This window comes from Micromonospora sp. IBHARD003, assembly GCF_056106285.1.
In genome coordinates, this window is sequence record NZ_JBWBBX010000001.1 from 7,401,473 (window position 1) to 7,459,143 (window position 57,671).

General features: G+C 72.9%; 32 protein-coding genes, 1 tRNA gene and 2 pseudogenes (2 of these 35 running past the window's edge). 28 read left to right on the forward strand and 7 right to left on the reverse strand.

What is annotated here, in order from left to right; all coding sequences use genetic code 11:
- On the forward strand, positions 1 to 690 hold the 3' portion of the coding sequence (locus ACTWOL_RS32450; protein ID WP_474300433.1) for an SDR family oxidoreductase. Its footprint begins 171 nt before the window's first position; 690 of the gene's 861 nt are visible here — the last part of the coding sequence; its start codon lies off the left edge, out of view; it ends in the stop codon at positions 688 to 690.
- Positions 691 to 1,079: 389 nt separating this feature from the next.
- Here the strand turns inward: ACTWOL_RS32450 and ACTWOL_RS32455 are convergent, their stop codons facing one another.
- Positions 1,080 to 4,064, reverse strand: coding sequence for a helix-turn-helix transcriptional regulator (locus ACTWOL_RS32455; RefSeq protein WP_474300434.1), 2,985 nt, complete (start codon positions 4,062 to 4,064; stop codon positions 1,080 to 1,082).
- A gap of 213 nt (positions 4,065 to 4,277) precedes the next feature.
- Positions 4,278 to 6,080, reverse strand: coding sequence for a S8 family peptidase (locus ACTWOL_RS32460; protein WP_474300435.1), 1,803 nt, complete (start codon positions 6,078 to 6,080; stop codon positions 4,278 to 4,280).
- Between the two features lie 728 nt (positions 6,081 to 6,808).
- On the opposite strand from ACTWOL_RS32460, the gene ACTWOL_RS32465 reads away from it, so the two are divergent.
- A complete protein-coding gene (locus ACTWOL_RS32465) occupies positions 6,809 to 7,216 on the forward strand; it encodes a DoxX family protein (RefSeq protein ID WP_474300436.1) in 408 nt (135 codons plus the stop codon).
- Between the two features lie 37 nt (positions 7,217 to 7,253).
- On the opposite strand, the gene ACTWOL_RS32470 is transcribed toward ACTWOL_RS32465, so the two are convergent.
- Both ACTWOL_RS32470 and ACTWOL_RS32475 read right to left on the reverse strand, forming a co-directional pair.
- The gene (locus ACTWOL_RS32470) at positions 7,254 to 8,525 is read right to left on the reverse strand and encodes an RNA polymerase sigma factor (protein WP_474300437.1); all 1,272 of its coding nucleotides are present in this window, start codon (positions 8,523 to 8,525) and stop codon (positions 7,254 to 7,256) included.
- On the reverse strand, positions 8,522 to 8,965 hold the full coding sequence (locus ACTWOL_RS32475) for a YciI family protein (RefSeq protein ID WP_474300438.1): 444 nt from the start codon (positions 8,963 to 8,965) through the stop codon (positions 8,522 to 8,524). The genes ACTWOL_RS32470 and ACTWOL_RS32475 overlap by 4 nt, the downstream gene beginning before the upstream one ends.
- 331 nt (positions 8,966 to 9,296) lie before the next feature.
- Between ACTWOL_RS32475 and ACTWOL_RS32480 the strand changes: the two genes are divergently transcribed.
- The 4 genes and pseudogenes from ACTWOL_RS32480 (at position 9,297) to ACTWOL_RS32495 (ending at position 12,372) form a co-directional block, all read left to right on the forward strand.
- A complete protein-coding gene (locus ACTWOL_RS32480; protein ID WP_474300439.1) occupies positions 9,297 to 10,052 on the forward strand; it encodes a (Fe-S)-binding protein in 756 nt (251 codons plus the stop codon).
- Positions 10,053 to 10,306: 254 nt separating this feature from the next.
- Positions 10,307 to 11,149, forward strand: a pseudogene (locus ACTWOL_RS32485) (LUD domain-containing protein); the annotation flags it as partial.
- 53 nt (positions 11,150 to 11,202) lie between these two features.
- Positions 11,203 to 11,388, forward strand: a pseudogene (locus ACTWOL_RS32490) (lactate utilisation protein LutB domain-containing protein); the annotation flags it as partial.
- A gap of 240 nt (positions 11,389 to 11,628) precedes the next feature.
- Positions 11,629 to 12,372, forward strand: a complete 744-nt coding sequence (locus tag ACTWOL_RS32495) for a LutC/YkgG family protein (protein WP_474301303.1) — start codon at positions 11,629 to 11,631, stop codon at positions 12,370 to 12,372.
- Here the strand turns inward: ACTWOL_RS32495 and ACTWOL_RS32500 are convergent.
- A complete protein-coding gene (locus ACTWOL_RS32500; protein ID WP_474300440.1) occupies positions 12,308 to 12,796 on the reverse strand; it encodes a DUF309 domain-containing protein in 489 nt (162 codons plus the stop codon). The two genes, ACTWOL_RS32495 and ACTWOL_RS32500, sit on opposite strands and share 65 nt — an antisense overlap.
- Positions 12,797 to 12,942: 146 nt before the next feature.
- Between ACTWOL_RS32500 and ACTWOL_RS32505 the strand changes: the two genes are divergently transcribed.
- The 19 genes from ACTWOL_RS32505 to ACTWOL_RS32595 all read left to right on the forward strand — a co-directional run bounded on the left by ACTWOL_RS32505 (position 12,943) and on the right by ACTWOL_RS32595 (position 54,889).
- Positions 12,943 to 15,558 (forward strand): ATP-binding protein, encoded by a 2,616-nt coding sequence (locus ACTWOL_RS32505; RefSeq protein ID WP_474300441.1) that lies wholly within the window; start codon positions 12,943 to 12,945, stop codon positions 15,556 to 15,558.
- 52 nt (positions 15,559 to 15,610) lie between these two features.
- Positions 15,611 to 15,684, forward strand: a tRNA-Pro gene (locus tag ACTWOL_RS32510).
- Positions 15,685 to 16,169: 485 nt separating this feature from the next.
- The gene (locus tag ACTWOL_RS32515; protein WP_474300442.1) at positions 16,170 to 17,426 is read left to right on the forward strand and encodes a helix-turn-helix domain-containing protein; all 1,257 of its coding nucleotides are present in this window, start codon (positions 16,170 to 16,172) and stop codon (positions 17,424 to 17,426) included.
- Positions 17,427 to 17,618: 192 nt separating this feature from the next.
- Positions 17,619 to 18,146, forward strand: a complete 528-nt coding sequence (locus ACTWOL_RS32520) for a cobalamin B12-binding domain-containing protein (RefSeq protein ID WP_474300443.1) — start codon at positions 17,619 to 17,621, stop codon at positions 18,144 to 18,146.
- Positions 18,143 to 19,663, forward strand: coding sequence for a methylaspartate mutase (locus ACTWOL_RS32525; RefSeq protein WP_474300444.1), 1,521 nt, complete (start codon positions 18,143 to 18,145; stop codon positions 19,661 to 19,663). Before ACTWOL_RS32520 ends, ACTWOL_RS32525 begins: the two co-directional genes overlap by 4 nt.
- Entirely contained in the window at positions 19,660 to 20,661 is a 1,002-nt protein-coding gene (locus tag ACTWOL_RS32530; RefSeq protein WP_474300445.1) for an asparagine synthetase A, read from the forward strand. Before ACTWOL_RS32525 ends, ACTWOL_RS32530 begins: the two co-directional genes overlap by 4 nt.
- Positions 20,658 to 21,932: a glutamate synthase-related protein gene (locus tag ACTWOL_RS32535; protein WP_474300446.1), complete on the forward strand. Its 1,275-nt coding sequence runs from the start codon at positions 20,658 to 20,660 to the stop codon at positions 21,930 to 21,932. The genes ACTWOL_RS32530 and ACTWOL_RS32535 overlap by 4 nt, the downstream gene beginning before the upstream one ends.
- 214 nt (positions 21,933 to 22,146) lie before the next feature.
- The gene (locus ACTWOL_RS32540; RefSeq protein WP_474300447.1) at positions 22,147 to 26,877 is read left to right on the forward strand and encodes an amino acid adenylation domain-containing protein; all 4,731 of its coding nucleotides are present in this window, start codon (positions 22,147 to 22,149) and stop codon (positions 26,875 to 26,877) included.
- 59 nt (positions 26,878 to 26,936) lie between these two features.
- Positions 26,937 to 31,469, forward strand: coding sequence for an amino acid adenylation domain-containing protein (locus tag ACTWOL_RS32545; protein ID WP_474300448.1), 4,533 nt, complete (start codon positions 26,937 to 26,939; stop codon positions 31,467 to 31,469).
- A gap of 278 nt (positions 31,470 to 31,747) precedes the next feature.
- Entirely contained in the window at positions 31,748 to 33,601 is a 1,854-nt protein-coding gene (locus ACTWOL_RS32550) for a non-ribosomal peptide synthetase (RefSeq protein ID WP_474300449.1), read from the forward strand.
- Positions 33,598 to 34,449, forward strand: coding sequence for a thioesterase II family protein (locus ACTWOL_RS32555; protein WP_474300450.1), 852 nt, complete (start codon positions 33,598 to 33,600; stop codon positions 34,447 to 34,449). The genes ACTWOL_RS32550 and ACTWOL_RS32555 overlap by 4 nt, the downstream gene beginning before the upstream one ends.
- Positions 34,449 to 35,636 (forward strand): cytochrome P450, encoded by a 1,188-nt coding sequence (locus ACTWOL_RS32560; protein ID WP_474300451.1) that lies wholly within the window; start codon positions 34,449 to 34,451, stop codon positions 35,634 to 35,636. The genes ACTWOL_RS32555 and ACTWOL_RS32560 overlap by 1 nt, the downstream gene beginning before the upstream one ends.
- Positions 35,637 to 35,796: 160 nt before the next feature.
- A complete protein-coding gene (locus tag ACTWOL_RS32565; protein ID WP_474300452.1) occupies positions 35,797 to 36,009 on the forward strand; it encodes an MbtH family protein in 213 nt (70 codons plus the stop codon).
- Positions 36,006 to 37,016 (forward strand): TauD/TfdA family dioxygenase, encoded by a 1,011-nt coding sequence (locus ACTWOL_RS32570; protein WP_474300453.1) that lies wholly within the window; start codon positions 36,006 to 36,008, stop codon positions 37,014 to 37,016. Before ACTWOL_RS32565 ends, ACTWOL_RS32570 begins: the two co-directional genes overlap by 4 nt.
- 47 nt (positions 37,017 to 37,063) lie before the next feature.
- Positions 37,064 to 50,584, forward strand: coding sequence for a non-ribosomal peptide synthetase (locus ACTWOL_RS32575; RefSeq protein WP_474300454.1), 13,521 nt, complete (start codon positions 37,064 to 37,066; stop codon positions 50,582 to 50,584).
- A 6-nt stretch (positions 50,585 to 50,590) separates the two neighbouring features.
- Positions 50,591 to 51,883: an MFS transporter gene (locus ACTWOL_RS32580; RefSeq protein ID WP_474300455.1), complete on the forward strand. Its 1,293-nt coding sequence runs from the start codon at positions 50,591 to 50,593 to the stop codon at positions 51,881 to 51,883.
- A 54-nt stretch (positions 51,884 to 51,937) separates the two neighbouring features.
- The gene (gene ddaH, locus ACTWOL_RS32585; protein ID WP_474300456.1) at positions 51,938 to 52,768 is read left to right on the forward strand and encodes a dimethylargininase; all 831 of its coding nucleotides are present in this window, start codon (positions 51,938 to 51,940) and stop codon (positions 52,766 to 52,768) included.
- 242 nt (positions 52,769 to 53,010) lie between these two features.
- Positions 53,011 to 53,553 carry an MOSC domain-containing protein gene (locus ACTWOL_RS32590; protein ID WP_474300457.1) on the forward strand — a complete coding sequence of 181 codons (543 nt, stop codon included), beginning with the start codon at positions 53,011 to 53,013 and terminating at the stop codon, positions 53,551 to 53,553.
- Positions 53,554 to 54,355: 802 nt separating this feature from the next.
- Positions 54,356 to 54,889 carry a ubiquitin-like protein Pup gene (locus tag ACTWOL_RS32595; RefSeq protein WP_474300458.1) on the forward strand — a complete coding sequence of 178 codons (534 nt, stop codon included), beginning with the start codon at positions 54,356 to 54,358 and terminating at the stop codon, positions 54,887 to 54,889.
- A 390-nt stretch (positions 54,890 to 55,279) separates the two neighbouring features.
- Here ACTWOL_RS32595 and ACTWOL_RS32600 read toward each other — a convergent pair whose 3' ends face one another.
- Complete coding sequence (locus tag ACTWOL_RS32600; protein WP_474300459.1) at positions 55,280 to 55,426, reverse strand: hypothetical protein; 147 nt, start codon at positions 55,424 to 55,426, stop codon at positions 55,280 to 55,282.
- Positions 55,427 to 55,573: 147 nt separating this feature from the next.
- Here ACTWOL_RS32600 and ACTWOL_RS32605 point away from each other — a divergent pair, with 147 nt between their 5' ends.
- The 3 genes from ACTWOL_RS32605 to ACTWOL_RS32615 all read left to right on the forward strand — a co-directional run bounded on the left by ACTWOL_RS32605 (position 55,574) and on the right by ACTWOL_RS32615 (position 56,657).
- Positions 55,574 to 55,927, forward strand: coding sequence for a hypothetical protein (locus ACTWOL_RS32605; RefSeq protein ID WP_474300460.1), 354 nt, complete (start codon positions 55,574 to 55,576; stop codon positions 55,925 to 55,927).
- Entirely contained in the window at positions 55,849 to 56,211 is a 363-nt protein-coding gene (locus ACTWOL_RS32610; RefSeq protein WP_474300461.1) for an nSTAND1 domain-containing NTPase, read from the forward strand. Before ACTWOL_RS32605 ends, ACTWOL_RS32610 begins: the two co-directional genes overlap by 79 nt.
- A gap of 230 nt (positions 56,212 to 56,441) precedes the next feature.
- Positions 56,442 to 56,657: a hypothetical protein gene (locus ACTWOL_RS32615; RefSeq protein WP_474300462.1), complete on the forward strand. Its 216-nt coding sequence runs from the start codon at positions 56,442 to 56,444 to the stop codon at positions 56,655 to 56,657.
- An 89-nt stretch (positions 56,658 to 56,746) separates the two neighbouring features.
- Here the strand turns inward: ACTWOL_RS32615 and ACTWOL_RS32620 are convergent, their stop codons facing one another.
- Positions 56,747 to 57,671, reverse strand: partial view of an AfsR/SARP family transcriptional regulator gene (locus ACTWOL_RS32620; protein WP_474300463.1) — the end only. 2,279 nt of this gene lie beyond the right edge of the window; the window shows 925 of its 3,204 coding nt (coding positions 2,280-3,204); the start codon falls outside the window, past its right edge; it ends in the stop codon at positions 56,747 to 56,749.

Here is a 57,671-nt window from a genome sequence, read left to right on the forward strand (position 1 = left end):
GTCGAGCTCGACATCCGCCGGCTCGACGTCACCGACCCGGCCTCCGTCACCGCGGCGGTCGACGGAGTGATCGCCGACTACGGCCGGCTCGACGCCGTCGTCAACAACGCGGGAGCCGGGCACCTCGGCACACTGGAGAACGAGTCCGTCGACGACGTCCGTCAGGTGATGGAGGTCAACTTCTTCGGCGTCCTGACCGTCTCCAAGGCCGCCCTGCCGCATCTGCGCGCCTCCCGCGGCCGGCTGATCACCGTCACCAGCGTCGGCGGGATCATCGGCCAGCCGTTCAACGAGGCCTACTGCGCCGCCAAGTTCGCCGTCGAGGGTTACATGGAGAGCCTCGCTCCCGTGCTGGCCGGTCTGGGTGTGAAGGTGTCCGTCGTCGAGCCGGGCGCCGTGGCCACCGAGTTCGTCAACAACATCGACCTCGACATCGAGGGGGAGGTCGCCGCGGCCGGTGTCTACGCCCCCGCCCTGCAGGCGTACATCGACCGCACCGTCGCGCAGTTCCTCAACGGTGCCCAGACTCCGGCGCAGGTCGCCGAGACCGTCATGGAGGCGCTGACCGCGGACAGCCCCGCCTTCCGTCTGCAGACGTCCGACTGGGCCCGTGACTTCACCGGAATCAAGATCGCCGACCTGGACGGTTCCGCGGTGCTCGGCCTCACGGGCGGCTGGGTCGCCCCCTGACCCCCGTGCCGCACACCGCCGGACCGGTCACAGCACTAGGGGGCTTCTGACGGATCTCCGCGGCGTCGCGACGTCCGGCACGCCCCCACGGCCTTACGGCGTGGGAGGTACCCCCACTCGCCGCACCGGCCGAAAGCCCAAGTACGTCCCGTACGAGGGCTTCGGCACCCCGAGAGCACGCACCGGACGCCGCTCCTTCCTCCACGGAGATCCATCAGAAACCCCCTGGTGCTGTGGCCGGATAGGTTTGCCGGGAAGCTCGCGGCGTCCGGTGCGGTGTATCGCAAGGCGGAGAATCGGCCTTGTACTGGATGTACTCGGGTGATTCGACAACGCAGCGAGACGCCGTGCAGGACACCGCGAGCCGGTGAACCTATCCGGTCACAGCACTAGACGGGCGGTCCGGCGTCCGTCGGAAGAGGAGCCGAGCGTGCGCCCGCCCACGCGCCGAGGGCCGTGGCGAGCTGCGCCCGGGAGCGGACGTCCAGCTTCTGGTAGATGCGGGTCAGCCGTGCCTCGACCGTCTTCACGCTGAGGTACAGCCGGGCCGCCGCCTCCTGGTTGCTGGCGCCATGGCCGACCATCTGGGCGAGCCGCAGTTCCGCCTCCGTGAGTGACGACAGGGCTCCGCCGCGGGACGTGGGCGCGGGCTCCGGGGCTCCGGCGGGTGTCTCCTTGGCGAGCGCCAGCCAGGGAGCGGCTCCCGCTCGTTCGAACACGCCGGCCGCGGTCTGCAGCGCGTGCTGCGCGGCGGACCGCCGCCGTCTGCGGCGCTCCACGCGCGCGAGGGCCACCAGCGCCCTTCCCTGCTCCAGCGGCAGTCCGGCCGCGGCGAACTGCTCCGCGGTGCGGGTCAGCAGGACGGCCGCTGCGTCGGGCTTCCCGCCGGCGGCCAGGCGCATCGCCTCGGCGCGGTCGCACCCCAGCAGCACGGACCAGCGGCCCAGGCGCTCCGCGACCGGACGGACGTCGGCGAGCAGGGCCGCCGCCTCGTCCAGCGAGTCGCTCGCCACGAGCGCCTCGGCCAGTTCCTCGTGCCAGCGGAGCATCGAGGGATCCACGGCCGCCTGCGCTCGTTCCCCGGTTTGTACCCGGCGCAGCGTCTCCAGGGCGTTCGTGACGTCTCCCATGACGAGCTGGACCCTGCCGAGCGCGTACAGGCTGCGCGACAGGAAGATGCGGTCGCCTTCCTCGTCGGATGCCTGGGCGCTGCGACGCGCGTAGCTCGCGGCGCGCGCGAAGCTGCCGCCCGCCGTTTCGGCGAGTGCCAGCGCGTACCAGGCGGGTCCGGGGGACAGGCCCGCCTCCAGGGTCAGGGCGAGCGACCGGCCGGCGTGCGAGAGGGCCGCAGCGCAGTGACCCTGCCGGGCCTCGACCTCCGCGAGCGTACGGAACAGCTCGATCGCGTCCTCGACCGAACCCCTGCGCTCCACCAGCGGCAGCAGTGCGTTGAGGTGGTCGCGGGCGTCGGAGAGCCGGTCGTCGAACAGCGCGTGGCGGATGGTGAGGATCTGTGCGGCGCTGCGGATCCCGAGGGGACGCTCGACCAGTTCCAGTTCCCGCGCCTCTTCGAGCACCCGCTCCGCGTCGGGGGTGCCGAGGACGCGTTCCATCCGCGCCTGGACGGTCAGTGCCTTCGTCGCCGTCATCCGGTCGCCCACGGACGCCGCGAGCGCGGCCGAGTCGATCGCGGCCGCGCGGGAGCGCACCGGATCGCCGTCGGCCAGTACGTACTTCACCGCGAGCCGGAGCTGGACGGCGGCCCTGAGGGCCGTGTCGTCCTCCGAGTCCTCCATCGCGTGTACGTAGATCTCGTCGAGCCCCGTGAGCCCCTGGCCGGCCGTGTCCAGCACCGCCAGCCGCGCCCGCACCCGGTCGGCCGGCGAGGCGTCCCGGGCCAGCAGGTCCGTCGCGGCCCGCATGGCCAGATCGGCACGAGCGGCCCTGGCCGCCTCCTCGGCGGCGTCCACGAGCCGTGCGATCCGCTGTGCGCCGTGCCGGCCCGGAGTGGACTCGGCCGCGAGCAGGGCGAGCTCGGCGGCCAGGGCGTTGTTGCCGCGGCGCCGGGCGCTGTCGGCCGCGGTCGCGACCTCCGCGGCCAGCTGCTCGTCCGGGATGTCCGTGGCCAGAGCCCGGTGCCGGATCTCCTCGACGGGGTCGTCGACTACCCGCGCGAGTGCGGCGTGGCCCTCGCTGCGCTCGGTCCAGCAGGCGTCGTGCACCAGGGTCGAGGGCAGGACACCGGCCCGGAAGGCCACGGTGCCGTCCTCGGTGAGCGACACCAGACCCGCGCGTTCCGCCGCCGCCAGATCGGCCTCGGCGGTGGGGCGGCCGGCCCGGCGGATCAGGGAAGCCGTCGGGCGCAGGGCGAGCGCGGCGAGCAGGAGGGTGTCCCGCACGGCCGGTGAGACCAGCCCGAGCAACTGGCGTGACAGATCACGGGCGCGCCCGGATAGCGACAGGGCCTCCGCGTGGTGCACGGGTGTCCGGGCGTCGGCCAGGGAGCGGCCGACGGCGAGCGCGAGCCGCGGATTGCCGCCGCTGGCCTTGTGGATGCGCCCGGCCATCCGGGACGGGAGCCGGTGGTGGATGAGGAGCTCGGCGATGTCGTCGGCGTGCAGGGGCGGTACGAGCAGCACATCGGCTTCGGAGGGCACCCACAGCGGCTCAGGACCGGCGGTCTGCGCGTCGGGGCCGTGCGCCTCGGGGGTCTCGATGGCGATGACCCGCAGCGTGGGCGGGGCCAGATGGAGGGCGAAGCGCAGCAGATCGGCGCTGTCGGCGTCCATGCGCTGGGCCCCGTCGACGACGAGCAGCACCGGTCTGCGCGCGGCGACGGTGCGCAGGATCTGGGCCAGGGCCAGCCGCAGCGCTATGGGGTCCCAGCCGCCCTCAGGAACGGGAGCCTCGCGGCACAGCATGGCGACGGCACTGCGCTGTGGACCGGGCAGCCCTTCGAGGAGGTCGTGGGTGCCGAACGGCCCGAAGGGCGCGGCCGGCGCTCCGGACGGCATCCCGGAATCGGCAGGCCCGGACGGATCCGCGGCGGAGTGGACGGGGCCGTCGGGCCCCGCGGCCGCCCACGATCCACCGCTGCCGAGCGGTCCGGTCGGCGCCGTGGCCGCGGACACGGAGGCGACGAGCGCGGCCGCGGTCGCCCCGGGGATGGCGCGGTCGGCGGGCAGCGTGGCCAGCCACACCACGGCCTCACCACGGGATTCGGCGCGGGCGGCGATCGCCAGCGCGACCTCGGTCTTGCCGACTCCCGCCGAGCCGGTCAGCAGCGCCCGCCCGCGTGCGTGCAGCACCTTCTCGAGGCGGTCGATGACTTCTGCCCGGCCGACAGGCGCGGAGCTGTACCCCTCGGACGTCACGCACCCACCACCCCCTTCCGGCCCTGATCGGGTCCCCTGCCCGTTCGTGCAGTGCCCTGCCCGTTCGTGCAGAGAATACGAACCCCGCCGCCCCCGTCCAGGCCCGGTGTCCGACATGCGGACAGGTCTGGACCGCGAAAACGGCGGGGCGCGCCCGCGGAGCATACCCGCGAACGCGCCCTTGACCAGCGAAAATGGCTGCCGGAAGATATCTCAGAAGGTGAGACCCCAGCTGTCGATGTAGCCGGTGTCACCGGAGGCGACATCGCGGACCTGCAGCTTCCAGGTGCCGTTGGCGACCTCGCTCGACGCGTCGACCGTGTACGTCGCGAGGACGTTGTCGGCGCTGTCGGAACCCGATGAGGTCTTCAGGTTGCGCACGGTGCCGTCCGGGGCCACCAGGTCGATGACCAGGTCACCGCGCCAGGTGTGCTTGATGTCCACGCTGACCTTGAGGGCGGCGGGGGCGTTGCCGGTGCGGCCGGTGACGGCGATGGAGGACGTGGCGGTCGCGTTGTCGTTGATCGTCACGTCCGTCCCGTTGGTGAAGGTCGCACCACCGGGGGTGGTGGTGTCGGTGACGGCGGCGACGGTCTTGGTGGCGTCCGCGATACCGGTGCCGCAGCCGCCGGAGCAGGTGCCCGGCAGCGGACGGGCGTTGGACTTGATCGCGGACTCGATGTCGGCGGGGGTCAGCGAAGGCTTGGCGGCCTTCACCAGCGCCGCGAGTCCGGCGATGTGCGGTGCGGCCATCGACGTGCCCTGGTAGGGCTCGTAGTTCTCCGACGACTGGGTGGTGGCTCCCGAGTTCAGCGTGGACAGGATGCCGTTCTCCGGGGTGGTGATGGTGCCGGGCGTGTCGGTCGCTCGACGGGTCTCACCACCGGGCGCGGCGACATCGACGATGCTGCCGAAGTTGGAGTAGAACGACCGGTTGCCCTCACGGTTGGTCGACGCCACGTTGATGATGTTGGCGCAGTTCGCGGGAGTGAATCCGGAGGCGTTGGCGTTGCTGTTGCCCGCCGCGACCACGACCGTCGTGCCGCGGGAGACGGCACCGTTGATGGCGGTCTGGTAGACGCTCGGGCAGGTGGAGCTGGGGCCGCCGAGGCTCAGGTTGATGACCTTCGCCGGGGTCGGGTTCGCCGGGACGCCGGGAACGCTGCCGCCGGACGCCCAGGTGATCGCGTCGGCGATGTCGGAGGACGAGCCGCCGCACTTGCCGAGCACACGCACGGGCTGGATCTTCGCGTTGTACGCGATGCCGGCGACGCCCTTGCTGTTGTGGGCCGTCGCCGCGATGGTGCCCGCGACGTGGGTACCGTGCCAGGAGGAGTCGGTCGCCTTCGAACCCGCGCCGCACTCGTTGGCGGTGGCGTTCCAGTCGCCCTCGTCCTTGGGGTTGCTGTCGCGGCCGCTGCCGTCACGCGCCTCGGCCGAGTCGGAGATGAAGTCGTAACCGGAGACGACGTTGGCGGCCAGGTCCGAGTGGGTGGCGTAGCCGGTGTCGATGACCGCGACCGTGACACCGCTGCCGGTGGTCTTGTCCCAGGCGCCCGGCACGTTCATACCGCCGGTGGCCTCGACGAGGTCCCACTGCTTGGTGTACTCGGTGTCGTTGGGCGTGACGGCCATCGCGTACGCGCGGACGTCGGGCTCGACGGACGCCACCGAGGGGTCGGCACGGAAGGCGTTCATGACGTCGCCGAGGTCCTGCTTGGACGATGCGCCGCCCAGGTCGACGAGGGCGGCACCGCCGGCGAGTCGGCGCTCGAAGGCGAGCTTCTCGCCGGTCTCGGCGCCCTTGGCCGCGGCGTCGTTCTTGGCCGCGGTGTTAGAACTGGCCTCGGCGGCCTGGGACTTGTAGGTGACGATGAGCTTGTCGACCGGTGCGGTCGGCAGCTTGGCCATCGACTGGGAAGCCGGTGCGGGCTTCGGTGAGGGGCCCGCCGGGGCGGCGGCGAACGCCACGGCGGAAGTGGCGGCGACACCGGCGATCGTGGCCGTCGCGGCCATGACGGATATGAGTCTCCGTCCGGAAACGTTCAAGGTGTTCCCTTTCAAGACGCTACGGGGAGCGCGGACGGGCGGCGCGGAACCGCGGTTCGCTGTGGGGGTGCGATCCGTGGTTCCCGGGCCCCTTCGCCCGCGCGCCGCCGCCACGCGACGGCCCATGGTCAAGGGCCGCCACCGGACGAAACACCGTGTTTACATGCACCTGACAGTCACCGACCAGGGCTGGTTTTCGCCGGTGCGGCAGACAGTAGGGAAAGACGAGATGAACGCGATACGGGGAAAACCCTTGTCGCCCGCGAGGGGGCTCCTGGGGGGGGAGCCCGGGGCCCCTACCTCGGTGCCCGTTCGGGCATGGCGGTGCGGGCGGCTCCGGTCCGCGCGGTGAGTGCCGGGTCCGTGCACGTGGTGTTTGCAGCCGCCAACCACCCTGGTCCGTAGTCGAGTTGGCCGGGACTGGGCCCCCTACAGGTGTGGCGTACGGACACAGCCGGACGGTGAACGAGAGGGTCGGCAACCGCTCTCGGAGCGTTCGGCGACGACTCCCGGAGGCTGCCGGCACAACGACCGGAGGGCGGCAGTCACGACGTGCGGAGGCGGTGGGCAGGCCCGTTCGGGTCAGTGGGTGTTCTGTGCCTCCTCCCGGGCTCGGGCTGCCGTGATCCCAGGAAGTGGGAAAATTGCCAACGAGTCGATCGCTCCGATTTCCGGAGGTCACGATGGATGTCCTCGTGCTGATTGGACGCATTCTCTTCGTGCTGGTGTTTCTCACCTCGGGAGTGGGACATCTCGCCCAGAGCAAGGTGATGGCCCAGTACGCCGAAGCCAAGGGCGTCCCCGCCCCGGCTCTCGCGACCGTCGGCAGCGGAGTGCTGCTGCTCGCCGGAGGACTGAGCGTCCTGCTCGGGATCTGGGCGGATCTCGGTGCCCTGCTGCTGGCCGTCTTCTGCTTGCCGACCGCCCTCCTCATGCACGCTTTCTGGAAGGAGAGCGCGCCCGAGTCACGTCAGATGGAACAGATCATGTTCCTGAAGGACGTGGCACTGGGCGGCGCCTCGCTGATGCTGCTGGCCTTCTTCTCGTACGCAGGCCATGAGCTCGGGCTGACCCTCACCGGCCCGCTCTTCCACATCGGCTGACCCTTCCCCCGCGGCGCCGGCCCTCTGGGGCTCTGGGTCAGCGCCCATGATCCGGTGAACCGAGCCGGGCCGCCCGTATCGTCAGATAGTGCCGTTCGGGCAGGCTCGCCGTACGTCTCGCGGCGGCACGGTAGTTCTCGGCGGCCCCTTCGCGGTCACCGGCCATGTCGAGCAGATGCGCCCGCACCACGAACAGCCGGTGATGGCCCGTCAGCCGCGGGTCCGCCTCCAGGGATCCCAGCAGACGCAGACCCTCCTCGGGGCCCCGGACCATGGCGAGGGCGACGGCACGGTTGAGCGAGTAGAGCGGATTGGCGGACAGCTGCTCCAGGACCTCGTACAGCGCCAGGATCTGCGGCCAGTCAGTTTCCTCGACGTCCTTCGCCTCGTCGTGCACCGCAGCCACCGCCGCCTGTACCTGATACGGCCCGAGACGGCCGCGGGGGAGGGCTTCGGTGATCAGCGCGACGCCCTCGGCGATGGCGGCGGGGTCCCACAGCGTGCGGTCCTGCTCGGCCAGCGGGATCAGCTCGCCGCCCGGGCCGGTCCGTGCCGCGCTGCGGGCGTGTGTGAGCAGCATCAGTGCCAGCAGCCCGGCGACCTCGCTGTCGGCGGGAAGTATCCGGTGCAGCGCCCGGGTCAGCCGGATCGCCTCCAGGGACAGCTCGACCCGCTGCAGATCCTGGCCGGAGCCGGACGCGTACCCCTCGCTGAAGACGAGGTACAGGACGTGCAGCACGGAGTCGAGCCGCTGCTGCCGGTCGTCCTGGTCCGGCATCCGGAAGGGCACACCGGACGCCTTGATGCGCTGCTTCGCCCTGCTGATCCGCTGCGCCATCGTCGCGTCCGGCACCATGAACGCGCGGGCGATCTCGGTCGTGGTGAGCCCGCCGACCGAGCGCAGGGTCAGGGCGATCGCCGCCGACGGCGTCAGCGAGGGATGGCAGCACAGGAACAGCAGAGTGAGGGTGTCGTCCCTGCCCGAGCCCTCCTCGTCGTCCGCCGCGGGCGCCGTCCACCGGTCGGCCCCTTCACGGCGTGCGGCCAGGTCCTCGCGCCGCCGCCGGGCCTGCTCGCTGCGCACCTGCTCGGTCATCCGCCGGCTCGCCACCTGGATCAGCCAGCCACGCGGGTTACGCGGGAGACCTTCCTGCGCCCACTGGACGGCGGCGGCGAGCAATGCCTCCTGCACCGCGTCCTCGGCCGAGTCGAAGTCCCCGTAACGCCTGGTGAGCACGCCGACGACCTGCGGCGCCAGGGTGCGCAGCAGGTCCTCGGCGGTCCGGTCGCCTCCGCTCAGCGCGCTCACACGTCCTCGGGCGGTGCCGAAAGGACCTGGCGCACCTCGATCGGCATGTTCAGGGGGGCGCCGCCGGGACCCGGGGCGGCCGAGATGTGCGCGGCGAGTTCCACCGCCCGTTCCTGGGTGTCGCAGTCGACGATCCAGTAACCGCCCAGGAACTCCTTGGTCTCGGGGAAGGGCCCCTCGGTGACGACGGGCGCGCCGCCCTCCGCCCCGGCCCGGACGATCCTGGCCGTCTCCGGCATCGCCAGGCCCTGCCCGTCGACGAACTCTCCGGCCTCGATCAGCTTCGTGTTGGTGTCGTGCATGAAGGCGATGTGCGCCTGGATCTCCTCGGGGGTCCAGGTGTCGATCCGGGGGAAGTCGACGTTCGTCTCGCTGAACTGCATCAGCAGCATGTACTTCATGGTCCGCTCCTCGTCCTTGCGGGCGCCGTCGTGGCGCACTCACGGGTAGGTAGAAGCACGCCCCGCGTTTTCGACATCCGCGCCGGAAATCCCGGCAAGATTTTTTCCGGAGGGTCTCCCTTCGGGCCCCTCCGGCCACGTCGGTGCCGTCGGTCCCGGGGCCCACAGCGTGCCACGGGAGGCGCGGGCGGCGGCCCGTCCCCGCGCCGGACATGCCGGAGCCGGCACATGACCGGGGGCAACGCTCCCGCTCCAGGATCGGAAGGGGCCCGCCGCGGCCGTCGTCCGCCGCCCCGCGCGCGCCCGGGCGGGCGGCTCACCGGAGTGGCGCCGCCTGGTGGGGCGATCCGCCCCGGCATATTCTCCGCCCATGCGCGTCGCCCTGTTCGTCACCTGCGTCAACGACGCCGTATACCCCTCCACCGGAGTGGCCACGGTCCGTCTGCTGGAGCGTCTGGGCGTGCGCGTCGACTTCCCCGCCGGGCAGACCTGCTGCGGACAGCCGCAGTTCAACACCGGCTACCGGCGGCAGGCCGAACCGCTCGTGCGCCGCACCACACGCGCCTTCGAGGGATACGAGTACGTGGTCACCCCCTCCGGCTCGTGCGCCGCGATGGTCCGCCACCACTATCCGCGGCTCGGTGACGCCTCGGCCGCGTCGCTGGCCTCCCGCACGTACGAGCTCACCGAATTCCTCGTCGACGTCCTCGGCGTCACCGACGTCGGCGCATGCTTCCCGCACCGGGTCACCTACCACCCGTCCTGCCACGGTCTGCGGCTGCTCGGTCTCGGTGACCGGCCGCGGCGGCTCCTCGATGCGGTGAAGGGCCTCGAGCTCGTGGAGCTCCCCGGTGCGGAGGAGTGCTGCGGCTTCGGCGGCACGTTCGCCGTCAAGAACGCCGACGTGTCCACCGCGATGGGCCGGGACAAGGTACGCGACGCACTCTCGACCGGAGCGGACGTGCTGTGCGGCGGCGACAACTCGTGTCTGATGCATCTGTCGGGCATCCTCCGCCGCGTGGACGCGCCCATGCGCGCACTCCACATCGCCGAGATCCTTGCGGCGACGGAAGGGGTGGAAGAGACGGAAGAGAGGGACGAGATGGAAGGGGAGGCGCGGGCATGAGCGGAACGTTCCTCGGTATGCCGTCGTTCCCGTCGTTCCCGGACGCCGCCCGCGAAGCCGTGCGCGACGAGACCCTGCGCGCCAATCTGCGGCACGCCACCCACACGATCCGCGACAAGCGCGCCAAGGCCGTGGCCGAACTCGCCGACTGGGCACAGTTGCGTGAAGCCGGACGCCGGATCAAGGATGTGGCGCTTCACCAACTCGACGTGTACTTGCTGGCGTTGGAGGAGAACGTCACCGCGGCTGGCGGGATGGTGCACTGGGCGGCCGACGCCGACGAGGCCAACCGGATCGTCGCCGCTCTGGTGAAGGCCACCGGCGAACGCGAGGTCGTCAAGGTCAAGTCCATGGCCACCCAGGAGATCGGACTCAACGAGTACCTTGAGGCCGAGGGCATCGCGGCCTACGAGACCGACCTGGCCGAACTCATCGTGCAGCTCGGGAACGACCGGCCGTCCCACATCCTCGTCCCCGCGATCCACCGCAATCGCGGGGAGATCCGGGACGTCTTCCGCGCGCACATGGGGGACTGGGGCCGCGCGGCTCCCGAAGGGCTCGGCGACAGCCCCGCGGAACTGGCCGAGGCGGCCCGGCTCCACCTCCGCGAGAAGTTCCTGCGTGCCAAGGTCGCCGTCTCGGGCGCGAACTTCATGGTCGCCGAGACGGGCACGCTCGTCGTGCTCGAATCGGAGGGCAACGGGCGCATGTGCCTGACCCTCCCCGAGACACTGATCTCCGTCGTCGGGATCGAGAAGGTCGTGCCCACCTGGCGCGATCTGGAGGTCTTCCTGCAGACCCTGCCGCGCTCCTCCACGGCCGAGCGGATGAACCCGTACACGAGCATGTGGACCGGCGCGACGGACCCCCGGGCCGCCGACGGCCCCCGTGCCTTCCATCTGGTCCTCCTCGACAACGGCCGCACCCGGACACTCGCCGACGAGGTCGGCCGCCAGGCGCTGCGCTGCATCCGCTGCTCGGCCTGTCTGAATGTGTGCCCGGTGTACGAACGCGCGGGCGGCCACGCCTACGGCTCCGTGTATCCCGGCCCCATCGGAGCGATTCTGACGCCGCAACTACGCGGCACGGCCAGTGAGATCGACGCCTCGCTGCCGTACGCCTCATCGCTGTGCGGAGCGACATCCCCGAGGTGCTCGTTCATCTGCGCGAGCGCGTCGCCGCCCAGGGCGGCCGTGGCCATCGACTCGAGAAGGCCGCGGTCAGGGCTGCGGGATGGCTCCTCGACCACCCCTCGGCCTTCGCCGCGAGCGAGCGCCTCGCCGCCAGGACCCGGAGGCTGCACCCGGCGAACCCGCCCGGGGCCCGTGCCTGGACGGCCACCCGTGAGCTGCCCGCACTGCCCGCGGAACCCTTCCGCGACTGGTGGCGCAGGCACCGCGCGCCGGACGCGCCCGACGTGCCGGACGGGTCGGGCGTGCCGGGCGTGCCGGGCGTGCCGGACGCGCCCGACGGGGACGAGCCGGCGGGGCGTCGGGGCGCGGACCCGAAGGACCCGGCGGGTCCGGCGCCCGGCGGCGTACCGAAGCCTCATGAGCGGGGTCCCCGGGCCGAGCCGGTGACGGCGCGGGCACCCGGAACAGGCGCGGCCGGCGACCACCCCGGCGGCACGAGGGAGCGGATCATCGCGTCCATCCGGGCAGCCGTCCGCGAGGCGGCCGACGACCGCGAGGCCGAGATGCCCGTCGTCCGCCGCGACTACAGGGAGACCCACATCGGCGACGACCCGGCGCGGATGGTGGACCTCCTCCACGAGAACCTCGCCGACTACCGTGCTCTCGTCCACCGCACCGGACAGGACGCCCTGCCGGGGCTGCTGCGGCGGCTGCTGGCCGCGAGGGGAGCGCGCACCGTGCTCGTCCCGCCCGCTCTGCCGGCGCACTGGCTGGAGGGGGCGGACATCACCACGGTGGCGGACCGGGCCGGATCCACACCGCGGGAGCTCGACGCCGTCGACAGCGTCGTCACCGGCTGCGCGCTCGCCATCGCGGAGACCGGCACGATCGTCCTCGACGGCGGTCCCGATCAGGGCCGGCGCCGGATCACCCTCATCCCCGACCACCACATCTGCGTCGTCCGGACCCCCGCCCAGGTCGTCCCCTCGGTGCCACGGGCGCTCGCCCTGCTGGACCCCACCCGCCCGCTGACCTGGATCTCCGGGCCGTCGGCCACCAGCGACATCGAGCTCGACCGGGTCGAGGGCGTGCACGGTCCACGGACCCTGGAAGTCGTACTCGTCACGGACCGGGGCACAGCCGCGGTGCCCGCGCCGCCGCCGGAACCGCCGCCCCGTCCCTCCTGAGCTCCCGCGCCAGCTCGCCCGCCCACCGGGTCAGCCCGTCCACATCGATGCCGTACGGCCGCTCCGCCGCATACGGGGCGACCGACTCGGCACCGCGGTCCAGCAGTGCCGCGCCGCCCGTCGCATTGCCCCGCGCGGCATGCGTCAGCCCCACCGCGAGCTGGGCGAGCCCCCGCCACAGCGCCCGCTCCCGGTCCGGCCCGGACTTCCAGGCGTCCTCCAGCACTTCATGGGCGTGGAACGGCATTCCCGCGTCCAGCAGCCGCTGGGCCTCCGCCAGCGATTCCCCAGGTGTGCGCACCACACCCTCGGGCTGCCGGGCGACCCCCTCGGCCCCGTACGGCAGGGGGCGCCCGAGCCCGTCGCGGGGGCGCGCGCTGCGTGCTCTGCCCTCGGTGTCTCGGTCTCTCGGCGTCCTGTTCACGCCCCGATTGTCACCCGCGCGGCGGTGCCTGTCAGAACGGTGTCCGCCATCGGCGCGACAGGACTACTCTCAGCCACCTGACACCTCGTCGGAAGGGGAGGTCGCCCATGCAGCCCCGGGCGCAACACCAGGAACACACAGCGCTGTTGGAACGCGAGCCGGAGGTCGCGGCGGCCGCGCGCGCCGTGGACGCGCTGTGCTCGGAACGCGCCACCGGAGGCTTACTGATCTACAGCGGCGAGGCCGGTCTCGGCAAGACCTCGCTCCTCACCGAGGTGGGCGGGATCGCGGCGGCCAGGGGCTGCACGGTCCGCAGCGCACGCGGCAGCGAGAACGCCACCTCCGTGCCGTTCCACGTCGTCCGGCAACTGCTGCAGCCCGCGCTCGCCACGATGGAACCGGACGACGCACGTGCGCTGTTCGGCGACTGGTACGACATCACCGCCCCCGCTCTCGGTATCGCGTCCCCGTCCGGCCCGCCCGCCGACCCCCAGGGTGTGCGCGACGGACTCGACCGGGTCGTCACCGCGCTCTCCGACCGGCTGCGCGAGCGGCCCCTCGTCGTCCTCGTCGACGATGCCCACTGGTCCGACGGCGAGTCGCTCGGCTGGCTCGTCTCCTTCACCACCCGGCTCAGCGCGCTGCCGCTCCTCATCGTCCTCGCCCACCGGCCCGAGGAGGCATCCGACGCGTCGTCCGCCCTCCTCGACACCGCCGGCGCCGCCGCGCGCCTGCGTATCCTGCTGCACGCGCTGACTCCCGAGGCCGTCGCCACACTCGTCAGAGCCACCGTCGGCGAGCGCGCCGACGACGCGTTCTGCCAGGAGATCTGGGCCGTCACGCACGGCAATCCCTACGAGGCGGTCGAACTCATCGCCAAGGTGCAGGACCACGCCCTCGAGCCCACCGGGCCCTGCTCCCGCGAGCTGCGTGCGCTCGGCGCCACCGCGCGCGGCACCGGACTCGTCTCCCGGCTGGAGGGCCTCGGCACCGACGCCACCCGATTCGCCTGGGCCGCCGCCGTCCTCGGTACGGACATCTCGCGTGAACTCGCCGCCTCCCTCGCGGGAATGCCGCCGGCCCAGGCCGCCGCATGCGCGCAGCGGCTGCGGGACGCCCGCATCGTCACGGGGACCGAACCGCTCGAGTTCGTGCATCCGCTCATCGCCACCGCCGTCTACCGCTCCATCCCGCCGGCCATGCGCACCGCCATGCACGGCCGCGCGGCATGGGCCGTCACCCAGGCCGGACTCGGCGCGGCCGCCGCGTCCCGCCATCTCCTCGAGGTCCATCCCGACGACGACCAGGAGGTCGTGCAGCAGCTGCGCGAGGCGGCAGGTGACCATCTGGCCGTCGGTGCGCCGGAGGCCGCACGCCGCTGCCTCGAACGGGCCCTGCAGGAGCCGCCGCGCGGCGGCACACGCGCCCAGGTCCTCTACGAACTGGGCTGCGCCACCCTGCTGACCTCCCCGCCCACCACCGTCCGGCACCTTCGCCGGGCCCTCGAGCTGCCCGGACTCGACCGAGGACTGCGGGTCGACGCCACCTACCGGCTGGCCCAGGCGCTCGCCCACAACGACCAGCTGAGCGAGGCGGCGGCGACACTCGGTGCCGAGGCGGCCGACACCCCGCCCGGCCCTGCCCGGATGCGGCTGCAGGCGGCCCAGTTCCTGTGGGAGGGCACCCAGGCCAGGGAACCCGACGGGCCCGCGCGCTCACGCCGGCTCGCGGAGCTGGCCGACCGGCTCCCGGGCCGTGACAACGCCGAGCGCGCCCTGCTCACCATCCGGGCCTTCGACGCGATGGTGCGCGGCGAGGACGCCGAACTCGTCGTCGAACTCTGCGACCGGGCCCTCGTGGACGGACGCCCCGCCCCGGGACTCGGCTGGACCGACACCGAGTGGGGCTTCGAGCCGCCCGCACTCGCCGGAATCAGCTACGCCTTCACCGACCGGCTCGACCGGGCCGAGGCCCTGTTCACCGAGGCTGTCAGGGCGTACGAGATCTCCGGCTGGAGCGGAGCCCATCTGGCCTTCGCACACACCCTCCTCGGCCTGGTCCACCGCCGCAGGGGCAACCTTCCCGAAGCCGAGGCGTTCCTGCGCGAGGGGCTGAGACTGGCGGACCGCATGGGCCGGGGGCTGCCCGTGCACTGGATCTCGGCGTGTCTGCTCATAGACACGCTTCTGGCCCGCGACGACACCGGAAGCGCCACGGCGGTGGCCGAGCGTTACGGCTTCGGGCCGCCGTACCCCAACGCCATCGTGATTCCCGACGGCCCGAGCGTACGGGGGCGACTGCTTCTGGCCACCGGGCGCACAAAGGAGGCGATCGCCGAACTGGAGTCGGGAGGGCGCGACTTGGAGGCCCGGGGCCGTCACAACGGTATCTGGGCGCCCTGGGCCTGCGACCTGGCCCGGGCCATCGCGCCCGAATCCCCGGCGCGAGCCGCCCAGCTGACCACCCGGGCCCGTGCCCACGCCGAGCGCTTCGGCACGGGAACGGCCATCGGCGAAGCCCTCCGCTGCGCCGCCGCACTGGCTCCCGAAGCGGAGGCGATCCCGCTGCTCGCCCGCGCGGTCCGCCATCTGCAGGCGTCCCCGTCCGCGTACGAACACGCGCTGGCCCGCTACGAGTACGGCCTCGTCCTTCGCTCCCCGCAGGAGCTCACCCGCGCCGCCGACCTGGCCGCCACCTGCGGCGCAGCCCCGCTGGCGGCACGCGCCAGGGAAGCCCGCGCGTCCATCCTGGCCGCAAAGTGAGGTAATGTTCTCCTGCGCACGAGGCCGGGGCCCGACCCCGACGACGGCGCATCGGGACGTGGCGCAGCTTGGTAGCGCACTTGACTGGGGGTCAAGGGGTCGCAGGTTCAAATCCTGTCGTCCCGACTTGTGAAAGTCGCAGGTCAGGGGGCGTTTCAGAGAAATCTGAAACGCCCCCTGACTCGTTTTCGGGGACCGTTTGGAGACTAGACCGGGACGGTCGGCGACCACGAGGGGCACGTCAGGGGTCGGCGGGCACCGAGCACGGTCAGGTGGGGCGCCGGCGGCGATCCGGCGGACGTCCGGGTCCCGTACCGCCAGGTGAGCCCGGTGTCGCGGAGACCTTGCCGTGCTACCTCCCTTACCCCAGCACCCCCGCTGCTCCTGCACCCCACCGCACCGCCCCCGCCGGAGAGTTGGTGGGCAGCGTGGAGAGCGCGTGAACGTACGGTGATCGGTCGTTGATCGACCGTAGAGCCGTGCCGTGGACCATCGGCGCCAAGGGGAACACGGCTCAACGGTCACCACCGGTCGCCGCCGCCTCGGCGTGCCGTACGCCGCCCGGGCACCCGGTCCCCAGTGCTGGCCAACCCACGGAAGGCGGACGAGGCATGGACGGTGTTCAGTCGCTGCAGTCGACGACGGGCTTCGGAGAGCTGCTCAGGATCCGGCGTGAACGGGTCGGCCTGACCCAGCAGGTGCTCGCCGATCATGCGACCCTGAGCGTCCGGGCGATCCGGGACATGGAGAGCGGGCGGGTGCAGCGCCCCCGGCAGGAGACGGTCCGGCTGCTGGCGGACGCGCTGCGTCTGGAGGGCCGCAACCGGTCGTGTTTCGAGGCGGCAGCGCGCCGGCAGGCGCTCGTCGAGGAGCCGCGCGACGAGCCGACCGCGCCGCCGGTCGCCCGGGGCGCGATCGTCGGCCGGGAGCTGGAGGTCGAGGTGCTGACCGACGCTTTCGCCGTGCACGGCGACCGGCTGGTCACGGTGGCCGGACTGGGCGGGGTCGGCAAAACCCGGCTGGTCCTGGAGGTCGCGCGCAGGCTCCACCTCGCGTCCCGGTGGTCGGTGCGCTGGATCGACTGCGGCCGACAGCCCGCCGCCGGGCTCGAACGCCGCGCGGACCTCGTCCGGGCGGTCGGGGAGCGGCCCACCCTCCTGGTCCTGGACGGCGCCGACGCCGGCGTGGACACGGTCCTGCTGGACGAACTGTTCCACGGGTGCCCCGGCCTTCGGGTGCTGATCACCGCCCGGGTCCCGCAGCCGCTGCCCGGCGGCCAGGTGATCCCGCTCGCCCCGCTGCCCACCCCCGGGCCTGAACTCGACCACGACCCGATGGCACTGGCCGAGGTGGGCGCCGTACGGCTGCTGCTCTCGCACCTGCGCCGGCTCCGCCCCGGTTACCGGATGGCACCCGACGAGGCGCCGGCCGTTGCCGCGCTCTGTCGCCAACTCGACGGCCTGCCCGGAGCGTTGGAGCTCGTAGCCGGCTGGTCGACGGTGCTGTCCCCGCGCCAGTTGCTGGCACAGCTGGCGGACGGTCCGTTCCACCTGGCGCCACCGCCGGCCGGGTACGGCGGCAGGGCGGACGTGGGTGCGGCGCTGGGGGCCGCGCTGGACCGGCTGACGCTCGGTCAGCGGGACCTGCTGGAGCGGCTCGCGGCCGCACCGGGGGACTGGTCGGGCGAGGAGGCCGTCGAACTGAGCGGCCGACCGCCGCAGGAGTGCCTGGCGGCGGTGCACGAGCTGCTGGCGAGCGGGCTGATCCGCAGCGTCCCGGCCCGCAACGGCGTCCGGTTCACCGTGCTGAACCTCTGCCGGCGCCTGTGCGGGACCGGCGCGTACCCCGCGCTGGCGGCGGCGAGCTGAGCTCCTCGTCCGACGGCCCGGCCTGGGCCGATACTGCCCGCATCCTGCCGGGCGAGCTGCCGGTTCGGTGCCCGGATCCTCCCTAGCGTTCTGTCCACGGCCGGGCGAGCCGGACACCCTGTCGCCCCGGACACCCGGAGCCCACCACTCCCCGGGACTCCGCACCACCTACCGACACAGAGGGTTTGCGCCGTGGAGCAGCATGCCGTGGAGCAGCACGGAAAGGCCGAGCCGACCGGTCTGGACATCGTCGTGACGACCATGGCCTCGGACTCGCACACCTGGAACCTGGTCTTTCTTCAGCTGCTGCTGGAGGAGCTCGGTCACCGGGTCACCAACCTCGGCGCGTGTGTGCCGGACGAGCTGCTGGTCGCCGAGAGCCGCCGGCTCGGGCCGGACCTGATCGTGCTGAGCAGTGTCAACGGGCACGGTTTCCATGACGGACTGCGGGTGATCGCGGCGCTGCGCGCCTGCCCCGAGCTGGCCCGCACGCCGACCGTGATCGGCGGGAAGCTCGGGATCGCGGGCTCCGGTACCCCGAGCCGGCAGCGGGCGCTGCTGGCGGCGGGCTTCGACGGGGTCTTCGAAGAGGGCGGCTCGGTGCTGGAGTTCCAGTCCTTCGTCGGCTCGCTGCCCGCCGGGTCGGGGCCGCTGCCTTCCGGTTCCGGCTCGATGCCCGGGTCCGGTGCGCTGCCTGCCGGGTCGGGGGTCCTGCTGTGACCGGCTCCGGGGGCGGCGCGAGCGACGCGCTCACCGCCCACCGGGATACTCCTGCCGCCCCGGCGTCCGGCTTCGGCGCCTTCGTCGCCCGGGCCCGGGCGACCGGAGCCCTGGTGGTCCAGCCCCGGATGGGCATGGCCGATCCGCTGCGGATGCGCGACGGCCTGCTCGCCACCCGGGACGCGAACGCCATCACCGTCGGCACCATCACGCTCGACAGCTACACCCGCACCGGCGACCTCGCGGCCTCCCGGCGCGCGCTCGCCGAGCGGGCCGGCCTGAACGGCTACCCGATCGCCACCCACTCCGCGGACACCACCCGAGCGGTACTGCGGGGAGTCGCGGACCCACGCTTCCCGGTGCAGGTCCGGCACGGTTCGGCGATGCCGGAGCACATCGTCCGCGCGCTGCTGGCGGTGGGCCTGGACGCCACCGAAGGAGGTCCGGTCTCGTACTGCCTGCCGTACAGCCGGACGCCGCTGCGGGACGCGGTCGCCTGCTGGCAGCGCAGCTGCGAACTGCTGGTATCCGCCCGCGAGTTCGGAGCAGAGCCGCATCTGGAGACGTTCGGCGGCTGTCTGATGGGTCAGCTGTGTCCGCCGAGCCTGCTGATCGCGGTCAGCGTGCTGGAAGCGCTGTTCTTCCGGCAGCACGGACTGCGCTCCCTCTCACTCAGCTACGCCCAGCAGGCCGATCCGCGCCAGGACGAGGAGGCGCTCACCGTGCTCGGACGGCTGGCCGGCGAACTGCTGCCGGACGTCGACCACCACATCGTCCTCTACGCCTACATGGGCGTCTTCCCGCGCTCGCCCGGCGGCGCCCGGCTGCTGCTGGAGGACGCGGCCCGGCTCGCGGTGCGGTCCGGCGCGGCCCGGCTGATCGTCAAAACCACCGCCGAGGCGCACCGGATACCCACCGTGGACGAGAACGTCCGGGCACTGGAGACGGCCGCCGCTGCCGCCGCCGACGAGCGCGCCCTTACCCCCCTGGCCGCTGCGCGCGGCACACACACCGAGGCCACCGGCACCAAAATCACCGGCACCGAAGTCACCGGCACCGAATCCACCGGCACCAAGGACACAGAGTCCGAGAACGCAGGGATCGAGGACACCGGCATCGAGGCGGAGGCGCGGGCGCTGATCGGTGCCGTGCTGGAGCTGGATGCGGACATCGGCAGGGCACTGATCCGGGCCTTCGCCGCCGGCTACCTGGACGTCCCCTACTGCCTGCACCCCGACAACGCCGGCCGGACCCGCACCTCGCTCGCACCCGACGGCCGGCTGCACTGGTCGAGCGTCGGGTCGATGCCGATCGCCGGCCTGGCGGACGGTGGCCCGCGTCCGCCGATCCTCGGCTCGGCCGGGCTGCTCTCGGCGCTCTCCCACGTCCAGCGGACCTACGACGCCCGCGCCGCCGCACGGTCGGCCGTCGGCGCCGCTCCCGAGACGCCCCGTACGCCCGTACCGCCCCGCACCACGTCCACGCCACGACGAGAGTTGGGACTCACCACACCATGACCACCGACGGGCTCACGGCCCCCGCACCGCTCCCGGACCCCGGTCGCCACCTGACCGCCCCGACCACCCGCAGCGCGCTCCGGATCCAGCACCAGCTCCTCTCCGCCGCCCGTGAGTTCCTGCGCGAGCAGGGCTTCACCGAGCTGCTCCCGCCGATCATCGGGCCGGTCACCGACCCCGGCTCGCGCGGCTCCAAGCAGGTCGACGTCGACTTCTACGGTCACCGCTACAAGCTGATGACGAGCGCCATCCTCTACAAGCAGGCCTCGCTGCTGGCCTTCGACAAGATCTTCTGCATCGCTCCCAACGTCCGTCTGGAGCCGCTGGAGACCGCGGGCACCAGCCGTCATCTGGCCGAGTTCCACCAGCTCGACGTGGAGATGGCGGGTGCGAGCAGGGACGACGCCGTTCGGCTGGTCGAGGAGCTGGTGGTGCACATGGTCGACAGCGCCGTCCGCGAGCTGCCCAAGGAGTTCGCCGAACTCGGCCGGGACGCCGACGCGTTCACCGAACTGCTGAAGGGCTCCTTCGGCCGGATGCGGCATGCGGAGGCGGTCGCCGAACTCCAGGGGCTCGGCCATCCGCAGAGCCCGGACGCCGAACTCGACTGGGCCGGTGAGGCGTTGCTCTCCACCCGGCGGGACCGGCCGTTCTTCGTCACCGACTACCCGAAGGGCTCGCGCGGCTTCTACGACCGGGAGAATACCGAAGAGCCCGGCCTGCTGCGGAACTTCGACCTGATCGCGGCCGAGGGCTACGGTGAGCTGTGCAGCGGAAGCCAGCGCACCAACGACTACGCGGAGATCGTCACCCGGATGCGGGAGACCGGCGAGAATCCACAGAAGTACCGCTGGTACCTGGACCTGGTCCGCGAAGGCGTGCCAGGCAGCGCCGGCTTCGGCATCGGCGTCGAGCGGCTGACCCGCTACGTCGCCGGGCTGGACGCGGTCTGGCAGGCCAGCGCCTTCCCGAAGCTGGCCGGGGTGGTGTCGCCGTGAGCGACCTCTCGGCGCCCGGCTTCCCGGAGGAGGAGGTCCGGCGGCGCGCCAGGGCCGGGACGGCGGCGGCCTTCCCGCCGCCCGGTGAGTACGGCAGGGTCCTGTTCGGCGCCGAGCACCGGGGCGACCGGTGCCCGGACGGCGAACGGGACGCGCTCGACGGGCTGCGGATCGCCCCGCCGCTCTTCATGCCGCAGCGGCTCGCCCGGCTGATCGACCTCGGCCGCGAGCCGGACTACCGGGACGTCGAACTGGCCACCGCCATCGGAGGGTTCACCTCCTCCCTGCCGGTGTACGTGTCCGCGCTCGGCTCCACCCGGGCGGCCGGCGGCGACCTCGGTCTCGCGCTCAGCCGGCAGGCGGGCGCGCTCGGCCTCCCCATGGTGATCGGCGAGAACGTCGTCCCGGTGAACGGCTACGGCCGGCTCGGCGAGACCGCCGACCTGGCCCTCCTCGGCCGCCTCCGCGCCTACGCCGATGAGCTGCCCGACGGACAGGGCGGGGTCGCCGTCCAGCAGTCCACCGAGGACGCCGACGCCGAGGTGTGGAACCTCGTCTACAGCGACCCGGCGGCGCTGCCGCTGCTCGAATCCGGACGGCTGGCCTTCGAGCTGAAGCTCGGACAGGGAGCCAAGCCGGGCCTCGGCGGGATGACCGTACTGTACGCCGGGGCGGCCGCCCGGCTCGGCGACCGGTACGGAATGGACGACGTCTTCGGCGACGGCCGGGTGCTGCGCTCCAGCACCCCCGGCACCTTCACGGCGGAGATCCTGCGCCAGCAGATCCGGCTGATGCGCAACAACTTCCCCCGGGCCCGGATCTGGGTGAAGCTGCACCCCGGCCGGGATGTCGCCGAGGCCGCCCGGGTGGCTGCCGACGCGGGAGCGGACGCCGTCACGGTGGACGGCGCCGAGGGCGGCACCGGCTGGGCGCCGGAGGTCTTCCCGGCCCAGGTCGGACTGCCGCTGGCAGAGTGCCTGCGCCGGCTCGCGGCCGCCGGACCACCACCCTGTCTGCTGGTCTCCGGACGGATCTGGGAGGGCGGCCGGGCGGTGAAGAGCCTGGCACTCGGCGCCCGCGCGGTGGGCCTCGGCCGGGCGGCCCTGCTCGCCACGGCGGAGGACCCGCAGGCCGGGCTGATCCGGTACGCGGAGTGCCTCGCGCTCGAACTCCGGTTGCTGATCAGCGCGCTCGGAAAATACGCGCCGGCCGCACTGGACCGGGACGACGTATGGTCCCCTGATTTCCCCGGAATTCCCGTCACCGGATAACCGGGATACTTTTTCCCGCAGCACGCCGAGGCGCCTGTATGCGCCCCGGCGTGCTGCTTTGTCCGGCACAAACGCAGAATATTCAAGCGGCAGTTGAAACTGCCGATGGTCTTCCGCGCAATCTGCCGATCGGCCCGGAAATGCCGCCATATCGTCGAGACCACTACCCGCAGCGTCGTTAATTCATCGGGGTTGGATGATGGAATCTCGCGGTTTGCCCTTCATATCCGTCGCACGCCGGTTCCCGGACCGCCCGGCCCTACGGCTCGGTTCCCGGACCGTCGCCTACCGGGAGCTGGACGAGCTGAGCGGAGCCCTCGCCGCCCGGATCGCTCCCGGACGGACGGTGGCCGTCACCGGCCGGGACCGGCTCGACCACGTGGTCGGCCTGCTCGCCGCCCTCCGCGCCGGTGCCATCTGTCTGCCGCTGGACCGGGAGGCACCCGAGGAGCTGGGCCGCTGGATCCGTGAGGACGCCGGCGCCACCCTCGCCTACACCGACGGCGAACTCGTCGAGGCCGACGACCCAGGTCCTGTCCCTGACCTCGCCCGACCCGCGAGTGTTCCGCACCGGGACCGGCACGGCCGTGAGTCCGCCGCGGGCTACCTCATCTACACCTCCGGCACCACCGGCCGACCCAAGGGCGTGCACGTCCCGCTCGCCGCGCTGACCGGCCATCTGGCCGCCGCCGTCGAGCGCTTCGGCCTCACCGAGGACGACGTGGTGCTGCACTTCGCCCGCCCGACCGTGGACGTGGCCGTCGAACAGGTACTCACCGCCCTCTCGGCCGGCGCCTGCATCCTCGTACCCGAGCAGCAACTGCTCGCCCCAGCCGCCCTGCTGGAACTGCTGGACGCCGAGGGTGTCACCGTGGCCAACCTCGCCGCCGGCTACTTCCAGGAGGTGGTGGCCGCGCTGCGCGGGGACGGCATCCCGCCGCGCACCCTCCGTCTGATGATCTCCGGCAGCGACCGGCTCTACCCGGACACCGCAGCCGGCTGGTGGGCCGCCACCGGTGTGCCGCTGCTCAACGCCTACGGGCCGACCGAGACCGTCGTCACCGCCACCGTCCACGAACTGGCGGGCCCGGACGCGGGGGAGCGCGACACGGTCCCGATCGGCCGCCCCCTCGGCGACCGCCGTGCGTACGTGCTGGACGACCGGCTGCGGCCGGTGGCACCCGGCACGGCCGGCGAACTGTACATCGGCGGGCCGCTGCTGGCCTCCGGCTACCACGGCCGCCCGGGCATGACGGCCGGCCGGTTCGTCGCGGACCCCTTCACAGCGGAGCCGGGCGCCCGGATGTACCGCACCGGTGACATGGTCCGGCCGTCCGGTACGCAGGGCGAGCTGGAGTTCGTCGGCCGCGCGGACCACCAGGTGAAGGTCCGCGGCTTCCGGGTCGAGCCCGGCGAGATCGAGCAGGTGCTGACCGGCCACCCGGGCATCGCCGCAGCGGTCGTGGTCGCGCACGAGGGCCGACTCGCCGCGTACGTGACCGGTACCACCCCCGACGCCGCCGAACTGCGCGCCTATCTGGCCGAGCGGCTCCCCGAGCACATGGTCCCGGCTACCGTCACCCCCCTGGACACCTTCCCGCTGACCACCGGCGGCAAGGTGGACCGGGCGGCGCTGCCCGAGCCCCAGGCCGCGCCCGCCGCGCCCCCCGGCACCCGCCGCCCGCCGCGCACCCCCGCCGAGCAGCTGATCGCCGCCGTCTGGGCGGACGTGCTCGGGGTACCCGAAGTCTGCGCCGACGACAACTTCTTCCACCTGGGCGGGGATTCCCTCACCGCGGTGCGCGTGGTCGGCCGGGTCTTCGACGTGTTCGGCATGGTCTCCCCCTACACCATCTTCGACGCGCCGACCCTCGCCGAGTTCGCCGCCGCGGTCACAGCGGCCTCGGACGGCGGCGAGCGCCCGGCGCTGAACCGGACCGGTGCCACCGAGGCACCGCTCGCGAACTTCCAGCGCGGGCTCTGGTTCCTGGACCAGTGGAACCCGGGCGCGCCGACCTACACCGTGCCCTGGGTGTTCCGCTTCGCGGGGCCGGTCGACCCGGAGCTGCTCCGCCGGGCCCTGGCCGGTGTGGTCGACCGGCACGAGGCGCTGCGCACCACCTTCGAGCTGGGCGAGGACGGCCCCCGGCAGGTCGTCCGCCCTTCCGTGGAGCTGCCGTTCACCGTCGTGGAGACCACATCCGACGCCGTGGACGAACTGCTCGCCGAGGCCGCGCTGGTGCCCTTCGACCTGGAGACCGGACCACTCGTCCGCGCCCACCTCTACCGCACCGGCGGGACGTCCACCCTGCTGCTGCTCTGCCACCACATCGTCTGGGACGAGGGGTCGCTCCCGGTCCTGGAGGCCGAACTGGCCGCCCTGTACGAGTCCCTGGCCACCGGCCGCCCCGCCGGGCTTCCCGAACTCCCGGTCCAGTACGCCGACTACAGCACCTGGCAGTCCCAGGACGCCACCGCCGAACGACAGCTCGACTACTGGCGCGAGCACCTGCGCGACGCGCCCACCGAGCCCGCCCTCCCCACCGACCGCCCCCGCCCCGAACTGCAGGCGTTCCGCGGCGCGTTCCACCGCTTCGCGATGCCCCGTCCGGTCGCCGAGGCGGTCCGGGCACTGGCCCGCAGCGAGGACGCGACGCCGTTCATGGTGCTGCTGGCCGGGCTCGCGCTCACCCTGCACCGGCGGACCGGCCGGCGCGACCTGGTGCTCGGCTCCCCGGTGAGCGTGCGCGGACGGGCCGAACTCGACGCGCTGATCGGCTACTTCGTCAATCTGCTGCCACTGCGCGTGCGGCTCGACGAGGGGATGGACTTCCGTGAGCTGGTCCGGCACGTCCGTGAGGTCGCGATCGGCGGCTACCGCCACCAGGAGGCGCCGTTCGACGCCATCGCGGACGCCGCCATGGAGCAGCGCCCCGACGACCGTACCGAGGACCGCAACCCGCTCTGCCAGGTGCTGCTGGAACTGCACCCGCTCGACACCCGCCCGCTGACCGTCGGCGGCACCGAGGTCACCCGCGAGCTGCACTCCAACCCGGTCTCCCGCTTCGACCTGTCGATCTCCGTCGACGACCGGGGCACCGACTTCACCGGCCGCTTCGAGTACGACTCCGACCTGTTCGACCCCGCCACCATGGCCGAGCTGTGCGAGGCCTGGCTCGGCACCCTCGCCGCCGCCGTCGAGGCGCCCGTGCACACCCTGTTCGAGGACCGGGCCGCCCGGGGCCCGCACGCCCTCGCCCTGGTCTGCGGCGAGGAGCGCCTCGGCTACGGCGCCCTGAACGAGCGGGCGAACCGGCTCGCCCACCACCTCGGCGGTCTGGGCATCGGCCGCGGCGACACCGTCGCCGTCCTGGTCGAGCGCGGACCCGACCTGGTGGTCGCCCTGCTCGCCGCGCTGAAGGCCGGCGCCGCCTACACCCTGCTCGACCCGGACTTCCCGGCCGAGCGGCTGGCCGGAGCGGTCGCCGACAGCGGCGCCGCCCTGCTGATCACCCACCGCGACGCGAGCCCGCCGTTCCCGGTCGCCCGCCACCTCGACCTGGACGCCGCGGCCGCCGCCGTCGCGGCCTGCCCCGGCCACGACCCGGGCCTGCCGGTCACCGGCACCGACCTCGCCTGCGTGATGTTCACCTCCGGCTCCACCGGCCGCCCCAAAGGCGTCGCCGTCCCGCACCGCGCCCTCACCACCACCTACCTCGGCCAGGACTACGCCCGCTTCGGGCCCGACGAGGTCTGGCTCCAGTGCTCCCCGGTGTCCTGGGACGCCTTCGCCCTGGAGCTGTACGGCGCGCTGGCCTTCGGAGGAGTCTGCGTGCTCCAGCCCGGCCAGCGGCCCGACCCGGGGGCCGTCGCCGAACTCACCCGCCGGCACGGTGTCACCCAGCTCCAGCTCTCCGCCAGCCTGTTCAACTTCCTTCTGGAGGAGCTCCCGGAGACCTACGACAACCTCAGGGTGGCCTTCACCGCCGGCGAGCGGGCCTCCGTCACCCATGTCGGCAAAGCGATCGAGCAGTGGCCGGACCTGGTCGTCGCCAACGGCTACGGCCCCGTCGAAAGCCTCGGCCTCACCACCTGCCACCGCGCCACCCGGGAGGACGCCGCCGGCGCCTCCATCCCGATCGGCCACCCGCTGCACGGCAAGGCGATCCACGTCCTCGACGCGCAGCTGCGTCCCGTCCCGGACGGAACCACCGGTGAGCTGTACGCGGCCGGAGGCGGGCTGGCCCTCGGCTACGTCGGCCGGCCCGGGCTGACCGCGGAGCGGTTCGTCGCCTCCCCGTTCGGCGCGCCGGGCGAGCGGGTCTACCGCACCGGCGACCTCGGCCACCGGACGGCGGAAGGGGTGCTGGAGATCACCGGCCGGATCGACGACCAGGTGAAGATCCGCGGCTTCCGGGTCGAGCCCGGGGAGATCGAGGACGCGCTCACCCGCCACCCGTCGGTGCGTGAGGCCGTCGTCACCGTCCACGAGCCCGCCCCCGGCGACCACCGGCTCGCCGCTTACGTCACCACCGCCGCCGGAGCGCCGGTGCCCGACCCGGACGCGCTGCACGACCACCTGGCAGGGCTCCTACCCGAGCACATGGTGCCCGCCACGTACGACGTACTGGACGCGCTGCCGCTGAACTCCAACGGAAAGGCCGACCGCCGGGCCCTGCCCGCCCCGGCCGAACGCCCCGGGGCCGCCCCTGCCGACCCCTTGACCCCGGAGGAGCGGCTGGTGGCCGACGCCGTCCGCGCCGTCCTGAGGCTGGCCGGCGACCTCGGTCCCGACGCCGACTTCTTCCGGCTCGGGGGCAACTCGCTGGCCGCGGTACGGGTCGCCATGCGGCTCTCCCAGCAGAGCGGCACCCGGGTCCCGCCGCAGGTGGTCTTCCGCGGCCGGACGGTCGGCGCCATCGCCGAACGGCTGGTCTCGCGATGACGGGGCACCCAGGACCGCCACCCCGCCAGCCCACCCACCCGACCGAAGGGAACGAGGCCGTGAGCCCGTCCGCCGACCTGCCCGCCGCGCCGCCGACCACCCCGCCGGCCGACCGGCCCGCCACCCCGTCGTCCGACCCGGCGGCCGTGCCGCCCGCCGGCCTGATCCGTACCGCGCCGGTCTCGGGTCTCCAGCGCGGCCTCTGGTTCCTCGACCGGTGGAACCCGCACGCCGCCACCTACACCACCCCCTGGACGTACGACGTCACCGGCCCGCTCGATCTCGCGCTGCTCCAAGGGGCGCTGGACGGTGTGGCCGCCCGGCACGAGGCGCTGCGCACCACCTTCGCCCTGCACCCCGACGGTCCCCGCCAGTACATCCACCGCACCCTGGCCATGCCGCTCGCCGTCACCGATCTCCGCGAGCTGCCCGAATCCCAACGGGCCGATCGTGCCGAGCAATTGATCGCCGAACGGGCCGCCGTGCCGTTCGACCTGACCGTAGGACCGCTGCTGCGCGCCGAGGCGTACCGGCTCTCCGACGAGCGCACCATTCTCCTGTTCGTGGTCCACCACATCGTCTGGGACGGCTGGTCGGCCGAGCTCTTCGATCGCGAACTGACCGAGCTCTACTCGGCGTTGAGTGAACACCGGGAGCCCGTACTGCCTGCGCTGCCCACCCAGTACGCCGACTGGGCGGAGGAGGAGCGGCACACCTCCTACGAGGAACACCTCGCGTACTGGAAGCAGAACCTCGACGGTGCCCCCAGCCTGCTGGAGCTGCCCGGCGACCGGCCGCGTCCCGCCGAGAGCAGCCGGCTCGGCGCGACCGAGCCGTTCGAGCTCGCCCCCGGCACCGCGGCCCGGGTCCGGGCGCTCGCCGAACAGGAGGGCGTCACCCCGTTCACCGTCCAGCTCGCGGCCTTCGCCGTGCTGATGGGCCGCTGGACCGGTGCCGACGACCTGCTCGTCGGCACCCCGGTCACCACCCGCGACCGTCCCGAACTCGCCGACCTGCTCGGCTACTTCGTCAACCTGCTGCCGATACGCGTCCGGCTCGCCCCCGGCGCCACCTTCCGCGGGCTGCTCGCCGACGTACAGGACAGTGCCTTCGACGCGTTCGGCTACCTCGACGTCCCCTTCGACCAGCTGGTCGACATGCTCGGCGCCACCCGCACCCCGCAGCACCCGCCGCTGGTCCAGGTGGTGTTCGGCGCCCACGGCGAGGACCGGACGCCGTTCGCGCTCGGCGCCGCCACCGCCGAGCGCGCCGTCCGCTCCAACGGCACCAGCAAGTTCGACCTCACCTGGTCCGTCTTCGAAGGCACCGACGGCGGCGAACTGCGCGGCGAAGCCGAGTACAACAGCGACCTCTTCGACGCCGGCACCGTGCGCCGGCTCGCCGCCGACTACGCCGCCCTGGTGGACGCCGCCCTCGCCGACCCGGACGCCACCGTGCTCCGGCTCACCTCCGCCGGGCCACCGCACCGCCCCGCCCGGCTCGCCCCGGGCCACTGCCTGCACCACCTCTTCGAGCGGGCCGCCGACGCCCACGGCGACCGGCCCGCCGTGAGCGACCAGGACGGTACCCTCGGCTACGCCGAACTCGACCGCCGGGCCAACCGGTTGGCCCACACCCTGCTCGCCCGAGGGGTGCGCCCCGGCGACCGGGTCGGCCTGCTGCTGGAGCGCACCGCCGCCGTGCCGGTCGCGATCCTGGCCGTGCTCAAGGCGGGCGCGGCCTATGTGCCGGTCGACCTCGCCGCCCCGGCCGACCGGGCGGCCCTGGTCTTCGCCGACACCGACGTCACCGTGGTTATCACCGACCGGCCCGACCGCGCCCCGGACGGGCCCTGGGGGACCCTCGACCTCGCCGCCCGGGCCGAGGAGATCGCCGCCCACCCGGCCGTCCGGCCCTCCCTCGCCGGCCGCCCCGGCGATATCGCCTACCTCATCTTCACCTCCGGTTCCACCGGCCGTCCCAAGGGTGTCGCCGTCGCCCACGAGCACGTCAGCCGCCTCCTCGACTCCGGCCGGGACCACTTCGGCTTCGGCCCGGAGACCGTCTGGACGCTGTTCCACAGCTATGCCTTCGACTGGACGGTCTGGGAGCTCTGGGGCGCCCTGTTGCACGGCGCCCGCCTGGTCGTCGTCCCTCACCTCACCAGCCGCTCGCCCGACGGGTTCGCCGGTCTGCTCGAGGCGGAACGGGTCACCCATCTCTGCCTCACCCCCTCGGCGCTGCGTCAGCTCGAACCGGCGCTGCGCCGCCACCCGCGGGCCCTGCCCGCCCTGCGGTGGATCATGCTCGGCGGCGAGGCCCTCGACCCCGGCGTGGTCCAGCGCTGGCACGACCTCGACCCGCAGCCGCCCGCCCGGCTCTGCAACCTCTACGGCATCACCGAGACCACGGTCCACGTCACCGTCCACGATGTCGCCGAGGGCGGCGCGGGCTTCGAACGCAGCCTGGTCGGCGAACCCATGCCGCACCTCACCGCGCTCGTCCTGGACGACTGGCTGCGCCCCTGCCGACCCGGCGTCCCCGGCGAGCTGTACATCGGCGGCGGCAGCCTCGCGCACGGCTACTGGGGCCGCCCCGGCCTCACCGCCGGCCGTTTCGTCGCCGACCCGTACGGCCCGCCCGGCGCCCGGCTCTACCGGACCGGCGACGTCGCCAGGCGACTGCCCGACGGCGGGCTGGAGTACGTCGGCCGGGCGGACTTCCAGGTGAAGCTGCGCGGTTTCCGGATCGAGCTCGGCGAGATCGAGAACGCCGTCGCCGCCCACCCCGAGGTGGACGCCTGCGTGGTCACCGTGCACGAGGACCGGCTCGCCGCGTACATCACCGGGCGCTCCCCGTCCGGGCCCCGGGACCTGAGGGACTTCCTCGGCCGCTCGCTGCCCGAGTACATGATCCCGGCGAGCGTCACCGTGCTGGACGCGCTGCCGCTCACCGTCAACGGCAAGGCCGACCGCGCGGCGCTGCCCGCCCCCGACCGGGCCGCATCCACTCCCGCGGGCCGGCACGTCGAGCCGCGCACACCGGAGGAGGAGCTGTTCGCCGGTGTCTGGACGCAGGTGCTCGGGGTCGGCGGGATCGGTGTCCACGACGACTTCTTCCACCTCGGCGGGGACTCCATCCGCGCCGTCCAGCTGGCCGGCGCCCTGCACGACCGGGGCTGGCAGGTGTCCCTGCGGGACGTGTTCAACGCGCCCACCGTCGCCGAACTACTGCCGCTGGCACACCCGGTGGCCACCGCTCCCGCAGCTGACCGGCCGTTCGCGCTGATCGCCGACGAGGACCGGGCCGAGCTGCCGCCCGGGATCACCGACGCCTACCCGATGGTCTCGATGCAGCTCTCGATGGTCTTCCACATGGAGGTGGCGGGCGGCACCGACAGCTACCACAACGTCAACTCCTACCGGATCACCGGCGCTCTCGACGAGGCCGCGTTCCGCCGCTCGGTCGAGGAGGCGATGGCCCGGCACGCCGTGCTGCGCACCGGCCTCGACCTCTCCGGCTACGGGGAACCGCTCCAGCTGGTGCACGGCACGCTGCCCGTGCCGGTCGGGTTCGCGGACCTGCGCACGGCGCCGGAAGAGGAGCAGGACCAGCGGATACGTACCGTCTTCGAAGACCACCGGGACCGGCCCTTCGACCTCGCCGAACCTCCGCTCTTCCGGATCACCGTCCAGCGGCTGGCCGACGACGCCTTCCAGCTCACCATCTCCGAGCACCACGCCATCCTCGACGGCTGGAGCTTCACCTCGCTGCTCACCGAGATCCTCGAACGGCACACCGCGCTCGCCGCCGATCCCGCCTCCGCGCCCGTCCCGCCGCCGCGCACCGCCTTCCGGGACTTCGTCGCCGTGGAACGCGCGGCTGCCACCGACCAGGAGTCCCTGGCGTACTGGCAACGGCGGCTCGACGGCGTCACCGGCGGGCTCTGGCCCGGCAGCGAGGACGTCCACGAGCTGCCGCGCACGGTGGAACGGGTGCTGCCCGACGCCCCGGGGCAGCTGCGCGCGGTCGCCGACGCGCTCGCCGTCCCGGTCAAGTCGGTCGCGCTCGCCGCCCATCTGCACGCCCTCGCCCGGATCACCGGGCGCCGCAGGGTCACCACCGGGCTGGCCATGAACGGCCGGCTGGAACGGCTCGGCGGTACCGAGGTGTACGGACTGTTCCTCAACACCGTCCCGCTGGTCGCCGAGCCGGACGAGGACCTGGCAGCCCTGGTGCGGCACGTGCACCGGGAGGAGCTGGACATGATGCCGCACCGCCGGGTGCCGTTCGCCCGGCTGGCCCGGATGATGGCCGGCACCGCGCTCGACAGCCAGTTCGGCTATCTGCGGTTCCACGCGCTGGGCCGGCTCAGCGCGGCCCGGATCGAGGACAGCCGGATCGGCTGCGAGCCGACCCTGCGGCACGAGCCCAACAGCTTCGCCTTCGGCGCCTCGCTGATCCAGGACCCGGTCTCGCATCGCGTGCTGCTGGCCGTCGACCATCAGCGCGCGGTGGTGGACGACGCCACGGCCGAGGAATTCATCGACGCCTACGCGAAGGCGCTGGCGCGACTGGCCGCCGACGTCTGACGCGCTGCCGGGCCCCCGCCGCCGGTCGCGGGCTGCCGGGCCCCCGCCGACGCCGGATGTGCCGCCGGTCGCGCGCTGCCATGTCATCCCGGCCGTGCGCCGATATCCGACGCGCCGCCGGTCACGTCATCCCGGCCACGTGCTGTGAGCCGCGTCCGTGCGGCAGGCCGGGACGGTATCGGCCACCGAGCCCGGCGCCTTCCCGACGCGGCACCCACCCATCGTGATCCACCCATCGTGATCCATCCATTTCACCGACCACCGAGGAGTGCCCTCGCATGACCACCCTGGCCCAACCGTCCACCTCCACCTCCACCTCCGTTCCCGGCCCCGCCCCCACGCCCGCCGCCGACCTGCTGTCCCGTCTGCGCGCCGCCGTCGCCGCCCACCCCGGGCGGTCCGCCGTGCACGCCGTCGACGGCAGCCTCGACTTCGCCGCCCTGGACCGCCGCACGGCCGCCCTGGCCCGCGCCCTGCGGGCGCACGGCGTCCGGCGCGGCGACCGGGTCGGCATCCACCTCGCCCGCACCGCCGACCTGCCGGTCGCGCTGCTCGCCACCTGGCGGGCCGGCGCCGCGTACGTCCCGCTCGACCCGGCGTACCCGGCCGAGCGGATCGCGTTCATGGCCGCCGACGCCCGCCTCGCCGCCGTGGTCAGTGCCGACGCCGCGCCACCCGTTCCGGACGGCGTACCGGTGCTCCGCCCGGACGCCGCCGCCCCGGCCGGCCCGGACACCGACGACCAGGCGGCCGATGCCGTCCCGCACCCGCTCGACTCCGCCTACGTCATCTACACCTCCGGCTCCACCGGCCGTCCCAAGGGCGTGGAGGTCCCGCACGGCGCCGTCGCCGACCTCGCCGCCGCACTGGAACTCAGCGGCGCCTACCGCCCGGAGCCGGGCGTCGTCGCCTGGAACGCCAGCGTCTCCTTCGACGCCTCCGTCCAGCAGTGGATCCGGATCTGCCGGGGCGACACCCTGGTGGTGATCGACGACGCCCGGCGAGCCGAACCGGTGCGCCTCGCGCAGCTGCTCGCCGAACACGGTGTCACCGACCTCGACCTGACCCCCTCGCACTGGCAGCTGCTCCGCGAGGCGCTGTCCGGCGCCCGGGTCCCGCGGCTGTTCCTGGGCGGCGAGCCCGTGCCCGCCCGGACCTGGGGTGAACTGGCCGACGGCGGCATCGACGCGCTCAACCTGTACGGGCCCACCGAGTGCACCGTCGACGCGATCACCACCCCGATCACCGGCCCCGGCCCCCACCTGGGCGAGCCGCTGCCCGGCGTCCGCGCCTACCTCCTGGACGGCCGGCTCGACCCCGTGACGGCCGCAGGCGCGGCCGGCGAGCTGTACCTCGCCGGGCCCTGCCTGGCGCACGGCTACCCGGGCCACCCGGGCCTGACCGCGGGCCGGTTCCTCGCGGACCCGTTCGCGCCGGAACCGGGCGCCCGGATGTACCGCACCGGAGACCAGGCCCGCCGCTCCGCCGATGGCCTCCTGGAGTACGTCGGCCGGGTCGACCGCCAGGTCAAGCTGCGCGGCTTCCGGATCGAGCCCGGCGAGGTCGAGCACGCGCTGGGCGCCTTGGCCGGGGTGACCGCCGCCGCGGTCACCGTGCACGAGGCCGCGCCCGGGGACCACCGGCTGGCCGGCTATGTGACCGGCACGGCCGTCCGCCCCGCCGATCTGCTGGCCGAGCTGCGCCGCACCCTGCCCGCCCATCTGGTGCCGGCCACGGTGACCGTGCTGGACGCCCTGCCCCTCACCCCGAACGGCAAGGTCGACCACCATGCCCTGCCCGCCCCGGCGGCGGGCGCCGCCGCACCCGGAGCGGCCTCCGAGCCGCACGCGGCAGCGGGAGTGGACGAGCAGGTCGCCGAGGTCTGGCGCACCGTGCTCGGTGTGCCCGGCGTCGAGCCGACCGACGACTTCCTCTCCCTCGGCGGCCACTCCCTCGCCGCCCTGCGCGTCGTCCATCTGCTGCGCCGCAAGCTCAACGTCGAGCTCCAGCTCCGCCATCTGCTGGACGCCGCCGACCTGGCGGACTTCACCGCCGCCGTCCGGCGCGCCACAGAGGCCGGGCCCGCCCCCGCCCGCCCCACCCTCACCGCCCGCCGGGCGGCCGTCCGATGACGATCCCGACCACCACCCCGACCACCACCCCGACCACCACGCTGAGCACTCCCACCGCGAGGACCGCCCGCCCCCGGGCCGAGGGCGACTGGCTGCTCGTCCCCGTGCCCCAACCCCACCGCCCTGTCCGGCTGTTCTGCTTCCCGCACGCCGGCGGCGATGCCACCGCGTACACCCCGCTGGCCCGCGCCCTGGCCCCCGTCGCCGAGGTCTGGGCGCTGCGCCCGCCGGCCCGGGGCGGCCGCAGCCGGCACCCGATGCCCCCCGACTTCGACGCCCTGGTCGCCGCCGTCACCGACGCACTGACCCCGCACCTGACCGGCGGCGACGGCGGCCGGTTCGGCTTCTACGGACAGAGCTTCGGCGCCCTGCTCGCCTACGAGGTCGCCCGCGCGCTGCCCGCCGACCGCCGCCCCGAGCTGGTGGTCACGGTCGGTGCGCCTGCCCCCGCCGAGTGGACCGCGCGCGAGTCCCGGGACCTGGACGCGGCCGAACTCCTCAGGCTCACCGGCCTGGAAGAGCTGGTCCGGGCCGATCCTGACCTGGTCGAGCTCGCCCTCGGAGCCATCCGTACCGACCTCGCCGTCAGCGCCACCTATCGCCACCGCCCGCATGCGCCCATCGGTTCCGCACTCCACGCACTGGCCGGAGCCGACGACCCGATGCCGGCCACCACCGGCCTCACCGGCTGGGCCGCCCACACCCGTGGCGCCTTCACCCACCGCGTCGTCCCCGGCGGACATCTGCTCGCCACCGTCGACCGGCCCGGCCCGGTCGATCTCCTGACCTCGCTTCTGGCGGACCGTCAGACGTCCGTCCCGTCCCCCACCGCACGCAGGGAGCTGTGATGCCGACCACCACCACCGCCGTCGACCTCACCGACCCGGGCCTGTGGGCCCGGCCCGACACCCCGGAGCTGGTCGCCGAACTGCGCCGCGAGGCACCCGTCCACCTCACCGACACCGCCGACGACGGCCCCGTCTGGTCGGTGCTCACCTACCGGGAGTCGGCGGACGTACTGCGCAACGCGGCCGTGTTCAGCTCGGAGTCCGGCTCGCTGCTCGGCTCGGGGGAGGGCAAGGTGCCGGTCGGCTCGGGCCGGATGATGGCCCTCACCGATCCGCCCCGCCACCGCGAACTGCGGGCCCCCGCCAACCCGTTCTTCTCCAAGGGCGGGGTGCGCGGTGCCGCCCGCTCGATCGCCGAACGGGCCGGCGAGCTCTTCGACCGGGCCGTCGAACAGGGCGAGGTGGATCTCGTCGACGTGGTCTCCGCGCTCCCGCTCGCGGTCATGTGCGACCTGCTGGACGTCCCCGAGAAGGACCGGGACATGGTGGTCCGGGTCTGCGACGTGGCCTTCCTCGGCCGCACCCCGGAAGAACGCCGGGCCGGGCACCAGCAGTTGATCCCCTACCTGCTGCACCAGGTGATGCTGCGCCGCTCCGATCCGCGTGACGACCTCATCTCCATGATGGCCACGTACAAGGTCGGCGGGAGACTGCTGCCGGTCGAGGACGTGGTGCTCAACCTGGACAACATCGTCGTGGGCGGCGTCCAGACCGTCCGCCACACGGCCGCCATGGGGTTCCACACCCTGGTCCAGCGTCCCGACCTCTGGCGGAAGTTGCAGCAGGGCGAGGTGTCCATGGACTCCGCCGTGGACGAGCTCCTGCGCTGGACCTCGGTGGGCCTGCACACGCTGCGCACCGCCACCCGGGACATCGAGCTGGGCGGACGGCAGATCCACCGCGGCGACCGGGTCGCGGTCTGGGTGTGGTCAGCCGACCGGGACCCGGAGGCCTTCGAGCAGCCCGAGGAGATCCGGCTCGACCGTTCGCCCAACAAACACCTCGCGCTGGGCCTGGGTGCCCACTACTGCATCGGTGCCCCGCTGGCCAAGGCGGAGCTGAGCGCGCTGTACTCGGCCGCGCTGGAGAAGGCGGCCCGCATCGAGCCGACCGGGCCGGTCCGCCACAACCGCTCGATCATCAACTTCGGGCTGGACCACTTCCCGGTCCGCCTCATCCCCCGTTAGGCCCGCCCGCTCGCCTCCGGGCGCGGGCACCGCGACCGCGGACCGCCCTCCGGCAGCGCCGAACTGCCGCTCACCTGCCGGAGCTTGTGCCGCTCGCGCCGATTCGGCGCCCCTACCTTCGAATCACACCCCAGTGCACCTCTCACCTACGGAGACCACCATGAGCAACCCGTTCGAGGACGACAACTCCGGCTACCTGGTCCTGGTCAACCACGAGAACCAGCACTCGCTCTGGCCGGTCTGGATCGACGTGCCGGCCGGCTGGACCACCGTCCACGGCGAGGCCACCCGCCAGGAGTGCCTCGACTGGATCGAGGCCAACTGGACCGACATCCGCCCGGCGAGCCTGCTCGCCACCCTCGACCAGCGATGAGCGCCGCAATGCCGACCTGGGAGCTGAACCCCGGCCGCCCGGCCCTCGCCCAGGTGCCGGCCACCGCAGGAATCGCCGAGGCCTGCGAGTGGCTGCGGGAGCACGAGGCCGCGCTGACCGCCGCCCTGCACGAGCACGGCACGATCTTTCTGCGCGGGCTGCCGGTGGCGCAGAGCGCGGACGTCGCCGCCGTCCGCGACGTCCTGATCCCCGAGCCCACCCCGTACCGGGAGAAGGCCACTCCGCGCAGCGACTTCGGCGACGGCGTCTTCTCGTCCACCGATCTGCCGCCCGCCCAGTCGATCCGGATGCACAACGAGAACAGCTACACGCTGACCTTCCCCGGCCGGCTGCTCTTCGCCTGCCTGACCGCCCCGGAAGCGGGCGGGGCCACCCCGACCGCCGACGTCCGCAAGGTCCTCGCCGGGCTCCCGGACCACCTGGCGCGGCGGGGCCGGTCCTCCGGCTGGACGCTCACCCGTACCTACTCGGACTACCTCTCGCTCGGCTGGCGCACCGCCTTCGGCACCGAGGAGCGCGCCGGCGTCGAGCGCTACTGCCGGGAGAACGGCATCGCCTGGGAGTGGCAGCCGGACGGCAACCTCCGTACCAGCCAGCTGCGTTCGGCCACCATCCACCATCCCCACACCGGCGAGGAGGTCTGGTTCAACCACCTGGCCTTCTGGAACGAGTGGTCGCTCGACCCGGACATCCGCGAGGCCATGGTCGACGAGTTCGGCCCCGACGGCCTGCCGTTCAACACCGGCTTCGGCGATGGCGATCCGCTCTCCCGCGAGGACGTGGACGCCCTCAACGCGGCCTACGACGCCGCCACCGTCCGCGAGCCCTGGCAGACCGGCGATGTGATGCTCGTCGACAACGTGCTCTGCGCGCACGGCCGCGACCCGTTCCGCGGCGACCGGAAGATCGCCGTCGCGATGGGCCGCCCCGTGGACCTCCTGTACTGCCGGCCCACGGTGCGCCCCACCACCGCAGTCGCCGTCTGAGGCAACCCGAACACCAACCACGCCGTGACGTGAGCAGAGGAAGCACCGTGATCCCGGTTTCGTACGCACAACAGCGTCTCTGGCTCGTCGACCAGATCGAAGGGCCGACCGCGCTCTACAACCTGCCGTTCGCGGTCCGCCTGCGCGGCACGCTCGACACGGCCGCGCTGCGCGCCGCGACGGCGGACGTGGTCGCCCGGCACGAGGCCCTGCGCACGGTGTTCCCGGTGGCCGGGGGAGTCCCCGTCCAGCGGATCCTGCCGTCCGCCGAGGCGGAGATCGCCTTCGAGACGGTGGACTGCGCACCGGACGCATACCCCGCCCTGCGGGACCGGGCAGCCGCCCACACCTTCGACCTGAGTGCCGAACTGCCCATCCGTGTCACGGTCTTCTCGCTCACCCCTGCTCAGTCGCCCAACGATCCCTGCACCGAGCACGTGCTGCTCGTCGTTCTCCACCACATCGCCGGTGACGGCTGGTCGCTCGGCCCCCTGCTGCGCGACCTCGCCACCGCCTACGCCGCCCGCCTCGACGGCTGGGCCCCCGACTGGGAGCCACTGCCGGTGCAGTACGCCGACTACACGCTCTGGCAGCGCGAACTGCTCGGCGAGGAAACCGACCCGACCAGCCTGATGAGCCGTCAGCTCGACTACTGGAGAGGAGTGCTGTCCTCTCTGCCCGAGGAGCTGGAGCTGCCGGTGGACCGCCCCCGGCCGCCCGCCCCGACCGGGGCAGCCGACGCCGTGCCGTTCGGCTACGGCCCCGAACTGCACGCCGCGCTGGCCGATCTGGCCCTCAGAAACCGCTCCACCCTGTTCTCCGTCCTCCAGGCCGGACTCGCCGCGCTGTTCACCCGGCTCGGCGCCGGCACCGACATTCCACTCGGCACCGGCGTCGCCGGCCGCTCCGACGAGGCGCTGAACGACCTCGTCGGCTTCTTCGTCAACACCCTGGTGCTGCGCACCGACACCTCGGGGGACCCGTCCTTCGCCGAACTCCTCGGCCGGGTCCGGGAGTCCCAGCTCGACGCCTTCGCCCACCAGGACGTGCCGTTCGAGCGGCTGGTCGAGGAGGTCAACCCGGTCCGCGCCCTCGGCCGCCACCCGCTGTTCCAGACCCTGCTCGTACTGCAGAACACCGAGGAGGGTGAACTCGGACTCCCGGGCCTGGAGCCGGAGCCCGAACCGCTCGGTCTGCGCGTCGCCAAGTTCGACCTCAACATCGGCATCACCGAGCGGCACACTCCCGACGGCGCACCCGCCGGCCTCAGCGGATCGGTCGAATACGCCGCCGACCTCTACGACCGCGGCACTGTCACCACTCTGTTCGAGCGCCTGGGCCGGCTGCTGGCCGCCGCGGCCGCCGACCCCGGGGCGCCGATCGGCACCCTCGACATCCTCGCCCCCGAGGAGCGCCACCGCCTGTCCGACGAGTGGAACGCCACCGCCGCGCCCGTACCGTCCGGCTCGCTGCCGGAGCTGTTCGAGACCCAGGCCGCCCGCACCCCCAGCGCGGTCGCGCTCGCCCACGACGGCGGCACCGTCGGCTACGCCGAGCTCAACACCCGGGCCAACCGGCTGGCGAACCACCTGATCGCCTGCGGTGTCGGCCCGGAGTCCCCGGTCGCCCTGCTGATGGAGCGCTCCGTCGACCTGGTCGTCGCCACCCTGGCCGTGCTCAAGGCCGGCGGCTGCTACGTGCCGATGCACGCGAGCCTGCCGCCGGAGCGGATGGCCTCGCTGCTCGCCGACACCGCCGCCCCCGTCCTGCTCACCGACCGCACCGACCCCGGATTCCCGCACACCGCCGTCGTGGTCCGCCCCGGCGACGAGGCGGCCGCCCCGGCACACGACCCCGGCATCCCGGTCCACCCCGACCACCTCGCCTATGTGATGTTCACCTCCGGCTCCACCGGCACCCCCAAGGGCGTCGCTGTCCGCCACCGTGACGTGGTCGGCCTCGCCGCCGACCGTCGCTGGCAGGACGGCCGGCACCGGCGGATCCTGCTCCACTCCCCGCACGCCTTCGACGCCGCCACCTACGAGCTGTGGACGCCGCTGCTGTCCGGCGGCACGGTGGTCGTCGCCCCGCCCGGCAACCTGGACGCCGCCGCCCTGCACGCCGTCACCACCCGGCACCACGTCACCGCCGTCTTCCTCACCAAGGCGCTCTTCGACCTGGTCGCCGAGCAGGCCCCGGAGACCTTCCGCGCCCTCAGGACCGTCTGCACCGGCGGCGAGGCCGCCTCCGGCACCCTCATGCAGCGCGTCCTCGACCACTGCCCCGACCTGCTGCTCGCCCATGTCTACGGGCCGACCGAGGCCACCACCTTCGCCACCCACCACCACCTCGCCCCCGCCGACCTGGCCGGCCCCCGGCCGCCGATCGGCGCCCCGCTCGACAACATGCGCGCCCATGTCCTCGACTCCCGGCTGCAGCCCGTCCCGCCCGGCGTCCCCGGCGAGCTGTACGTGGCGGGCGCCGGCCTGGCCCGCGGCTACTGGCGCAGACCGGCGCTGACCGCCGAACGCTTCGTCGCCGACCCGTTCACGGCGGGCGAGAGGATGTACCGCACCGGCGACCTGGTCCGCCGCCGGACCGACGGCGCGATCGAGTTCCTCGGCAGGGTCGACGGCCAGGTCAAGCTGCGCGGCTTCCGGATCGAACCGGGCGAGATCGAGGCCGTACTCTCCCGACACCCCGCCGTCCGCCAGGTCATCGTGATCCCCCGCGAGGACCGCCCCGGCGACACCCGGCTGGTCGGCTACTGCGCGGTGCCCGGCCCCACTCTCGAGCAGAATCCCGAACTCGACGCCGAGCTCAGGCAGTTCGCCGCCGAGGCCCTTCCCGGCTATATGGTCCCCGCGGCCGTGGTCGTGCTGCCCGCCCTGCCGCTCAACGCCAACGGCAAGGTCGACCGGCGCGCGCTGCCCGCCCCCGGGCCCGGCGGCGCCGACACCGCCGGCCGCGCCCCCCGCGACGAGCGCGAGCGCACCCTGTGCGCGCTCTTCGGCGAGATCCTCGGCATCGACGACATCACCATCGACGACGACTTCTTCGCACTCGGCGGTCACTCCCTGCTGGCCACCCGCCTGGTCGGCCGGGCGCGCACCGAACTCGGCGCCGAACTCGCCATCGGCGACCTCTTCCAGGCCCCGACCGTCGCCGCCCTCGCCGCCCGGCTCGCCACGGACCCGGCCCGGCCCGCGCTCCGCCCCGAAACCCGGCCCGAACGCCTGCCGGTCTCCTTCGCCCAGCGGCGGCTGTGGTTCCTCGGCCAGGCCGAAGGCCCCGCCGCCACCTACAACGTGACGCTCGCCCTCCGGCTCACCGGACCGCTGGACGCGACCGCCCTGGAACGCGCGCTCGGCGACGTCGTCGCCCGCCACGAGTCATTGCGTACGGTCTTCGGCGAGCACGACGGGGTCCCGTACCAGCGGGTACTGCCCGTGCCCCCGGCCCCGCTGCTCACCGTCACCGACCGTCCGGTGCAGGAACTGGTCGGCCACACCTTCGACCTGGCCGTCGACGTACCGCTGCACGCCTATCTGCGCCCCGAGTCGCCCGACGAGCATGTACTGCTCCTGGTGATGCACCACATCGCCAGCGACGGCTGGTCGCTGCGACCGCTCTTCCGCGACCTCGCCGACGCCTACACCGCCCGCCGTGACGGCTCGGTGCCCGCGGGGGAGCCGCTGCCCGTCCAGTACGCCGACTACACCCTCTGGCAGTACCGGCTGCTCGGTGCGGAGAGCGACGCGCAGTCCCCGCTCTCGCGCCAACTCGACCACTGGAGACGGGCGCTGGCCGGCCTGCCGGACGAACTGCCGCTCCCGCTGGACCGCCCCCGACCGGCCGTCGCGAGCCACCGGGGCGACGTCGTCCCGCTGGCGCTGGACGCGGACCTGCACGCGCGGCTCGCCGACCTGGCCGCCGGGCACGGCGCCACCCTCTTCATGGTGCTCCAGGCCGCCTACGCCACCCTGCTGCACCGCTTCGGCGCCGGCGACGACCTGCCGATCGGCACCCCGCTGGCCGGCCGCCTCGACCCGGCCCTCGACGAGCTGGTCGGATTCTTCGCCAACACCCTGGTGCTGCGCACCGACCTCACCGGCCGGCCCACCTTCGCCGAGCTGCTGGGCCGGGTCCGGGAGGCAGACCTGGCCGCCTACGCGCACCAGGACGTGCCCTTCGAGCGGCTGGTCGAGGAGCTCAACCCGGTCCGTACGCTGGCCCGGTACCCGCTCTTCCAGGTGATGATCGCCTTCGACAACACGGCGGGCGGCGGCCCCGAGTTCCCCGGCACCCGTGCCGCCTACGAGCCGCTCGGCCTGCCCACCACCGCATTCGACCTCACCCTCAACCTCTCCGAACGCCACCACCCGGACGGCACCCCGGCCGGCGTCGAGGGCGGCCTGGAGTTCGCCACCGATCTGTTCGACCGCGCCACCGCCGAACGGCTCACCGACGCCCTGCTGCACCTGCTCGCCCAGGCCGCCGACGACCCGCACCGCCCGGTCGCCGAACTGGACGTCCTGGGCGAGGCCGGCCGGACCGCGCTGGCCGAGTGGCACGACACCGCCCGGCCCGGCGCGGACGTCCTCGTTCCGGAGGTTTTCGCGGCGCGGGTGGCCGCGGTGCCGGATGACGTTGCTCTGGTGTTCGGGGATGTCCGGTTGACGTACGGGGAGCTGGATGCGCGTGCCAACCGGCTTGCGCACGGTTTGCGGGCTGCGGGTATCGGGCCGGAGGATGTGGTGGCGCTTGCTGTGCCGCGTTCGGTGGAGACGGTGGTCTGCCAGTTCGCCGTGCTGAAGGCGGGTGCGGCGTTCTTGCCGCTGGACGCGGAGTATCCGCGCGAGCGGATCGCTCACATGCTGGCGGATGCGCGACCGGCGGCTGTGCTCACCAACGCGGGCTGGCCGTTGCCCGAGGTGCTCGACGACCTTGCCGGGCCCGTCGTCCTGGACGCCGACGAGCGGAGCTGGGCCGATCGTCCTGCCGACGCCCCGATCGTCCGTATCACCTCGTCCAACGCCGCCTATGTGATCTACACCTCCGGCTCCACCGGCCGCCCCAAAGGCGTCGTGGTCCGTCACGGCGGACTCGCCAACCTGCTCGCCTTCCACCGCGACGAGACCATCGCCGCCGCCCGACAGGCCCACCCGGGGCGGAGGTTCAGGTTCGCCCAGACCGCCTCGTTCTCCTTCGACACGGCTCTCGAAGCACTGCTCTGGATGGTCGCCGGACACGAACTCCACCTGCTCGACGACGATCTGCGCCGCGACGCCGCCGCAATCGTCCGCTATGCGGAGCACACCGGTGCCGACGTCTTCGACGTCACCCCCGGTCAGGCCGAGCGGCTGGTCGAGGAGGGACTGCTCGACCGCTGCCCGCCGGCCCTCCTGATGGTCGGCGGCGAGGCCCTCGGCCAGGCTCTGTGGACCGCGCTCACCGCCGCCCCCGACACCGTCGTGCTCAACGTGTACGGCCCCACCGAATGCACCGTCGACGCGCTGTACCACCGGCTCTCCGGCGATCCGCGCCCGCTGATCGGCCGCCCGCTGCCCAACCTCCGCGCGCACGTCCTGGACGCCGGTCTGCGGCCCGTCCCACCCGGCGTTCCCGGCGAGCTCTATCTGGGCGGCGACAGTCTGGCCCGCGGCTACCTGGGCCGTCCGGCGCTGACTGCCGAGCGTTTTGTCGCCGACCCGTTCGTACCGGCGGAGCGGATGTACCGCACCGGCGATCTGGTCCGGCGCCGCCCGGACGGCCGGCTGGAGTTCCTGGGCCGCACCGACCACCAGGTCAAGGTGCGCGGTTTCCGGATCGAACTCGGCGAGATCGAGACCGTTCTGACCGCCCACCCCGACGTCCTCCAGGCCGCAGTGCTGCCGTACCCACACGGTACGGACGGTACGGCCGGCACGGCCACCCGCCTGGCTGCCTATGTGGTGGCGGACTCCCCGCTCGACCCGGCCGTGCTGCGCGCCCACGCGGCCGCCACGCTGCCGGACTACATGGTCCCGGCGGCCTTCGCGACGCTCGAAGCGCTGCCGCTCAACGTCAACGGCAAGCTCGACCGCTCCGCGCTTCCCGCCCCCGACTTCGCGGCGTCCACGGGCGGTCGCGCAGCCCGGACGGCGCGCGAGGAGATCCTCTGCGGCCTCTTCGCCGACGTGCTCGGCGTGCCGGGGCCGGTCTCCGTCGACGACGACTTCTTCGCCCTCGGCGGGCATTCGCTGCTCGCCACCAGGCTGCTCAGCCGGGTCCGTTCGGCGCTCGGCGCCGAACTCGGCATCCGGGACGTCTTCGAGGCGCCGACGGTGGCCGGTCTGGCCCGGCGACTGGACGGCGGCGGCGCCCGGCTCGCGCTGACGGCCGGCGAGCGCCCGGAATGGCTTCCGCTCTCCTTCGCCCAGCAGCGGCTCTGGCTGATCGACCGGATGGAGGGGCCCAGCGCGCTCTACAACATGCCGCTCGCGCTGCGCGTCACCGGTCCGCTCGACCCGGCCGCCCTGGAACTCGCCCTCGGCGACCTGGTCGCCCGCCACGAGATCCTGCGCACCGTCATCACCGAGCAGGACGGCGAGCCCCACCAGCTGGTCCTCGGCCGCGCCGACGCCAGCCTTCCGGTCGAACTGCTGGACTGTGCACCGGAGTCGGTGGACGCCGAGATCGACCGGGCGGCCCGCCGGCCCTTCGACCTGGTCGCCGAACCGCCCGTCCGGGTCACCCTCCTCCGGGTCGCCCCCGAGGAGCACGTGCTGATCGTCGCCCTGCACCACATCGTCGGCGACGGCTGGTCGATGGGCCCGCTGCTGCGCGATCTGACCGCCGCCTACGCCGCCCGCCTCGACGGCTGTGCCCCCGACTGGGAGCCGCTGCCGGTGCAGTACGCGGACTACGCGCTCTGGCAGCGCGAGCTGCTCGGCAACGAGGACGACCCCGGCAGTCTGATATCCCGTCAACTCGCCTACTGGCGCGGTATCTTGGACGACCTCCCGGAGGAGCTCACCCTTCCTGTCGACCGGCCGCGCGGGGCCCGCGCCGACCACCGGGGCGACCGGGTCGCCCTTCCGATCGGAGCCGAACTGCACCGGGCTCTGGTCGAGTTGAGCCGCGAACACCGGGTCACGCTCTTCATGAGTTTCCAGGCCGCACTGGCCGCGCTGCTGACCCGGCTCGGAGCCGGTACCGATGTGCCGATCGGTTCGGTGGTCGCCGGGCGCTCGGACGAGGCGCTGGACGACCTGGTCGGCTTCTTCGTCAACACGCTCGTGCTGCGCACCGACACCTCGGGCGACCCGACCTTCACCGAACTCCTGGGCCGGGTACGGGAGACCGGCCTCGGTGCCTACGCGCACCAGGACGTGCCCTTCGAGCGGCTGGTCGAGGAGCTCAACCCGGCCCGCTCGCTGGCCCGTCACCCGCTCTTCCAGGTGGCGATGGTCCTCCAGTCCGACTCCGGGGCCGAGCCGGCGCTTTCCGGCCTGCGGGCCGAGGCGCTGCCGGCGGACACCGGGGTCGCCAAGTTCGACCTCAATCTGACGCTGGAGGAGTTCTTCGGACCGGACGGAGCGCCCGCCGGACTGGACTGTGCGATCGACTTCGCCACCGACCTGTTCGACCGGGAGACCGTCGAGTCCATCGCCGCACGCTTCGGCCGGCTGCTGACGGAGATGACGGCCCGGCCCGACCAGCGGATCGGCCGCGCCGACCTGCTGGCCGAGGGCGAGCGCGCCGCACTCCTCGGCGGCCACCGGCCGCTGCCCGCCGAACTTCCGCTCGTTCCGGAGGTTTTCGCGGCGCGGGTGGCCGCGGTGCCGGATGACGTTGCTCTGGTGTTCGGGGATGTCCGGTTGACGTACGGGGAGCTGGATGCGCGTGCCAACCGGCTTGCGCACGGTTTGCGGGCTGCGGGTATCGGGCCGGAGGATGTGGTGGCGCTTGCTGTGCCGCGTTCGGTGGAGACGGTGGTCTGCCAGTTCGCCGTGCTGAAGGCGGGTGCGGCGTTCTTGCCGCTGGACGCGGAGTATCCGCGCGAGCGGATCGCTCACATGCTGGCGGATGCGCGACCGGCGGCTGTGCTCACCAACGCGGGCTGGCCGTTGCCCGAGGTGCTCGACGACCTTGCCGGGCCCGTCGTCCTGGACGCCGACGAGCAGACGTGGGCCGATCGTCCTGCCGACGCCCCGATCGTCCGTATCACCGCGTCCAACGCCGCCTATGTGATCTACACCTCCGGTTCCACCGGCCGCCCCAAAGGCGTCGTGGTGAGCCACGGTTCGGTCGCCGGCCTGCTGGCCGCCCACGAGGCGGAGACCTTCGGCGAGCCCGCGCGGACGCACGGCCGGCTGCGTGCCGCGCTGACCGCCTCGCTCTGCTTCGACGCCTCCTGGAACAGCCTTCTCTGGATGGTCGCGGGCCATGAGCTGCACCTGATCGGCGACGACCTGCGCCGCGACCCCGCCGCCCTGGTCCGGCACATCCGCACGGCCGGCATCGACGCCCTCCAGTTCACCCCCACCTACGCCGAACGCCTCATCGCCGAAGGCCTGCTGGACGCACCCGCGCCACGCGTGGTGCTGCTCGGCGGCGAACCGATCGGCCAGGCGCTGTGGACCCGCCTGCGCGAGGCCCCGGCCACCACCGGACACAACCTCTACGGCCCCACCGAGTGCACCGTCGACACCCTGCTCCAGGCGTACGCCGATTCGGAGCGGCCCACCATGGGACACACCGTCCTCGGCACCCGGGCCTACGTGCTGGACGAGCACCTGAACCCCGTACCGCCCGGAGTCCCCGGGGAGCTGTACCTGACCGGCGCCGGCCTGGCCCGCGGCTACCTCGGCCGTCCGGCGCTGACCGCCGAGCGTTTCGTCGCCGACCCGTTCGTACCGGCGGAGAGGATGTACCGCACCGGCGACCTGGTCCGGCGCCGCCCGGACGGCCGGCTGGAGTTCCTGGGCCGCACCGACCACCAGGTCAAGATCCGCGGCTTCAGGATCGAACCGGGCGAGATCGAACAGGTGCTGACCCGGCACCCGGCCGTCCGCCAGGCCGTGGTCACCCCGCACGAGAGCGCGGACGGCGACCGCCGCCTCGTCGCCCACTGCGCAGTCGCCGCTCCCAGCACCGAACTCGCCGTCGAGGTAAGGAGGTTCGTGGCGGAGGCGCTGCCGGCCTACATGGTCCCGGCGGCAGTCGTCACCCTCGAGGCACTGCCGCTGACCGGCAGCGGCAAGGTCGACCGGCGCGCACTCCCGGCTCCCGACTTCCAGCTCTTCGCCGGCGGCCGGGCCGCCCGCACGGCGCGGGAGGAGCTGCTCTGCGGCCTCTTCACCGAGGTACTCGGCGTGCCGGGACCGGTCTCCGTCGACGACGACTTCTTCGCGCTCGGCGGGCATTCGCTGCTCGCCATGCAGCTGGTCAGCCGGGTCCGCACGGTGTTCGCGGCCGAAATCGGCGTCCGGGACGTCTTCGAGGCGCCGACGGTGGCCGGTCTGGTCCAGCGGCTGGACGGCGGCGGCGCCCGGCTCGCGCTGACGGCCGGCGAGCGCCCGGAATGGCTTCCGCTCTCCTTCGCCCAGCAGCGGCTCTGGCTGATCGACCGCATGGAGGGGCCCAGCGCGCTCTACAACATGCCGCTCGCGCTGCGCGTCACCGGTCCGCTCGACCCGGCCGCCCTGGAACTCGCCCTCGGCGACCTGGTCGCCCGGCACGAGATCCTGCGCACCGTCATCACCGAGCACGACGGCGAGCCCCGGCAGCGGATCGTCCCGCCCGCCGAGGCCAGGGTCCCCTTCGACCACCGCACCACCCCGCCCGCCGACCCGGCGGCCGCCCTGACCGAGTGCGGCGCGATCCCCTTCGACCTCACCGCCGAACTCCCCGTCCGCACCCATCTGTTCACGCTCGACGAGCACGAGCACCTGCTCGTCCTCGTCCTGCACCACATCGCCGGCGACGGCTGGTCCATGGACCCGCTGCTGCGCGATCTGGCCGCCGCGTACGCCGCCCGCCGCGACGGTTCGCTGCCCGAGTGGCAGCCGCTGCCGGTGCAGTACGCGGACTACGCGCTCTGGCAGCGCGAGCTGCTCGGCGACGAGGACGACCAGGAGAGCCTCGTCACCCGCCAACTCGCCTACTGGAGGGAAGCCCTGGCGGGGCTCCCCGAGGAGCTGTCACTCCCGGTGGACCGCCCGCGGAGGGCGGACAGCAGCCACCGCGGCGACCGTGTCGTCCTCCCGCTCGGCGCCGAACTGCACCGGGCTCTGGTCGAGCTGTCGCGTGAGCACCGGGTCACGCTGTTCATGACCCTGCAGGCCGGGCTCGCCACGCTGCTGACCCGGCTCGGCGCCGGTACCGATGTGCCGATCGGTTCGGTGGTCGCCGGGCGCTCGGACGAGGCACTGGACGACCTGGTCGGCTTCTTCGTCAACACGCTCGTGCTGCGCACCGACACCTCGGGCGATCCGACCTTCGCCGAGCTCCTCCACCGCGTCCGGGAGACCCAACTCGACGCCCACGCCCACCAGGACGTGCCCTTCGAGCGGCTGGTCGAGGAGCTCAACCCGGTCCGTTCACTGGCCCGGCACCCGCTCTTCCAGGTGATGCTGCTGCTCCAGGGCGGAGGCCGGGCAGGCACTCCGGGCGGCACCGGTGAGGCGCCGCTCGACCTGGCCGGCTTGCCGGCCACCGTCGAACCGGTCGGCGGGTACGTGGCCAAGTTCGACCTCTCCATCGCCATGGGCGAGTCCTTCGACGCAGGCGGTGCGCCCGCCGGGCTGGAGTGTGCGATCGACTTCGCCACCGATCTGTTCGACCGGGAGACCGTCGAGTCCATGGCGGTCCGGCTGGGCCGCCTGCTGACGGCGGTGGCCGCCCGTCCCGATCGGCCGATCGGCCGGACCGACCTGCTCTCCGCCGACGAACGTGCGGAACTCCTGGACGCTGGCGAGGACGTGCCCGCGGAGGTTCCGCTGCTGTCCGCAGCCTTCGAGGCCCAGGTGGCTCGCACCCCGGACGCGACCGCTCTGGTCGCCGGGAGCACCCGGCTCAGCTGGGCCGAGCTGAACGCCCGCGCCAACAGCCTCGCCCACCGCCTGACGGCCGCGGGCGCCGGCCCGGAGTCGGTGGTCGCCCTGGCCCTGCCGCGCTCCGCGGAGAGCGTGATCGCCCTGCTCGCCGTGCTCAAGGCCGGCGCCGCCTCGCTCCCGCTGGACGCCGAGTACCCGGCCGACCGGACCGCCGCCATGCTGGCCGACGCCGCGCCCGCGCTGGCCGTGACAGGCGAGGGGTGGCCACTGCCCGAACTGCTCACCGGCCTGCCCGTCCTGACGGCGGCCCCGGCCGACGAGACACACCAGCCCGATGAGACACACCAGCCCGACGAGGCGAATCAGCCCGACGAGGCGAACCACGCCGCCGGCGCCCCGACCGTCCGTCTCACCCCGGCGAACGCCGCCTACGTGATCTACACCTCCGGCTCCACCGGCCGCCCCAAGGGCGTGGTGGTGAGCCACGGTTCGATCGCCGCGCTGCTCGCCTCGCACCGCTCCGCGACCGGCCCGATCGGCGCGACCGAGCGCCGGTACGGCCGCTGTCGCGTCGCGCTCACCGCCTCGCTCTGCTTCGACGCCTCCTGGGACGGCCTGCTCTGGCTGGTCGCGGGCCACGAGCTGCACCTGATCGGCGACGAGGTCCGCCGCGACGCCGCCGCGCTCGTCCGGCACATCCGGACGAAGTCCGTCGACGTCCTGGAGGTCACCCCCTCCTACGCCGAACAGCTCCTCGACGAGGGCTTGCTGGACGAATCGGCGTCGACGGCCACCCCGCGCGTGGTGCTGCTCGGCGGCGAGGCGGTCGGCCAGTCCCTGTGGGACCGTCTGCGCGCGGCACCCGCGACCACCGCCCACAACCTCTACGGCCCCACCGAGTCCACCGTCGACGCGCTCACCCAGCCGTTCGCGGCCACCGGGCGACCGTCCCTCGGCAGCACCGTCCTCGGAACCCACGCCTACGTGCTGGACGAGCACCTGAACCCCGTACCGCCCGGAGTCCCCGGGGAGCTGTACCTGACCGGCGCCGGCCTGGCCCGCGGCTACCTCGGCCGTCCGGCGCTGACCGCCGAGCGTTTCGTCGCCGACCCGTTCGTACCGGCGGAGAGGATGTACCGCACCGGCGACCTGGTCCGCCGCACCCGGGACGGCGGCCTCGACTACCTGGGCCGCACCGACCACCAGGTCAAGATCCGCGGCTTCAGGATCGAACCCGGCGAGATCGAGCACGTACTGACGCGCCATCCCCGGGTCCTCGCCGCCACCGTGACGGTCCACGAGGACGGCACCGCCGGTCCCCGGCTGGTCGCCCATGTCGTCGTGGACGGCCCGCTCGACCACGCCGAACTGCGCGCCTTCGCCGCCGAGTCGCTGCCCGGCCATATGCTCCCGGCCGCCGTCGTCCCGATCGACGCGCTCCCCCTGACCGCAAGCGGCAAGGTGGACCGGCGGGCGCTCCCCGCCCCCGGCTTCCTCTCCTCGCCCACCGGCCGCGCACCCCGGACACCGCACGAGGAGCTCCTCTGCGGCCTCTTCGCCGAGGTCCTCGGCCTCCCGGGCCCGGTGTCCATCGACGACGGCTTCTTCGACCTCGGCGGCCACTCCCTCCTCGCGATGAAGCTGCTCGGCCGGATCCGCACCGCACTGGGCGCCGACCTCGGCATGCGGGCGCTCTTCGAAGCCCCCACGGTGGCCGCCCTCGCCCGGCACCTCGACCGGGCCGACGCGGCAGCCACCAACGCCCACGCCGCCCGCGCCGCTCTCGACGTACTCCTCCCGCTGCGTCCCGGCGGCACCAAGGCCCCGCTGTTCTGCGTCCACCCCGCCGCGGGCATCAGCTGGGTCTACTCCGGCCTGCTGCGCCACCTCGACCCGGACCGCCCGGTCCACGGCCTTCAGGCCCGGGGTCTGCACGGGGGCTCCCCGTCCTCCGTCACCGAGATCGCCGAGGACTACGTGCGGCAGATCCGCGCCGTCCAGCCGGAAGGGCCGTACCACCTGCTCGGCTGGTCCTTCGGCGGTGTGGTCGCCCAGGCCATGGCCGTCGCCCTTCAGGACGCGGGCCAGGAGATCGCCCTGCTCGCCCTCCTCGACGGCCTCCCCGCCGACCCCGCCCGGTACGCCACCGGCGGCACCCCATCCATCGACGACCCGGTCGACACCCTCGCCGAGCTGCTCGCCTCGCTCGGCTACGACCCGGACGGCGGACGCGGCCAGGCCGACCTCACCGCGCTGCTCGGCGAGGCCGCCGGCGTCCTGCCCGACGTCTTCGAGCAGCACCGCAAGCTGATGGCCGAGCACATACCCCTCCGCTACCAGGGCGACGTCCTCTTCTTCGGCGCCACTCTCGACAAGCCCGCCGACTGGCCCTACGGGGCGGCCTGGCGTCCGTACGTCGACGGCCGGATCGAAGAGCACCGCGTCACCTGCACGCACGGCGCCATGACGCAGCCGGAGCCCATCGCACGGATCGCCGCCGTGCTCACCGAGAAGCTTGGAGAGTGACCCGCCATGACCACAGCCTCCGTCAAGCCGTCGCCCCCTGCGGCGGATGCACCGCGGAGGAGCCGCTGGGGCCTCTGGGCGCAGGGCAACTTCCGCAAGCTCTGGTTCGGTGAGACGACCAGCGGCCTCGGCACCGCCGTCGGCAACGTCGCGCTCGCCCTGGTGGCCGTCGTCACGCTGGAGGCCTCGCCGTTCATGGTCGGCCTGCTGACCGCCTCCGCCTGGGTGCCGTGGCTCTTCCTCGGTCTGCTGGCCGGCGCTTGGGTGGACCGCTGGCCCCGGCTGAAGGTGATGCTGGTCTGCGACCTCCTCCTGCTGGTGCTGTTCGGCAGTGTGCCGGTGGCCGCCTGGCTTGGTCTGCTGACCATGCTCCAGCTGGTGCTGGTGGCGCTGCTGGCCGGTGCGGTCAAGGTGTTCCTGTCCACCGCGTACGGCGCGGTGCTGCCCGCGCTGGTCGCCAAGCCGGACCTGCTGGAAGCCAACGTCAAACTGCGCTCAGGGGACGCGGCCGCGGAGATCGCGGGCCCCGGCCTGGCCGGTTTGCTGTCCCAGGCGTTCGGCGCGGTCAGCGGTCTGCTCGCGGACGCGGTCACCTACCTGGTGGCGGCGGTCTGCGTGGGCACCATCCGGGCCGAGGAGAAGCCGCCGGCGGTCTCCGAACGGCGCGGGATCCTGCGCGAGATCGGCGAGGGAGTCCGGTTCCTGGTGCGCGACCCTTACCTGCGCACGCTGGCGAGCTTCGCGGCCGTCGGCAACCTCGGCCTCAACGGCATCCAGGCGGTGCAGACCGTCTTCCTGGTCCGCAGCGTGGGCGTGACGCCCGGTGGCGTCGGAGCGGTGTTCGCGGTGGTGTCGGTCGGCGGGCTCGCCGGGGCGGCGCTCGCCGGGCGGATCGCCCGCCGGTTCGGGACGGCGCGCGGGCTGCTGCTGTGCGAGCTGGTGGGGGCGCCGTTCATCCTCCTGCTCCCGATGGCGGGGGAGCGGTTGCCGCTGGCGGTGAGCGCCGTGGCCTGGTCGGTCGCCGTCTGCGGTGTGATCGCGGGCAACGTGATCGCCGGCAGCTTCTACCAGGCGTACTGCCCGCCCGCGATGATCGGCCGGATCCGGGCCAGTGCCTCGACCGTCAACTTCAGCGCCATCCCGGTGGGCGCCCTGCTCGGCGGCTGGCTGGGCGAGGTGCTCGGCGCCCGCACCACCCTCTGGATCATGGCGAGCGTGCTGCTCTCGGCCGGGGCGGTCCTGCTGGCCAGCCCGCTCCGCGGACTGCGGAGCTTCCCCGAGCGTCCCGCGGCGTCCTGATCGCCCCTCCCCGCCGTCCGGTTCTCCCCACCCTCACACCTCCCGGAGCCTCCCATGACCCGCGCCGCCCGCCCGCGCCGCTTCCTGATGTGCCGTCCGACCCACTTCGAGGTCAGCTACGCGATCAACCCCTGGATGGACCCGGCCAAGCCGGTCGACACCGACCTCGCCGTCACCCAGTGGGAGCGGCTGTACGAGCTGTACGCCGAACTCGGCCACCGTGTCGACCTGATCGACCCACTGCCCGGCCTGCCCGACATGGTCTACGCGGCGAACGGCGCCACCGTCGTCGACGGCAAGGTGCTCGGCGCCCGGTTCCGGGCCGCCGAGCGGGCCGCCGAGGGCCCCGCCTACCTGGAGTGGTTCCGGGCCAACGGCTTCTCCACCCACGACCCGGTCCACATCAACGAGGGTGAGGGCGACCTTCTGCTGACGGGCAGTTACCTGCTCGCCGGGCGTGGCTTTCGCAGCGACAGTGCCGGACACGCGGAGGCACAGGAGTTCCTCGGCCGCCCGGTGATCGGCCTGGACCTCGTCGACCCGCGCTTCTACCACCTCGACACCGCGCTCGGTGTGCTCGACACCGACCGGATCATCTACTACCCCGGCGCGTTCTCGGCGGGCAGCAGGGCGGTGCTGCTGCGGCTCTTCCCGGACGCGGTGCGGGTGGAGGAGACGGACGCGGAGGTGTTCGGGCTCAACCTGATGAGCGACGGCCTGAACGTGGTGCTGCCCGAGGCGGCGACCGGGGTGGCGGCCAGACTCCGCGAGCGGGGCTTCCGGCCGATCGGGGTGGACCTCTCCGAGCTGTTCAAGGGCGGCGGCAGTGTGAAGTGCTGCACCCTGGAGATCCGCGAGGCGGCTTACGGCCCCACCCGCGATTGATCGTGGAAGGGCTGTCCCGCAATACCCGCCAGGCGCGCGACGACAGCTACGGCACTCCCCCAGCTACCGCTGGGAGGCACCCCCACGCTGCGTTGTCGAATCACCCCAATACGTCCAGTATTGGGGCGACCCTCCGCCTTGCAATGCACCGCATCTGACGCCCCGCGCTGGTCTGCCGGGTATTGCGGGACAGCCCTTAGGCTCGTGGCTGATCACAGTTACCGACGAGGGGGTTCGGAGACATGAGCGGGAGAGTGACGGCGGTCAGCAGCAACGGGGAGTACTCGTTCACCAAGCCGAACCGGGACAGCGTCAGGTTGCTTGCCGGGCTCGGTGTGGAGGGGGACGTGCACGCCGGTGTGACGGTCAAGCACCGCTCGCGCGTCGCGCAGGATCCCACCCAGCAGAATCTGCGCCAAGTCCACCTCATTCATGAAGAGCTCTTCGCCGAGGTCGGCGAGGAAGGGTTCAAGGTGGCGCCCGGCGACCTCGGCGAGAACATCACCACGCGTGGCATTGATCTGCTCGGTCTGCTGGTCGGCTCATTGCTGCGCATCGGCCACTCCGCGGTCCTGGAAGTCACGGGGCTCCGCAATCCCTGCCTGCAGATCGACGACTTCCAGGACGGGCTGCTGAAGCAGGTCGTCGGCCGCGATGAGGCGGGGAACATCGTGCGCAAAGCCGGAATCATGAGCATCGTGAGGGAAGGCGGCGTGGTGCGCCCTGGCGACACGATCGAAATGGAACTTCCCAGCGGTCCGCACCGACCCCTGGACCGGGTCTGACCAGCCTCCCGGGCAGGCCGTGACATCACGACGGCCGCGCAGGTTCTTGAGCTGTGAAGATCAAGCAGGCCCGCGCGGCCATGGCCCATCCCGCCTTGTGCGGCGTCGCACGCCAGCATCTCGGAGAGTTGATCGAAGAACTCGCGCCACGCTGGCCGAACCCCCAGCTCGGCACGGCCCGACACCAATCGCGGGGCAGCCCGTTAGGACGTGTCCGGGCGCTCGGGTACGCCCCGGACGAAGGCAGGGACCCCGGTGTCTCCAAGCCGACGGGCTGGCGTCGCGCCTGGGGCGTGGTCCTCGGCATCCAGAGCGGCACGCTGGTGTGGGGGACGCTCATCGAGCGGCGTCTCCGCAGTTCTGACGGCATCTCATCTCGCCCACGAGGCGCTTCGTTGGTGCGGACCCGGGCCTGCCCGGCGATGTGTTCGGCGCGGTGGTGGACGCCACGCCGTGATCAACGAGACCCGCGGCGAGGTGCCGGGCAGCACCACGTCACCCCGGTGGCCCGAGTAAGCGGCGCATGCCGCTCGGCGCGGACGGCTCGCTTGGCATCGCCGAGTACGTCAACGTGGCGCGCATCGTAAACCTTCCCGAGGCTGAGTGTCTGGAATGAGCGGCACGTACATAAGGTCGTCCAGCGGATCTCCAGCCGGGCGTGGGGGCGGCGGGCACTTCGACAAGCGGACGGTGTACTCGCGGTTCATACAGCAAAGCTCGGCAAGGTCGAGACCAATGTCAGATGTGGAGAAAGGCAACGGTCAGCCTCTCTTCATTTCACGATGATCGAGAGAGGAACAGAATGTCCCGCAAGAGGACCGCTACACGCAGGAAGAAGCTCGTCTGGCTGGTCGCCAGTGTCGGCATGATCACCGCTGGTTTTGCGGCGGCGACCGGTGCCGGCTTTGCGTCCCAGAACGAGACGACGGCATTGCCGCCTGCGAACCCGTCTAGCACAGCCTGCGCGAACGCCACCGCGGCCGCCGTTGTCTTGGACAACTTCCAGAGTGTGGAGAATGCCGCGAACAACCGTTCGTCCGATGGCATCGTTTCGCACGACGACCTGGTCGCGGCCGGGCAGTTCTTGAACGGCCGTCCGCTCCAGGTTCAGAGCGCCGCGAATCACATCCTGAGAACCCCCGGGCTGGAAGCACGCATTGCCAGCGCCGCGCCCGGCAGTGCTTTCGACGTCAACATAACCAGGAACGACCTGGTGCACGAAGTGGCGCGAGAGATTTTTGAGGACGTAGACCAGCTCCTCGACGAGATCGATGAGGTACTCGAGGCAAACGCGGAAGACTTCATAAGGGAATACTGTCGGAACGGGGGGAGGTAGCTTGGCCTTGGGCTACTGCACCGCTCATGACGTTGCGCGCCATGCGCGACCGCGAGTCGTACGCGTGGACCACCACGCCGCAGGTCGAGGACGGGCGGCAGTCCTTCCCCGCGCTGAGCGGGCCATGGGCATCGGCTTCCCGGCGGACAAGTCGTGTGAGCACAACGCCGCTCGCGGCGGCGGGTACGCCGAGCCACGACTCGAAGGCCGGCCCGCCGCTCTCACCCCGTAGACCCCTCGCACCGCTGATCGACTTCTGCGAGAGTGATCCTGCGCGTGGATACGGCGGTGGACACGACTGTCCGCCTCTGGATACCGGCGTAGTGGGCCGTTTCCGGCCCGGCCGTAACGTGCGGTCGGGCCGGGCGTGCTCCTGACGGGCGCCAGGAGCTACCGGCGGGTGTTCGGAGATTTACCGAAGCCGCCGAGGGCGGTCACCGCGCCGCCGATGGTGCCGACGGCGGTCGCCGCCTCGGTGTTACTGGTCAGCGCCAGAGCGACCACCGCGAGGCCGTGCCGTGCCGTGGCGACATGCACCTGCCAAGAGCACCGATGCTGGTCGTCCCCGCGGCCCGTCCTGATCCTTCGTCAGGACTGTGTGCCCGCCTATGGCTTCGCTCCAGCAGTCCGGTGGGCGTCTGCCGATCAGGCGGGCCGCGAATGCCCAGCCAGCGAAAGAGACATATGATCAAGAATCGACTCACGTCCGTGGCCGTCGTCGTTGCGGCCCTCGCCTCAGTCACCGTCGGCCTGGCCGCGCCCGCGAACGCCGCGTCCGCCCCCGCCCGGGCCGAGAAGTGCTGGAACAGCTGGGCCAAGGCGAAGGAGTCCGTCAAGATACGGAAGACGCCGAAGCTGTCCGGCACTGCCATCGGGCTCTTCCCCAAGGGGGCCAAAGGCTGCTACGACAGCAACGAGACCGGTCAGAAGTACCGTGCGTGCGGACAGTCCTACGACCAGTGGGCCACCATCACCTACAAGGGGATGAAGGGCTTCGTCATGCTGTCCTGCATCACCAACAAGTACCGGCCCAGGTAGTCGGCACGCGTGAACGAGCGGCCCTCACCCCAAGCGTCTTCCCACGCCGAGGTGAGGGCCGCAGTGGCATTCGGCGGGGGCGCCACACCCCCACAGCCAGGGGGCCGGAAGCTCTGGCCCGGGTGCGGCTGCTCACCTTCGACGGCGGCACTGTTGACCTGGCTCATGAGGCTCTGCTGACTGCCCGGCCCCGCCTGGGCGGCTGGATCGACGAAGACCGTGAACGCCTACGTGCCCACGGCGCACCGACCGAGGCCACCCATGGCCGCGAGAACGGCCGATGAAGCGTCGGTGTGCACGTCCAGCAGGCCGGTGGCGGTGTACGCCCAGGCTCTGCCGCACCGGATCAACGCCCCGATCAACGCCCCGATCAACGAAGCCGATCGACGCACGGTGCTCGTGCGTCGATCGGCTGTTGAACGGGCCTTGCCATGCTCGTCCCATCAGCCCGGAGCACTCCGGGAAGTCCCGGAAACCCCCCTTCCCGCCAGGGAAGACGTCCTAGGGAGCAGTCATGGCGAAGCGTTCGAACACCCTCGGTGCCACACGGGTCCGCCTGGCCTTCGCGGGCCTCGGCCTCAGCGCGGCGATCGCCTTCGGCGCGGCCGGCACGGCGATGGCCGACGGCACCAGCGGCACCGAGCAGGGCGGGGGCGTCAGCCAGAACGCCGTGCCGACCCCGACCCCCACCCCGACCGACGACAAGGACTGGAACAGCACCGGCTCCTGATCCGCACCGCTGCGCGATGCGGCCAGGAGAACCCTTTCGCCGCGGCTGCCGCCCAAGTCCCCGGCACTCTGGGATCGACTCAGAATGACTCAGGGATCGACGAGCGCCGGTGCCGGTTCCTCCAGCAGCCCGGCCACCTCGGCGGCCTCCGGAAGCCCCAGCCGGCAGAAGATCTCGTACGCCTGCCCCAAATGCGCCCTCGCCTCGGCCTCGCGCCCGAGGTCGGCCAGCGAGCGGCCCAGCACCATCAGCGCCTGAGCCTGGTCCCGTTCCGCACCCAGCTCCTCGCAGAGCACCAGCGCCTGCCCGGCGTGGTCGAGTGCCTCGTCGGCCCGGCCGAGCGAGCGCAGACTGTCCGCCAGCCGGTAGCGCGCATGCGCGGCCCGGTCCCGCAGACCGGCCCCCGTCGCCACCGCCAGACACTCCCGGAACCAGGTCACCGCCTCCTCGTGGCGCCCGAGCCCGTGCAGCGCCAGCCCCAGTACGTACAGGGTGTACGCACGACCGGGATCGTCCTGCCGGGTCCGCAGCTCGGCCAGTGCCCCGTGACAGATCTCCACCGCCTCGTCCGCCCGTCCGCTGCGCACCCGTGCCAGCGCGGCGTTCACGGTCGTCACCAACGCGCCGGAGCGGTGCCCCAGTTCGTTGGCCAGCAGCAGTGCCTCGTCGTAGTGGTCCACCGCCTCGTCGAAGCGGCTGAGGAACTGGCAGATCAGGCCGAGGTCGTTGAGCGCCTGGCGGAGGATCACCGTGTCGCCGGCGGTCCGCGCCGCGTCCACCGCCCGGCGGGCCGCAGCCTCGGCCGCGTCCAGCCTGGTCGCCGCCAGGGCGACGTTCCCGCGCAGAAAGTGCGCACGTCCTGCGGCACGGACGTCGCCGTGCCGCACCGCCGCCTCGGCCAGCGCGTCGGCGGTGGCGGCGAGTTGACGACTCGGCGGGGTGAGCACGAACGGGGTGAGCGCGATCAGCAGATCGATCGCGGCCCGCAGCGCCGTGGCACCGTCACGCAGCGCC

Bases quoted from the DNA above. Each gene is read 5' to 3' on its own strand.
- ACTWOL_RS32460 (WP_474300435.1), bottom strand. From the start codon at position 6,080: ATGGCCGCGACGGCCACGATCGCCGGTGTCGCCGCCACTTCCGCCGTG.
- ACTWOL_RS32480 (WP_474300439.1), top strand. From the start codon at position 9,297: ATGCGCGTCGCCCTGTTCGTCACCTGCGTCAACGACGCCGTATACCCC.
- ACTWOL_RS32515 (WP_474300442.1), top strand. From the start codon at position 16,170: ATGGACGGTGTTCAGTCGCTGCAGTCGACGACGGGCTTCGGAGAGCTG.
- ACTWOL_RS32530 (WP_474300445.1), top strand. From the start codon at position 19,660: ATGACCACCGACGGGCTCACGGCCCCCGCACCGCTCCCGGACCCCGGT.
- ACTWOL_RS32550 (WP_474300449.1), top strand. From the start codon at position 31,748: ATGACCACCCTGGCCCAACCGTCCACCTCCACCTCCACCTCCGTTCCC.
- ACTWOL_RS32555 (WP_474300450.1), top strand. From the start codon at position 33,598: ATGACGATCCCGACCACCACCCCGACCACCACCCCGACCACCACGCTG.
- ACTWOL_RS32560 (WP_474300451.1), top strand. From the start codon at position 34,449: ATGCCGACCACCACCACCGCCGTCGACCTCACCGACCCGGGCCTGTGG.
- ACTWOL_RS32565 (WP_474300452.1), top strand. From the start codon at position 35,797: ATGAGCAACCCGTTCGAGGACGACAACTCCGGCTACCTGGTCCTGGTC.
- ACTWOL_RS32570 (WP_474300453.1), top strand. From the start codon at position 36,006: ATGAGCGCCGCAATGCCGACCTGGGAGCTGAACCCCGGCCGCCCGGCC.
- ACTWOL_RS32580 (WP_474300455.1), top strand. From the start codon at position 50,591: ATGACCACAGCCTCCGTCAAGCCGTCGCCCCCTGCGGCGGATGCACCG.
- ddaH (WP_474300456.1), top strand. From the start codon at position 51,938: ATGACCCGCGCCGCCCGCCCGCGCCGCTTCCTGATGTGCCGTCCGACC.
- ACTWOL_RS32590 (WP_474300457.1), top strand. From the start codon at position 53,011: ATGAGCGGGAGAGTGACGGCGGTCAGCAGCAACGGGGAGTACTCGTTC.
- ACTWOL_RS32595 (WP_474300458.1), top strand. From the start codon at position 54,356: ATGTCCCGCAAGAGGACCGCTACACGCAGGAAGAAGCTCGTCTGGCTG.
- ACTWOL_RS32605 (WP_474300460.1), top strand. From the start codon at position 55,574: ATGATCAAGAATCGACTCACGTCCGTGGCCGTCGTCGTTGCGGCCCTC.
- ACTWOL_RS32615 (WP_474300462.1), top strand. From the start codon at position 56,442: ATGGCGAAGCGTTCGAACACCCTCGGTGCCACACGGGTCCGCCTGGCC.